The 45,509-nt window shown below is 53.1% G+C and carries 43 protein-coding genes; 15 read left to right on the plus strand and 28 right to left on the minus strand.

Annotated elements, in window-relative coordinates; translation table 11 throughout:
- Positions 1 to 126: 126 nt before the first annotated feature.
- The gene (locus JTI98_RS15640; protein WP_216081497.1) at positions 127 to 492 is read right to left on the minus strand and encodes a hypothetical protein; all 366 of its coding nucleotides are present in this window, start codon (positions 490 to 492) and stop codon (positions 127 to 129) included.
- Positions 493 to 584: 92 nt separating this feature from the next.
- Here JTI98_RS15640 and tam point away from each other — a divergent pair, with 92 nt between their 5' ends.
- Positions 585 to 1,343, plus strand: a complete 759-nt coding sequence (gene tam, locus JTI98_RS15645) for a trans-aconitate 2-methyltransferase (RefSeq protein WP_058588061.1) — start codon at positions 585 to 587, stop codon at positions 1,341 to 1,343.
- A 2-nt stretch (positions 1,344 to 1,345) separates the two neighbouring features.
- On the opposite strand, the gene JTI98_RS15650 is transcribed toward tam, so the two are convergent.
- The 10 genes from JTI98_RS15650 to sad all read right to left on the minus strand — a co-directional run bounded on the left by JTI98_RS15650 (position 1,346) and on the right by sad (position 14,429).
- The gene (locus JTI98_RS15650) at positions 1,346 to 1,771 is read right to left on the minus strand and encodes a CaiF/GrlA family transcriptional regulator (RefSeq protein ID WP_080721897.1); all 426 of its coding nucleotides are present in this window, start codon (positions 1,769 to 1,771) and stop codon (positions 1,346 to 1,348) included.
- A 321-nt stretch (positions 1,772 to 2,092) separates the two neighbouring features.
- Complete coding sequence (locus tag JTI98_RS15655; RefSeq protein ID WP_216081498.1) at positions 2,093 to 4,876, minus strand: autotransporter outer membrane beta-barrel domain-containing protein; 2,784 nt, start codon at positions 4,874 to 4,876, stop codon at positions 2,093 to 2,095.
- Positions 4,877 to 5,099: 223 nt separating this feature from the next.
- Positions 5,100 to 6,014 carry a bestrophin family protein gene (locus tag JTI98_RS15660; RefSeq protein WP_044327160.1) on the minus strand — a complete coding sequence of 305 codons (915 nt, stop codon included), beginning with the start codon at positions 6,012 to 6,014 and terminating at the stop codon, positions 5,100 to 5,102.
- Positions 6,015 to 6,220: 206 nt separating this feature from the next.
- Entirely contained in the window at positions 6,221 to 7,672 is a 1,452-nt protein-coding gene (locus JTI98_RS15665; protein WP_216081499.1) for a tagaturonate reductase, read from the minus strand.
- Between the two features lie 106 nt (positions 7,673 to 7,778).
- Positions 7,779 to 8,306, minus strand: coding sequence for a GNAT family N-acetyltransferase (locus JTI98_RS15670; RefSeq protein ID WP_216081500.1), 528 nt, complete (start codon positions 8,304 to 8,306; stop codon positions 7,779 to 7,781).
- Between the two features lie 74 nt (positions 8,307 to 8,380).
- Entirely contained in the window at positions 8,381 to 9,817 is a 1,437-nt protein-coding gene (locus tag JTI98_RS15675) for a diguanylate cyclase (RefSeq protein WP_044258890.1), read from the minus strand.
- A 183-nt stretch (positions 9,818 to 10,000) separates the two neighbouring features.
- Positions 10,001 to 10,360: a DUF4186 domain-containing protein gene (locus JTI98_RS15680; protein ID WP_043000716.1), complete on the minus strand. Its 360-nt coding sequence runs from the start codon at positions 10,358 to 10,360 to the stop codon at positions 10,001 to 10,003.
- Complete coding sequence (glsB, locus tag JTI98_RS15685) at positions 10,360 to 11,286, minus strand: glutaminase B (RefSeq protein ID WP_044327163.1); 927 nt, start codon at positions 11,284 to 11,286, stop codon at positions 10,360 to 10,362. The genes JTI98_RS15680 and glsB overlap by 1 nt, the downstream gene beginning before the upstream one ends.
- A 63-nt stretch (positions 11,287 to 11,349) precedes the next feature.
- Positions 11,350 to 12,939, minus strand: a complete 1,590-nt coding sequence (locus JTI98_RS15690; RefSeq protein WP_216081501.1) for a methyl-accepting chemotaxis protein — start codon at positions 12,937 to 12,939, stop codon at positions 11,350 to 11,352.
- 101 nt (positions 12,940 to 13,040) lie between these two features.
- On the minus strand, positions 13,041 to 14,429 hold the full coding sequence (sad, locus tag JTI98_RS15695; RefSeq protein WP_058588054.1) for a succinate-semialdehyde dehydrogenase: 1,389 nt from the start codon (positions 14,427 to 14,429) through the stop codon (positions 13,041 to 13,043).
- A gap of 99 nt (positions 14,430 to 14,528) precedes the next feature.
- Here sad and JTI98_RS15700 point away from each other — a divergent pair, with 99 nt between their 5' ends.
- Together JTI98_RS15700 and JTI98_RS15705 are read left to right on the plus strand one after the other, a co-directional pair.
- Positions 14,529 to 15,389 (plus strand): LysR family transcriptional regulator, encoded by an 861-nt coding sequence (locus tag JTI98_RS15700; RefSeq protein WP_044258879.1) that lies wholly within the window; start codon positions 14,529 to 14,531, stop codon positions 15,387 to 15,389.
- 93 nt (positions 15,390 to 15,482) lie between these two features.
- Complete coding sequence (locus tag JTI98_RS15705; RefSeq protein ID WP_216081502.1) at positions 15,483 to 16,679, plus strand: sugar transporter; 1,197 nt, start codon at positions 15,483 to 15,485, stop codon at positions 16,677 to 16,679.
- Positions 16,680 to 16,713: 34 nt separating this feature from the next.
- Here the strand turns inward: JTI98_RS15705 and JTI98_RS15710 are convergent, their stop codons facing one another.
- Positions 16,714 to 17,376 (minus strand): MarC family NAAT transporter, encoded by a 663-nt coding sequence (locus JTI98_RS15710; protein WP_043000722.1) that lies wholly within the window; start codon positions 17,374 to 17,376, stop codon positions 16,714 to 16,716.
- Between the two features lie 259 nt (positions 17,377 to 17,635).
- Between JTI98_RS15710 and marR the strand changes: the two genes are divergently transcribed.
- The 3 genes from marR to marB are packed head-to-tail and all read left to right on the plus strand — an operon-like array spanning position 17,636 to position 18,722.
- Positions 17,636 to 18,070, plus strand: coding sequence for a multiple antibiotic resistance transcriptional regulator MarR (marR, locus tag JTI98_RS15715; RefSeq protein ID WP_043000723.1), 435 nt, complete (start codon positions 17,636 to 17,638; stop codon positions 18,068 to 18,070).
- A gap of 19 nt (positions 18,071 to 18,089) precedes the next feature.
- Positions 18,090 to 18,470, plus strand: coding sequence for an MDR efflux pump AcrAB transcriptional activator MarA (gene marA, locus JTI98_RS15720; RefSeq protein ID WP_139155862.1), 381 nt, complete (start codon positions 18,090 to 18,092; stop codon positions 18,468 to 18,470).
- Positions 18,471 to 18,503: 33 nt separating this feature from the next.
- Positions 18,504 to 18,722 carry a multiple antibiotic resistance protein MarB gene (gene marB / locus JTI98_RS15725; RefSeq protein WP_043000725.1) on the plus strand — a complete coding sequence of 73 codons (219 nt, stop codon included), beginning with the start codon at positions 18,504 to 18,506 and terminating at the stop codon, positions 18,720 to 18,722.
- A 105-nt stretch (positions 18,723 to 18,827) separates the two neighbouring features.
- On the opposite strand, the gene JTI98_RS15730 is transcribed toward marB, so the two are convergent.
- Positions 18,828 to 19,181, minus strand: coding sequence for a nuclear transport factor 2 family protein (locus JTI98_RS15730; RefSeq protein ID WP_043000726.1), 354 nt, complete (start codon positions 19,179 to 19,181; stop codon positions 18,828 to 18,830).
- A 273-nt stretch (positions 19,182 to 19,454) separates the two neighbouring features.
- Positions 19,455 to 20,357 (minus strand): O-acetylserine/cysteine exporter, encoded by a 903-nt coding sequence (eamA, locus tag JTI98_RS15735; RefSeq protein WP_043000727.1) that lies wholly within the window; start codon positions 20,355 to 20,357, stop codon positions 19,455 to 19,457.
- Between the two features lie 196 nt (positions 20,358 to 20,553).
- Here eamA and ydeE point away from each other — a divergent pair, with 196 nt between their 5' ends.
- Positions 20,554 to 21,741, plus strand: coding sequence for an efflux MFS transporter YdeE (ydeE, locus tag JTI98_RS15740; RefSeq protein ID WP_216081503.1), 1,188 nt, complete (start codon positions 20,554 to 20,556; stop codon positions 21,739 to 21,741).
- 35 nt (positions 21,742 to 21,776) lie between these two features.
- Here ydeE and urtE read toward each other — a convergent pair whose 3' ends face one another.
- From urtE to JTI98_RS15775, 7 genes are all read right to left on the minus strand, one after another.
- On the minus strand, positions 21,777 to 22,475 hold the full coding sequence (gene urtE, locus JTI98_RS15745; protein WP_044326679.1) for an urea ABC transporter ATP-binding subunit UrtE: 699 nt from the start codon (positions 22,473 to 22,475) through the stop codon (positions 21,777 to 21,779).
- A gap of 9 nt (positions 22,476 to 22,484) precedes the next feature.
- On the minus strand, positions 22,485 to 23,282 hold the full coding sequence (gene urtD / locus JTI98_RS15750; RefSeq protein WP_044326678.1) for an urea ABC transporter ATP-binding protein UrtD: 798 nt from the start codon (positions 23,280 to 23,282) through the stop codon (positions 22,485 to 22,487).
- On the minus strand, positions 23,282 to 24,355 hold the full coding sequence (urtC, locus tag JTI98_RS15755) for an urea ABC transporter permease subunit UrtC (protein WP_216081504.1): 1,074 nt from the start codon (positions 24,353 to 24,355) through the stop codon (positions 23,282 to 23,284). The genes urtD and urtC overlap by 1 nt, the downstream gene beginning before the upstream one ends.
- Entirely contained in the window at positions 24,355 to 25,929 is a 1,575-nt protein-coding gene (gene urtB / locus JTI98_RS15760) for an urea ABC transporter permease subunit UrtB (RefSeq protein WP_216081505.1), read from the minus strand. Before urtB ends, urtC begins: the two co-directional genes overlap by 1 nt.
- Positions 25,930 to 26,096: 167 nt before the next feature.
- On the minus strand, positions 26,097 to 27,368 hold the full coding sequence (gene urtA / locus JTI98_RS15765; RefSeq protein WP_043000733.1) for an urea ABC transporter substrate-binding protein: 1,272 nt from the start codon (positions 27,366 to 27,368) through the stop codon (positions 26,097 to 26,099).
- 225 nt (positions 27,369 to 27,593) lie between these two features.
- Complete coding sequence (locus JTI98_RS15770) at positions 27,594 to 28,697, minus strand: cobalamin-independent methionine synthase II family protein (RefSeq protein ID WP_216081506.1); 1,104 nt, start codon at positions 28,695 to 28,697, stop codon at positions 27,594 to 27,596.
- Between the two features lie 151 nt (positions 28,698 to 28,848).
- A complete protein-coding gene (locus JTI98_RS15775; RefSeq protein WP_216081507.1) occupies positions 28,849 to 29,250 on the minus strand; it encodes a rhodanese-like domain-containing protein in 402 nt (133 codons plus the stop codon).
- A 73-nt stretch (positions 29,251 to 29,323) separates the two neighbouring features.
- Here JTI98_RS15775 and ftrA point away from each other — a divergent pair, with 73 nt between their 5' ends.
- Positions 29,324 to 30,316, plus strand: coding sequence for a transcriptional regulator FtrA (ftrA, locus tag JTI98_RS15780; protein WP_044326675.1), 993 nt, complete (start codon positions 29,324 to 29,326; stop codon positions 30,314 to 30,316).
- 103 nt (positions 30,317 to 30,419) lie between these two features.
- A complete protein-coding gene (gene mgtS, locus JTI98_RS15785) occupies positions 30,420 to 30,515 on the plus strand; it encodes a protein MgtS (RefSeq protein WP_000901367.1) in 96 nt (31 codons plus the stop codon).
- A gap of 540 nt (positions 30,516 to 31,055) precedes the next feature.
- Here mgtS and JTI98_RS15790 read toward each other — a convergent pair.
- Both JTI98_RS15790 and dcp read right to left on the minus strand, forming a co-directional pair.
- On the minus strand, positions 31,056 to 32,222 hold the full coding sequence (locus JTI98_RS15790; RefSeq protein WP_216081508.1) for a serine hydrolase: 1,167 nt from the start codon (positions 32,220 to 32,222) through the stop codon (positions 31,056 to 31,058).
- 124 nt (positions 32,223 to 32,346) lie between these two features.
- On the minus strand, positions 32,347 to 34,392 hold the full coding sequence (gene dcp, locus JTI98_RS15795) for a peptidyl-dipeptidase Dcp (protein WP_216081509.1): 2,046 nt from the start codon (positions 34,390 to 34,392) through the stop codon (positions 32,347 to 32,349).
- A 138-nt stretch (positions 34,393 to 34,530) separates the two neighbouring features.
- On the opposite strand from dcp, the gene ydfG reads away from it, so the two are divergent.
- The 3 genes from ydfG to ydfZ all read left to right on the plus strand — a co-directional run bounded on the left by ydfG (position 34,531) and on the right by ydfZ (position 36,437).
- A complete protein-coding gene (gene ydfG / locus JTI98_RS15800; RefSeq protein ID WP_043000738.1) occupies positions 34,531 to 35,277 on the plus strand; it encodes a bifunctional NADP-dependent 3-hydroxy acid dehydrogenase/3-hydroxypropionate dehydrogenase YdfG in 747 nt (248 codons plus the stop codon).
- Positions 35,278 to 35,363: 86 nt separating this feature from the next.
- A complete protein-coding gene (locus JTI98_RS15805) occupies positions 35,364 to 36,050 on the plus strand; it encodes a GntR family transcriptional regulator (RefSeq protein ID WP_043000739.1) in 687 nt (228 codons plus the stop codon).
- A gap of 183 nt (positions 36,051 to 36,233) precedes the next feature.
- A complete protein-coding gene (ydfZ, locus tag JTI98_RS15810) occupies positions 36,234 to 36,437 on the plus strand; it encodes a putative selenium delivery protein YdfZ (RefSeq protein ID WP_042319125.1) in 204 nt (67 codons plus the stop codon).
- 49 nt (positions 36,438 to 36,486) lie between these two features.
- On the opposite strand, the gene JTI98_RS15815 is transcribed toward ydfZ, so the two are convergent.
- The 4 genes from JTI98_RS15815 to JTI98_RS15830 form a co-directional block, all read right to left on the minus strand.
- Positions 36,487 to 37,953 carry a mannitol dehydrogenase family protein gene (locus tag JTI98_RS15815; RefSeq protein WP_058588044.1) on the minus strand — a complete coding sequence of 489 codons (1,467 nt, stop codon included), beginning with the start codon at positions 37,951 to 37,953 and terminating at the stop codon, positions 36,487 to 36,489.
- A 213-nt stretch (positions 37,954 to 38,166) separates the two neighbouring features.
- Complete coding sequence (locus tag JTI98_RS15820) at positions 38,167 to 39,504, minus strand: MFS transporter (RefSeq protein WP_043000741.1); 1,338 nt, start codon at positions 39,502 to 39,504, stop codon at positions 38,167 to 38,169.
- Between the two features lie 58 nt (positions 39,505 to 39,562).
- Positions 39,563 to 40,777: a starvation-sensing protein RspA gene (gene rspA / locus JTI98_RS15825; protein ID WP_216081510.1), complete on the minus strand. Its 1,215-nt coding sequence runs from the start codon at positions 40,775 to 40,777 to the stop codon at positions 39,563 to 39,565.
- Positions 40,778 to 41,046: 269 nt separating this feature from the next.
- The gene (locus tag JTI98_RS15830; RefSeq protein WP_216081511.1) at positions 41,047 to 41,373 is read right to left on the minus strand and encodes a YnfA family protein; all 327 of its coding nucleotides are present in this window, start codon (positions 41,371 to 41,373) and stop codon (positions 41,047 to 41,049) included.
- 152 nt (positions 41,374 to 41,525) lie between these two features.
- On the opposite strand from JTI98_RS15830, the gene JTI98_RS15835 reads away from it, so the two are divergent.
- Positions 41,526 to 41,867 (plus strand): DUF1283 family protein, encoded by a 342-nt coding sequence (locus tag JTI98_RS15835; protein ID WP_044326672.1) that lies wholly within the window; start codon positions 41,526 to 41,528, stop codon positions 41,865 to 41,867.
- Positions 41,868 to 41,900: 33 nt separating this feature from the next.
- Entirely contained in the window at positions 41,901 to 42,461 is a 561-nt protein-coding gene (gene speG / locus JTI98_RS15840; RefSeq protein WP_043000745.1) for a spermidine N1-acetyltransferase, read from the plus strand.
- Positions 42,462 to 42,477: 16 nt separating this feature from the next.
- Here the strand turns inward: speG and JTI98_RS15845 are convergent, their stop codons facing one another.
- Positions 42,478 to 43,188, minus strand: coding sequence for a YnfC family lipoprotein (locus JTI98_RS15845; protein ID WP_216081512.1), 711 nt, complete (start codon positions 43,186 to 43,188; stop codon positions 42,478 to 42,480).
- A gap of 600 nt (positions 43,189 to 43,788) precedes the next feature.
- Between JTI98_RS15845 and JTI98_RS15850 the strand changes: the two genes are divergently transcribed.
- On the plus strand, positions 43,789 to 45,509 hold a 1,721-nt coding region (locus tag JTI98_RS15850), incomplete at its 3' end, for an autotransporter outer membrane beta-barrel domain-containing protein (RefSeq protein WP_252869597.1).

Below are 45,509 nucleotides of genomic sequence, written 5' to 3' on the forward strand. Positions count from 1 at the left end.
CAAATAAAGATTAAGACAGAATCTGCCATTTCACGGTCGTCATTGTCCTGCTGATTACAAGCGTTCTCGCCAGTTCCTGATGCCTACAAACAGAATTCGCTGCAGCCTCTTCCAATGAATTACCGTTCACCAGGCCTCTGGCTCTCTTAGCATATGGACAATGTTGCACGGATTCATGATCCAGCCGCCCTTGAAACCGTTGGGTAACGGTTCGACTGCGTCACAACGGACCACGCCACATTGTTCAACATATTTTTCGGCAGCGCTGAAATTGGGCGTGAATAATTCCAGCCAGAGTTCAGCCTGACTGAGTCCCGGCGCTTCATCAATCCAGAGCCTGTTCGGTCCGAGTTCGAATCCGACTGCCGGCGGCTTATCAATAATTTCCGGTAATCCAATAACATTGCGATAAAAATCAATCGTCTGTTGATACTGATGTGATGGGACCTTCATCGCAATGTCGATACCACCTTTGATATCTGGTTTATTCATAAGGAATTTCCTTCCCAGTCGCTGCCAATACTAAACTAGTATAGTTCATACCTTATGCACACTTAGTTGAACCATTGACAGGAGAATTACTGATGTCCGACTGGAATCCGGCGCTGTATATGCAGTATGGCGCAGAACGTTCAAGACCCGCCGCTGAACTGCTGGCCAGAATTCAACTTGAGCATGTCTCTTCCGTGGTTGATTTGGGATGCGGCCCCGGTAACAGTACGGCGTTACTCCAAAGCCGCTGGCCTGGAGCGAGTATTACCGGTGTAGATACCTCTCCAGCGATGCTGGATGAGGCGCGAACGGCTTTGCCAAATTGTCACTTTGTTGAAGCGGATATTCGTCAGTTTCAACCCGTCACACCGCCCGATGTCATTTATGCCAATGCCTCTCTACAGTGGATCCCCGATCACTATGATCTGTTTCCCCGCCTGGTCACCCTGCTGAATGATAACGGCATTCTGGCCGTGCAAATGCCGGATAACTGGCTGGAACCTACACACGTGCTGATGCGTGAAGTGGCTTATGAACAGGATTATCCGAATCGCGGTCGTGACGCCCTGCCCGGTGTTCACGCTTACTACGATATTCTGAGCGAAGCGGGATGCGAAGTGGATATCTGGCGCACAACCTATTATCACAGGATGCGTTCCCATCAGGCGATTATTGACTGGGTCAGTGCCACAGGGTTGCGCCCCTGGATGCAGGATCTCAATGAACACGAACAGCAACGGTTCCTGGAGCGTTATCATCAGCTTTTACAAGAGCAATATCCACTTCAGGAAGATGGCCAGATATTACTGGCGTTTCCGCGCTTGTTCGTGATTGCGCGTCGCCAGTCCTGATCTCACTCTCTCAGCGGACAGGCTGCTTTCCAGGCGGCCAGCTTCGCTTCATTATTCCCGGTTGGTCGTGATAATAGCCAGTGTGAAAGCTGACGATCGTCCGTTGCGGTACTCTTCTTTACCTGACGAGTTGCAGGTGTCGCTTTGGCAGGCGGTGCCGTTAAGTTCCCCGCCGTCGCCGGTGAATGTATTTTGACTAATAGCTGACAATGTCCGCCCCGTACTGCCGTTTTGCGAACGCTGAATTCGATGTCGTGTTTATCGTAGCGGTGACAAAGATAATGCAGTATCCCGCTGGCCCGGCGCAGGTCAATATGAAATGCCTGGCTTACGTCATTGCGTGAAAATTCTTTATTGCGCAGAAATCCCCACCAGGCAACGGCTCTGAACAGCGGCATTTCCCCTAAATGCCGGATTTCCTCGGGCATGTGAAAACGGTGCTCCGCGCGTCTTTTCGTGGTGGAGGACGATGAATTAATAAGCATCGCGTTCCCTTAATAACGATTGGCCTGAATATCAGGTGGATTAAAAGTGTCCAATACATTTATCACGCAAATAGAGTGGAATTATTTGATCTCAACGCGCCTGAGATAAATCGCTTTAATTACCTTGTAACGGAGGTTTCCTGCGTTATTCGTCAGGTAATAGAGTGATGCAGTCTATTAATTCACATTTTTCGTTAATAGTTCAGGGAGGTGTTGATGATAGAGACAACCCCGCGCATCCTGCAGAATGCGCGGGGTTAAGCGTTAAAAGAGCAGCTTCAGACCAAGTACTGCCTGGGTATCGCTAAATCCCTCACTACCGATCTGCTGACCAATATTTCCCCACAGATGCAGGCGCGAATTTATTTTCGCCTCAACGCCCGTTCTAAGCTCTGCAATATTTTTCGCTCCATCGACTGAGCCACTGATCTCATTCATTGAGACCGTATCATTACGCGTATTATGCAGCCAGTTCAGCTCAACAAAAGGTTGAAAGAGTCGATCTTTACCTTCATCGCGAATAGGGTAACCCTGCATAAAGGCTTTTACCCCAAGACGACTTTGTAGATTACCCTTCCCTTTATCCCGCACCCATGTGCCGTTATCTTCACGGTGATCGTCGGCAGAGACGTCCATCCAGATAAGCTGCGCTTGCGGTTGCAACCAGTAACTCAGACGCGGTTGTTCAGCCAGTTTAACGGTGTGTCCCATCTCAAGAGATGCGGTCATTCCTTTCGAACGATAGCGTTCTTCCGCCAGAGATTCTCCGCGTACCGTGTTTTCAAACCAGTTGTAGAGCACCCATGCGTCTATCCAGGTTCCCTGCTTCGCGGCATTATCGGCATACCAAGTCGCGTACAAGCCTGCGCTGTAACCTGAAACCGTGCTGTCCGCACGATAATGGGATAATGATGACCGGGTATTGCTCTGACTGTTGGCATAACCCGTCATGACACCAAGATGCCAGCGATCCTCCAGACCGGCACTCCACTGAGCCAGATCGCCACCAATCTGCACCACATAACGATTACTTAGGCTGCTTAGTTGGCCGGAACGGTCATGAAAACGAGTATGCCCGCCAACATTGCGTAACCACAGACTGGTGACACGCGTTTCCCCGGTGATCGGGTCGATATACTGCGTTTCACCTAACCGGTCGTGCAAACGGGTAACAAACAGGGTGTTAGCCGCCCTGCGATTTGCCAGGTATGCCCCCATTTCCGGGCGCATCACCGCCGCGGATGAGCGCTCGACGCCTGGGGATGGCGTAGGCAAGGGAGTCGGATCATCCTCTTTCGGTTCAATAATCGGGTCATCTATCGGATCGATATCGTCGACGGGCGCCCAGGTATTGACCAGATACCAGTGGTTGGAATCCATGATCCCGTCGTCATTTTCACTTTCAACTCCGCGTAAAAGCGCGTAGTCATACCCCCCGGCAACCAGACGGCTTTGGGCAACAAATTCACCCGCAGAATCCCCTGCAACCTGGACAACTCGCGCACCGTTCAGATCACCAACCGCGACATTGCCTAATTCCTTCAACACGACCCGGGTTGTTCCTGCGGTGTTTCCCAAGACATTAAGCTGGTTAACCACCGGTTTTTGTTGCACTTGATCCTGTGTGCTGTTCAGGCTCAGTAAGCCATTGTCACTGTTGTAATCGCCCCTGACCGTCAGAACACTGCCTGACAGCGCCAGAGCATCGCGGTTGCCCTGCGGATCGCCAAAGCTCAGCCTCCCACCAAGCTGAAGTGACTGAATGGTCTGACTGTAGCCGTTCAGATCGAGCGTGGCGCCCTCCCCGACAGTAAAATCAGAATTCGGGCTAAAACCTGTGACACTTCCGGCGCTGAGTGTTCCGCGACTGATGTGAGTATTTCCGGTATAACGATTATCGCCGCTCAGTTGCGTCGTACCCGGTCCGCTATGGTTGACATGACCGTAGCCTTTTATCGCTGCATTAAGAGAATAACCTTCGCTGGTGTGGTTAAAGTTCAGTGTTGCAGTACTATTTTTCTGGTTTGTGTCACTTAGTATAATGAGCGGCGTCTCGATAGCTCCTGCTTCTTGTGCGGTTTCACCGGGTTTGCCACCGATATTCAGTGTGGCGGTACTTCCTGTCCCTATGCCAAGCCAGATTCCCTCTCCTGTCTTAACTTTGCCGCCATTACTGATATTAAGTTCACCTTTGGCATCATTTGGCGTGGTTCTAAAGCCCCCCAAAATGAGTAATGTACCAACCTCTAAAAGAGAATTTTCGCCGTCGACATTCACGACGCCGTTTCCTTTAAGAGTTGAGTTTAACGTCTTTCCGACATAGCCAATATTCATATGTCTACTAACTGAAAGTTGACCACCGTTCAAAATATCCAGTCGGCCCTCTGCCTGATCGCCCACAACAGCCCAACCGGAACGGATCGACGAATTCTCACCTTCTACAGTGGTCAGTCCTTTTGCATCAGCATAAAATTCACCGATGCGCAGTTCGTTAATATTAGAGATCTGACTTCCCTCTTTAACGGTTAATGTTCCGTCGCCGTTATTTTTGCCGACAAACAGATTCTTGCCACTGAGATCCCATTGCGCACCTTCGGTTAACGTCACAATTCCGACAGCACCATTACCAATCGCGCTTGCAGAGGATTTAATGGTGCGTCCTGTTATTGTGAGTTCACCTTTTGTGCCCTGACCGACGGTCAGGGAGCCAAACTCACGCCATCCAGGCTCGTTATTCACTTCCGCAGATAAAATGACCTGGGCATTTTCGTTAATAAGAACACTACTGTTCGCCGTCGTGGGCGTCCAGGATGCTGTTAATGTCTTTGTCGCTTTGAGTTTTTTCTCAATACACTCTGCGGCCGTTTCACTTTCGCAGCGTATTTCCTCTGCCAACAGACCTGTCGGGGCAAAAAGACCGGTGGTGGCAAGCAGCAGTCCTGGAATAACCGGCAACGGAGAGAGAGACTTTATTGATACCAGTGATGGCGTCGACGCCTTTGCATCGACACGCGGGGTGTCATTCATTCCTGATTGAATAGCGTTCATAGATAATCCTCCTGATCATCGTTTAACATCCTGATATGCACTGATGGCATGCCGATGTTTTAAGAACGCCTTACGACCCTTATCAAGAGTTATTTTTAATCGCGCAGAAAATATTCGGACATTATCTGAAATTCAATCATCGGTGATAAGTTAATCCTGAAAACCGATGTTAGCGCATTGACACACCCAGCCTGTCGTTCATTTACTGGAATGTTCCCTTCTTTTACGTCAACTGGTAGTGCTTATCCGGCATCAGTTTCGCTGGAATGGTCGATTCATCATTCATCTCCAGCAGGTCAATTTCGATGGCATTACAGATAGCATCCAGGGGCAAATCGTTATTCTCTGTTCCAAACGGATCCTCCAGTTCTTCCGCCAGTGCATCCAGAGAGATGAAGGTATAGGAGATGAGGACCGAAATAAAAGGCGTCATGTAATGCAGATCGACCACCAGGGCGAAAGGCAGCATGATGCAAAACAGATAAACAGTGCGATGGAGGATCAGCGTATAGGCAAACGGGACCGGCGTATTGGCGATTCTTTCGCAACCGGCAAGAACGGCGGACATGTCATTTAAGCGATTGTTTAAACTATGAAACAGGATATCCGAGAGTTGCCCGTCTCGACGACGTGTCGCCAGCCATTCACCCATTATCAGTAAAATGCGGTTTGCCGGAGAGTGAGAGGCAAATACACGTTGCAGATCTTCCGTGCAAAGATACTTCGCCAGCGGCTCAGCCTGTGGCTTACGCCGCAGCGTCATGCGCAGACAGTGAGCGAAGGCGATTTGCAGTCGGACAAACTGCCCTAACTCGCGGTCATCCGGTAAGACCGTTTTGACTTCCCGCAGCAGTGAACGAGAAGCGATCATCAATTGTCCCCAGAGTTGACGCGCCTCAACATAACGGGAATAACAGGCGTTATTACGAAAACCCAAAAAGATAGCGATTGCCACACCGAGGATGCTGAACGGTGCAAGGGTAAATTTGATACCCAGCATCGTATACCACGGCAGCAGGACGATCACGACAATAGACAGCAGAAAATTAAGCAGCAAGCGGGAAGAGATTTTTGCCAGTACAGAGCCGTGCCAGACGAATATCAGGCGTAACCAGTGCTGTTGCGGACGAACGATCATGACGGTTTTCTGGAAAGAAACGAATCCTGCTATTAAACGTGATCTGGATCAAACATTCAAGCATGTCCAACGTGACGTTGTCACCTGCCTTATGCTAATAGACACGTTCATGCACAAGGCTAACAGAGGGGAATAGTTATTAAATACACTGTATGTTGTAACTATAGTGCTTGTATAAGAAACCCGGCCTTAGCCGGGTCACTGCTTTAGCAAAGCGGTTTCACCGCTTCTCGCATTCCTTTTGACAGAATGGCATCGAGATCGGCAGTCACCTGCTCAACCAGCCCCGCCACTTTCGTCAGGTCTTGCTCCCAGTGTTCTTCTACCGCCAGCACGTCACTCACCAGTTGCTGAGTCGTCATCTGGCGATCGCCATGTTGGCTCCAGAGTTGCTGAAAACGGGTGATCCAGTGCGCATCGTCCTGAACCGGGTAAGCTTCCCCATTACGCTCACCGCGATAGAACGCAATCAGGGCGGCTAACGCGAAGGTCAGACGAGCCGGGAGTTGGCCGTTCGCCTTCTGCCCTGCCAACAACTGGGGAAGAATGCGGGTGCGGAATTTGGTCATCCCGTTCAACGCAATCGACAGCAACTGGTGCTTAATATAGGGGTTACGGAAACGTCCGGTAACCGCACTGGCAAATGACTCCAGTTCATCACGCGGCAGATCGAGAACCGGGATGATCTCCTCATAAATCGCTTTTTCCACAAAGGCGCAGATTTCGGTGTCATTCATCGCCTCGCCGACCGTATCCAGTCCTGCCTGGAATGCCACCGGTACCAGTGCCGTGTGCGCACCGTTAAGGATAGCCACTTTACGCTCTTTGTACGGCTTAATATCCTCAACAATCAGAATGTTAAGCGGATATTTATCGAGACGCAGTTCTGCTGCCAGTGATTTCGGTCCCTGGATCACAAACAGATAAAAGTGTTCGGCTGTATCGAGGAAACCATCGTGATAGCCCAGTTTGCTCTCCAGTTGCGCCGCTTCATCGCGCGGATAACCCGTGACAATACGGTCCACCAGCGTGGAACAGAAGACGTTTGCCTGATCCAGCCAGGTGATAAATGCCGCTGGCAGTGACCACTCCTGCGCATAGCGCAGCACCAGCTCACGTAGAGCATCACCATTATAATCAATCAGTTCGCAAGGGATGATGATCCAGCCTTTATCCGACGCGCCGTTGAAATGGCTGTAGCGTTCAAACAGCAGACGCGTCAGCTTCGCCGGATAACTTACCGCTGGCGCATCATCAAATTTATCACCGGCGTGATAACTGATACCCGCTTCCGTGGTGTTAGAGAACACAAAACGCATCTCAGGATTGTGCGCCAGTTTCAGGAACGCATCGTAATCACCGTAAACGCTGATTTCACGATTCACCGAACGAATCAGACGAGCATCGCTGACGGCTTCTCCCTGTTCATTCAGACCGCGAATGATTGTCGTATAAAGACCATCCTGGGTACTGAGCGAAGGTGGGAATGGACTTTCAATAGGTCGAACAATGACCACACCAGAATTCAGATCGGTATGTTCATTCAGCAGATCAACTTGCCAGTCAACAAAGGCGCGAAGGAAATTACCTTCACCAAACTGAATGATGCGTTCAGGATAGTGAGCACCGGGAAAATCGCGACGGTTAAGTGTTTTCACAATGGGTTCCCTTTCGATTAGTCATACAACCTGATTAAATTGGTAGAACAGGTTAGCAAAACTTTACGACAGTAAAACCCTGTTTTGATCAATTCATGACAACTATTTATAGAGATTTATAGAAAAACGTGGTGCCGGTCAGCTTTCCATCTGGCATTAGCGCATAATCAGGGATCTCACCGGCTTTGAGCCAGCCGCAAGAGTGGTAGAACAACTCAGCATCGCTTCCTGTAGCGGTATCCAGCACCAGCTGCGTTTTTTGCTGCTGTATTGCGCACGTTTCCAGCGCCGTCATCAACTGACGAGCGAATCCCTGACGACGTGCGCTGGAGTGAACTAAAAGTTTCGCCACGTCCGCGCGATGAGGTTGATTTTCCGGCTGCTGGAGAATGAGTTGCACGGTACCGACAATCACACCTGAGGGGTTGTCGAGCGCAAGAACGACGCGCTCTCCTCTGCCCGCGCTTTGCGCGACGTCATGCCAGAATGCACATGCTTTTGAACAGGTAAACGGTAATACAAAACTGACTGATGCGCCGCGCGTCACACAGTCGGTCAGGACGTCACAGAGCTCATCAATTCTCGCCTCGATAGCTCCCGCATCTAACACATAACAGGATTTTGCCAGGGTCATGTTGCCTCCGTAATTGAGACAACACCATGCACTTAACATTGTGATAACACAACGGGGAGTTCCATAGGATATTGTTATGCCAGATCGCTTCCAGCAAAGACGGTCTTATCCGTCCGGCGATCGCTGGTCCGATTACGACCTTCGTTCTTCGAGCGGTACAAACACTCGTCCGCTTCAACCATCAAGGTGTTGAAAACGTCCGTCAGCAAATGGGTGCCGATACTGCCATTCCCAAGGCCAATGCTGACTGTCAAATAGATATTCTGCTGGTTCCAGGTGAAGGGTTGCTGTGCGACCGCCGTACGAATATTTTCCGCCAGCAGCATTCCCTCATCAGGGTGCACTGAGGGAACCACCACGACAAATTCTTCCCCTCCCATACGCGCCACCAGCCCCCGGTCACCGATAATCTCGCGAATACGTTGTGCAAACACGCGGAGTACTACATCGCCGCATTCATGACCGAAGTTGTCATTAATGCTCTTGAAATAGTCGATATCCAACAGCATGACAGTGATATGCTGCGAGCGCGGGTACTCCTGACGCTTCAGCGCTTCATAAAGCCCGGAACGAGAATAAACGTGGGTAAGAAAATCGAAATCGGCGCGCAGGGAAACCTGCTTCATCAGGGAATTAATCGCCGCCACGCTGACTGAAACCATAATGGGGCAAATTGCCATCGTGGCAATTCCCAGTCGGGCAGAGAACATCTGCGGCGTAGACAACGGTGACGCCACCGCGATATTGATTATCGAATTTGCCACCAGCACAATTTCAACGGCGCCGGTAAGAAAAGTCAGCAGACAAGTGACCTGCGGGGTGTAGCGCACCGCACACCAGATCAGCGCCGGCAGCGGAAAGGCCAGGCTTCCGGCGCCGCCAATAATGACTGATGCCAGCACCGAGATAATTAACGCCGCCACCGGCATCAGTTGTTCGGGTTTAAAGCGTTTTACCGCGCCGGGAATACCCAGCGTCAACATACAGGGCACAATCAGCACCCCGGTTGAGAATTGTTCGCTGAACCAGTCAGCCACCAGTGGCCAGAATGACAGTCGGTCGATACCCACAGATCCCATCGCGCCAATTATGGCGCAGAGCAGTGCCGCAATCAGACAGTAATTAAATAAGCGTAACGCACTGATAGGCTCATATTTATTTTTCCCCAGTCGCTTATCGCGGATCACCAGTTGGGCGACAACCACGATAAACACCATGTTGGAGAGATTAATAATCAGCGATACCCATCCCCACTCGGTGGTGATCGCATCATAACCCAGCATGGCGACGTAGCTAACAGCATAATAATGCAGCTTGTTTAACCAGACATAACGGGCAAAAATCCCGGCGATCACGCCGTTGAGCGGCCAGAACAGCGAGAGTTCATGCACCAGGCGCAGTTCGGCGCCAATAAAGTAGAACAGTGTGGTTAAAGCAAAAATAACGCTGGCGTTACGCAGTGAATGGCCTTCCTGAAACAGCCGGAAAGACGGAATGTGGAGTACGTGCATTAAATATCTATCCATATAATTGCCGTCGGCAATTATCTCTGCGTAATGGTTATAATATTTAAGAGAATAGCATGAATTATTCTCAAAGGTAGTCGTACTCCAGCTGCGTTAACATTTTTATTTGTTAAATCCGCCAGCAATAAACCATGCTTATTTTATGGGATTAACGTAACCATTTAATTATTACGGTGTATTCATTTGAAGCACTAACCAGTGATGGATAACAGCGACCACATACTGCTGTTGCTCATCGCTCAACGGCTGTCCCTGGGCGATATTATGCCATTTAGCAAGACAGCCGCGACAGCAGGTCGCCGTGGCATGTTGGGCGATAAATACCGGATGACCGCGCATCGGCGTTTGTTTGCCGTCATTGACCGGTGCGGCTGGCGCAAGTCGCTTCGCCACAAAATCCGCAGCATGTTGATCGATAACCTCTGCTCCTTTATCCCAGCAATACTGTCTCTCTTTCGTGCCCAGACGAAAACGGGAGCGAAACGGCGAGCGCGACAGACGGGCAAAAAGCGGATCAAACGTGTTCATCAGTAAACTGAACGTCCTAAGCGTTGAGTCAGTTGTTCCAGCGCAGCGATACCCGCGAGCGAATTCCCGGTCGGATCCAGTTCAGGACTCCACACGGCGATCGCCATCTCATGCGGCACTATCGCCACAATCCCCCCGCCTACACCCGATTTCGCGGGCAAGCCAACGCGCCACGCAAATTCCCCGGCGTTCTGGTACATTCCGCTGGTCGCCATCAGCGCATTGATCTGTCGTGCCTGCATCGGCGTCACCACAGGCTCATCAAGATGAAACGCTTTCCCCTGGTTCGCCAGAAAGACAAACGTCTTAGCCAGTTCCACACAGCTCATTTTCAGCGCACAGTAATGAAAATAGTTTTGCAGGACCGTCGTCACGTCATGATGAAAATTACCGAAGGATTTCATCAGCCAGGCAATGGCGGCATTACGGGCGGAGTGTTCGAACTCTGAACGGGCCACCACCGCATCATAAGCGATATCCGGCACACCGCTCAGCGCACGAACCACTTCCAGCATACGCTGACGCGGTGCGCTGAGTCGCCCCTGTAACATGTCACAGACAACCAGCGCCCCGGCATTAATAAACGGATTACGCGGAATGCCGTACTCCATTTCTAACTGCACCAGCGAATTAAACGGCGAACCGGACGGATCTTTCCCCACCCTTTGCCAGATCTCATCCTCTGAATAGTGACGCATTGCCACCACCAGACTGAGTACCTTCGAAATTGACTGAATGGAAAAGCGTTCAGTCGCATCCCCGGCCTGCCAGAGCTGACCTTCCACGGTGCAAATCGCAATACCCAGTCGGGACCCGTCAACCGAGGCCAGCGCGGGAATATAGTCCGCAACCTTGCCCTGACCTATCAGCGGGCGAACCTCCGCCAGAATGGCCTCTAAAATTGAATTGTCCAGAGTGATTGCCACACCACGCTCCTTGCCTGCCGGTCTGAAAAGGGCTGCGAGTATAGCAGAGCGGAATACCCCACGTCAGGCCGGAAGTCGGAATCTCGCCACGGCGTGAATCAACTGGTGCGATTCATTATGTAACTGCTGCGAGGAAGCCGATGCCGTATCCACCAGTTCGCGGGTATCACGCGCGACCAGGTTCAGCGCCTGCAGCTGACGCGTCATTTGATGGATTCGGGCTCCCTGATGCAGCGTCGCGGCGGAGATATCATTCAGCGAGGCGCCCAGATTTTCCACCAGCGCGATCACCTGCTGTAAGTTCTCTTCCAGATGCGTCACTGCGCTTGACCCTTCTTCTATTCCTTGCAGAGAGTGATAGATCAGCGCCTGAATATCCTGCGTGGACTGACTGCTCTTGCGCGCCAGCAGTCCCACTTCTCTTGCCACCACCGCAAAGCCGCGTCCCTGCTCACCGGCATGGGCGGCTTCGATAGCCGCGTTCAGCGCCAGAATATTAGTCTGGAAGGCGACGTTATCAATCAGCGCAATAATCCCGCGCATTTCCGCCGAGCGCGTCACAATCGCCTGCATTGAACGATTCACGGTATCCATCATTCGGTCACCGCCTGCCGCAATGGCGCGCGCTTCTTCCGCACGCTTATTCGCCAGTTGGGCATATCCGCTGTTATCTTCAACGTGCGTTTCCAGCACAGAAATATGCGAGGTGACGTTATGCAGTTCTTCACTCTGTTTCGCCGACTGCTGATACAAGCGCGTATTGTTCTGCGCCAGCCTTTCGATATTGTCAGCCATCGCCGTCGTTGCCTCACTGACCTGCAGGACCAGCTCACGTAGCCCCTGCTGCATCGCACCAATTCTTACGTGGAGCTGCGACACTTCCCGGTTAGACCCAGGTACGGCAGGAAGCGGCTGTGAGAGATCGCCTGCCGCCAGAATATCAATATGTGCGATCAGCCGACGCAGCGGAGAAATCACCCAGCGCGACATCCCCCACCAGACCGCGATCGCAATGGCCAGCAGCATTATCGGCAGGAGTAAGAACAGATGCTGAAGATTGAGTAGACGATCCAGCAGTTGTTGTCGTCCACTCTCCCGCTCCTGGGCAGTGACTTTTTGCACTCTGGCATAGTTATCATTGAAGTCAGCCTGAAACGCCTGAATGGGCACCGCAAAGAACGCGTCAATCGACTGCGTCTTACTTAGCCCTGTCACCTGTTCCTGGATACCGCCGCTAAAACGCTGATAGCTGTCGACCAGCCCGTCGTCCGCCTGCGGGTTCATTTCGCGCCATGCCTGCCACGCGGTTGTCGACTGAGTTAACGCCTGCCGGGCTTCGTCAATCAACGGCTGCCAGCTGCCTTCAGAACCCGTGGCGGCATCCTGCATAAAGTAAACACCCGCCCGATTGAGCAGATCGCTGGCGGTCAGAAGCGCAATCCGTGCCTCTTCAACTTTTGTCTGTTGACGCAACGCCTGTTGGTTACGCTGCTCGTTTTCCCGGGCCTGACTGACAGAAAACGACAGCATCAGTGACGACGTCATTTGCAGCACGGAAAACAGCGCAATGATGCAAAAAATCCCGGTTAACAGGCCAAACTGCTGCGGTAGAAAACGGCGCGCAACGCGACGTAAAATTTGAGTTAAGTTCATAATATTCTTCAGTATCAACACGTTAAGCGCGAGTCTACGAAGCGTAAATGACAAAACTATGGCAGAAATGTGACAAGGCGCCCCGCAGAGCGCCGGAAAGATTAGCGTCGGTTCTTCCAGACGGTCTGCACATTACAGAATTCACGCAGACCAAAGTGCGAGAGTTCGCGACCAAAGCCGCTCTTCTTCACGCCGCCAAACGCCACCCGGGCATCGCTGGCGCTAAAGCCGTTGATAAAGACACCGCCGCATTCCAGACGTGCGGCCATCTCCAGTGCCCGGGCTTCATCGGCGGTAAAAAGGGTCGCCGACAGACCAAAGTCACTGTCGTTTGCGAGTTCCAGCGCGTGCTCAGCACTCTTCGCTATGGCGATCGCCGCAACCGGCCCGAACAGTTCTTCGCGAAACGCCGTCATCTCAGGGGTTACGTTGGTCAGCACCGTGGCCGGATAAAAGTTACCGGCTCCGGAAGGCATCTCACCGCCAAGTCGTAACTCAGCGCCTTCGGCAATCGTCGCCTGCACCTGCTGATGCAACTCGTCACGCAGATCGGCACGCGCCATCGGTCCGAGTTCGCTCTCCTCCGCCAGCGGATCGCCCTGCTTCAGCGCGGCGGCAGCCGCCACAAAGCGCGCGATAAAGCACTCTGCGATCCCCTCTTCGAGAATAAAGCGTTTCGCCGCCGCACAAACCTGCCCACTATTTTGGTAGCGTCCGGCCACCGCCGCCTGCACTGCCAGATCCAGATCGGCATCGTTAAGCACAATAAACGGATCGGAACCTCCCAGTTCCAGCACACATTTTTTCAACGCGGCTCCGGCCTGAGCGCCAATGGCTGCCCCTGCACGCACGCTACCGGTCACCGTCACGGCCGCAATCCGCGCATCGTTTATCAATGTGCTGACGCCCTGATTATCCGCATTCAGCCAGCCGTAGACGCCGACGGGTATCGCTGCATCAGCAAAAACCTGGCGGATGATTTGCGCGCAGCCAATGACGTTCGGCGCAGGCTTAAGCAGATAGCCATTACCGGCCAGCAAAATCGGCACCGCTCCGCGCAGCACCTGCCACAGCGGAAAGTTCCACGGCATGACCGCCAGAATGGTACCTAACGGACGATACTCAATGACCGCCTGTTGGTTTTCCACCTGCGTGGGTTCAGCGTCCAGCATCGCCGGGCCGTGTTCTGCATACCAGTCACACAGTGACGCCGATTTTGCCACCTCTGCACGCGCCTGTTTAATCGGTTTGCCCATCTCACGGGTAATGCACTGCGCCATCTCTTCGCCACGCACGCGTAAGGCCTGGCCGATGTCACGTAATTTCTGCGCCCGATACGCCACCGTAGTCTGTTTCCAGTCGCGAAATCCCACGGCCGCAAGCTGTAGCGCCTGTTCAATGTCTTTGGCCGTAGACCACGGCAGTGCTGAAAGGCGTTCGCCATTGTACGGGTTGGTGGAAATGGCGTGGGTTGCCGGTGAAATCGTCATACAGTCTCTCCATCATTCTTGATGCGATCATCATGGACGCATTTACTCTTTCCTAAAAATGAATAATATTAACCAAACTATTCACGATGAGAGAACATTATGGATCTGACCCAACTGGAGATGTTTAACGCGGTTGCCGAAACGGGCAGCATCACCCAGGCAGCGGCGAAGGTGCACCGTGTCCCCTCCAATCTCACCACCCGCATTCGCCAACTGGAGGCCGATCTCGGCGTCGATCTGTTTATTCGCGAGAATCAGCGCCTGCGCCTTTCCCCCGCCGGGCACAACTTTCTGCGCTACAGTCAGCAGATCCTCGCGCTGGTTGACGAGGCGCGAATGGTTGTCGCGGGTGATGAACCCCAGGGGCTGTTCTCACTGGGCGCGCTGGAAAGCACCGCCGCGGTACGCATACCGGCTACGCTTGCTCGCTACAATCAGCGCTACCCCAAAATCCAGTTCTCCCTGGCGACCGGGCCTTCTGGCAACATGCTGGACGGCGTGCTTCAGGGTCATCTCAATGCCGCCTTTGTGGACGGACCGATTACCCACCCCGGTCTTGAAGGGATGCCGGTGTATCAGGAAGAGATGATGGTGGTTACGCCGCACGGTCACCCGCCAGTGACACGCGCCAGCGAGGTCAACGGCAGTCACATTTACGCCTTTCGCGCCAATTGTTCCTATCGCCGCCATTTCGAAAGCTGGTTTCATGCCGATCGGGCAATGCCAGGCACGATCCACGAAATGGAGTCCTATCACGGCATGCTGGCCTGTGTGATCGCCGGTGCCGGTATCGCGTTAATCCCCCGTTCGATGCTGGAAAGTATGCCCGGACATCAACAGGTTGAGGCCTGGCCGCTGTCCGGTAACTGGCGCTGGCTGACGACCTGGCTGGTCTGGCGGCGCGGGGCGAAGATGCGCCAACTGGAAGCGTTCATTGAGCTGCTGACGGAACAATGCTGAAAACGAGAGCTGAATCACAAAGCGGTTGTCTTTTCATCAGCAAACGTTTTAAGATCGCATCCTCTCCTTTTCGCAACGAACCGATTCATTCATATGACAACTCCAACGGTTTCCCGCAAAGTCGCGTGGTTACGGGTCGTTACGCTGGCTATTGCTGCGTTTATTTTCAATACCACAGAATTTGTCCCTGTGGGTCTGCTTTCCGACATCGCACAGAGTTTTAGTATGCAGACCGCACAGGTCGGGATCATGCTGACGATCTACGCCTGGGTTGTCGCGCTGTTGTCCCTGCCGTTCATGTTGCTGACCAGTCAGGTTGAGCGGCGTAAGCTGCTGATATGCTTGTTTGTGCTGTTTATTGCCAGCCATGTGCTCTCGTTCCTGGCGTGGAACTTCACCGTGCTGGTGATTAGCCGCATCGGGATTGCCTTTGCGCACGCGATCTTCTGGTCGATTACCGCCTCACTGGCGATCCGCCTTGCTCCCGCGGGCAAACGCGCTCAGGCATTAAGTTTACTCGCCACCGGAACGGCGCTGGCGATGGTGCTGGGCTTACCGCTTGGTCGTATTGTTGGTCAGTATTTTGGCTGGCGAACCACCTTCTTCGCCATCGGGATGGGGGCATTCATCACCCTGATTTGCCTGATCAAGCTGCTGCCGAAATTACCAAGTGAACATTCCGGCTCGCTGAAAAGTCTGCCACTGCTGTTCCGCCGTCCGGCGCTGATGTGCCTCTATCTGTTGACGGTGGTGGTGGTGACGGCGCACTACACCGCGTACAGCTATATCGAACCGTTTGTGCAGACTGTTGCCGGGTTGAGCGCGAATTTCGCCACCGTACTGTTATTGGTGCTGGGCGGTGCAGGCATTATCGGCAGCATCATCTTTGGCAAGCTCGGCAATCACCATGCCTCGGCGCTCATCAGCATCGCCATCGCGCTGCTGCTGCTCTGCCTGGTATTGCTGTTACCTGCCGCTGACAGTGAATCTCATCTGGCTGTTCTGAGCGTTTTCTGGGGGGTTGCCATCATGGTGATTGGCCTCGGGATGCAGGTGAAGGTGCTGGCGCTGGCTCCGGATGCCACGGATGTAGCGATGGCGCTGTTTTCCGGCATTTTCAATATTGGTATTGGCGCGGGCGCGCTGGTGGGAAATCAGGTGAGTCTGCACTGGTCGATGTCAACCATTGGCTACGTGGGGGCCGTTCCGGCACTTGCCGCGCTGATCTGGTCGGTGATTATCTTCCGTAAATGGCCGGTCTCATTAGAAGAACAACCACAGCATTCCTGACAAACAGCCCGATCATCGCGACCGGGCTTTTTGATCAGTAGGTTTTAATAATTTCCAGCACGCCGTTAATAATAAACTGCACGCCCATACAGACCAGCAGAAAGCCCATCAGCCGGGAAATGGCTTCAATACCGCCCTTGCCCACCAGACGCATAATCGCCCCGGAACTGCGTAAGCATCCCCACAGGATCACCCCCACCAGGGCAAAGATGAGCGGCGGCGCGACGGTAATCACCCAGTCAGGAAAATCCGTGCCATGACGCACCGTTGAGGCGGAGCTAATAATCATCGCAATGGTCCCCGGCCCCGCCGTGCTTGGCATTGCCAGCGGCACAAACGCGATATTGGCGGTCGGCTCATCTTCCAGCTCTTCAGACTTGCTCCGCGCCTCCGGCGATTCATGCGCTTTTTGCTGCGGAAACAGCATGCGGAAACCAATGAACGCCACAATTAACCCCCCGGCGATACGCAGGCCCGGAATGGAGATACCGAAAGTATTCATCACCAGTTGGCCCGCATAGTAGGCCACCATCATGATGGCAAACACGTAAACCGATGCCATTAACGACTGGTGATTCCGTTCTGCGCTGTTCATGTTCCCGGCAAGGCCGAGAAACAGCGCGACGGTCGTCAAAGGATTCGCCAGAGGGAGAATCACTACCAGCCCCAGCCCTATTGCTTTAAACAAATCCATCATATTGGCCGTCATTCCTGTTTCACCCATGTATTAGCGGCAAGTATAAGTGGAAAACCATGAAGTTAGCCATTCTGGTGCTGTAAGCATTCGTTAGTGACCTGAAAGATAACTGGTAATTATCATTAACTAAATAAAATGTGACACAGCGCGTGTCTTTTCGCTTTTAGCAAAACGTGTGATCGGTAAATCCATTCGTTTGACTTATAGTTGCCTGGGCAATATTATCTGCCGTAACTAAATACTTGCCAGGGCAACCATTGTGAAAAGCACCAGTGACTTATTCAATGAAATCATCCCACTGGGGCGCTTGATCCACATGGTCAATCAGAAGAAAGATCGTCTGTTGAACGACTATCTCTCGCCGCTGGATATCACGGCAGCACAGTTTAAGGTGCTCTGCTCTATCCGCTGTGCGGGCTGCATTACCCCGGTTGAACTGAAAAAAGTGTTGTCTGTCGATCTCGGCGCCTTAACGCGCATGCTCGAGCGTCTGGTCTGCAAAGGCTGGATTGACAGACTGCCTAACCCACATGACAAACGCGGTGTGCTGGTGAAACTCACCGAACACGGCGCGGCAATTTGTGAGCAATGTCATCAATTAGTAGGACAAGACCTGCACCAGGAATTAACAAAAAACTTAACGGCGGACGAAGTGGCAACACTTGAGCATTTGCTTAAGAAAGTACTGCCGTAAAACAAGAAGAGGTATGACGATGTCCAGACGCAATACTGACGCTATCACCATTCATAGCATTTTGGACTGGATCGAAGATAACCTGGAATCGCCGCTCTCACTGGAAAAAGTGTCTGAGCGTTCAGGTTACTCCAAATGGCACCTGCAACGGATGTTCAAAAAAGAGACCGGCCATTCATTAGGCCAGTACATCCGCAGCCGTAAAATGACCGAAATAGCGCAGAAATTAAAAGAGAGTAACGAGCCGATTTTATATCTGGCAGAACGTTACGGTTTCGAGTCGCAGCAGACGCTGACCCGGACATTCAAAAACTATTTCGACGTTCCGCCGCATAAATACCGTATTACCAATATGCGCGGCGAATCGCGGTATTTGCTACCGCTGAACCATTGTAACTAACCATCGCCTGTAAACGACGTAATCGAGGAAATCATGAAACTGTTGTCTTCTGCAATGCTGGCCCTGCTGCTTGTTGTCTCAGGTCAGAGCGTTGCGGAGCAATCCGCGCAGCCCACCACGACAAACAGTCGTGACACGATGATTGTCCCCACTTCACAGGAACAGTCGCCGTTTGATTTTAATCACATGGGCGCGGGAAGTGACAAGTCCGACGAACTGGGCGTGCCCTATTACAACCGGCACAGCCTGTGATTCGTTTTCGCCCTGCTGAAAAGCGGGGCTTTTTTTATCCTCCTGATCGTTATATTCTTAAAATTTCCCGCAGCGCCGTTTTCGCTCTTCTTTTACGTCTTCATTTTATTCAATAGGCAAATTATGCTGTCTCAAGAAAGTTAGCTTATCCCAGTAGCCTCTTTGAAATAAAATTTTATTATTTACTATTTGGAAAAAACCGCAACCTCTCAGACCTAATGGGTCACGCCACTCTAAAATTGCCCATTGTCCATCTTCGAAAATGTTTTCAACGATACAAACCATATCCGTGTAAGAAAAATCTTGCTCAAACATTTTCTTTATCGCCTCTTTACCAATAACTGGCTCATTGGCAACCTGATGATTTATTGCATTCTCATCATATAATTCTGAAATAGTTTCTATATCAGCATTATTAAATGCGTCAACCCATTGGCAAAGTATCTCTTTTGGCGTCATATAATTTACCTCCAACCTGTGAACATTTCCTCGTCGTAACATATCATCAAAAAATTATCAAGTTCAACATTTATTTAAAATATAGCCATCACTTAAAAATAGAGCAGCCTGTGCATGGCTGCTCTATTAAAATATCTGTTACTATTTTTAAATTCATTTCTAAGTATTAAATAACAATGGATGATTGTGATAATATTAACGTCAGTTTCTACCTGCCAGGCCTGATAAGCGCAGCGACATCAGGCAATCCCTGCGCTATTTGCTTTTTCCGCCCTACGATCCCCTCACCTGCGCCGTTCTGCGCCAGCGAAAACCAAACACGTTGATGTACAGACCGGCCATGATCAGCACCGCGCCAAACAGCTGTAATGCGCTCAGCGTTTCGTCGAGCAACAGCGCCGCGCTGGCCAGTCCCACCACCGGCACCAGCAGGGAGAGCGGCGCAACACGCCAGGTTTCATAACGCCCGAGCAGCGTACCCCAGATCCCGTAGCCGACTATCGTGGCAACAAAGGCCAGATAGACCAGCGATAAGATCGTGGTCAGATCGATGGCAATCAGGCTTTCAACGATTTGCGTCGCGCCGTCGAGCAACAGCGACGCTGCAAAGAACGGCAGTATCGGAATCAGTGCGCTCCAGACCACCAGCGACATTACCGGCGGGCGCGAGGCATGCCCCATTATTTTTTTATTGAAGATATTGCCGCAGGCCCAGCTAAATGCCGCCGCCAGCGTCAGCATAAAGCCGAGCATCCCGACATGCTGTCCGTTGAGGCTGCCTTCAATCAGCACCAGCACACCAAAAATTGCGAGCGCAATTCCGGCAATTTGTTTGCCCTGCAAACGTTCGCCAAAGGCAAATGCGCCAAGCACGATGGTGAAAAAGGCCTGAGCCTGCAATACCAGCGACGCCAGCCCTGCTGGCATGCCAAATTTGATCGCGCAAAACAGAAAGGCAAACTGACCGAAGCTGATTGTCAGGCCGTAACCGAGCAGTAGCGACAGCGGAATACGCGGACGCGCAACAAAAAATATCGCCGGAAACGCCACCAGCAAAAAGCGCAACCCCGCCAGCATCAGCGGTGGCATTGCATGCAGCCCCACCTTAATGACAACAAAGTTCAGCCCCCAAACCACCACCACCAGTAATGCCAACAGCCCGTCTTTGCGCGTCATACCACCGCTCCGCGAAGTTTAAATTTTTGTAAACAAGTTAAAGTAACGGAAATGAGTAGCCCGCAACAGATCATTAATTCTGGTAGGGATAGCAGTGCACAATAGAACAATTTATCCGCTATACATCACACTTTTGCCGTGTTATTTCTTTACATATCTAAAACAAATATAACGAAACGCACTGTCGGGCAGAGAAATGAACAAAACGCTGAGACGATCCACCCTTGCTTTACTCGCCTCCTCACTGTTACTGACGATCGGTCGTGGCGCAACGCTGCCCTTCATGACCATTTATCTGAGTCGCCAGTACGACCTGAGCGTGGATCTGATCGGCTATGCCATGACCATTGCGTTGACCATCGGCGTGGTCTTTAGCCTTGGCTTTGGCATTCTGGCGGACAAATTCGACAAGAAACGCTACATGCTTCTGGCGATTTCCGCCTTTGCCTTTGGCTTTATCGCCATTCCGTTGGTTGATAGCGTAATGCTGGTGGTGCTGCTTTTTGCCCTGATCAACTGCGCTTATTCGGTGTTTGCCACCGTGCTGAAAGCCTGGTTTGCCGACCATCTCTCGCCCGGCGCGAAGGCAAAAATCTTTTCGCTCAACTATACGGTACTGAATATCGGCTGGACCGTTGGCCCGCCGCTCGGCACGCTGCTGGTGATGCAGAGCATCAACTTACCCTTCTGGCTCGCCGCCTTCTGCTCCGCCTTTCCGCTGGTGTTTATCCAGCTTCTGGTTAAGCGTTCTGCCGCCGCCGTTAATAGCGAAAACAGCGTCGCCTGGTCGCCTGCGGTACTGCTGCACGATAAAGCACTGTTCTGGTTTACGCTGTCGGCGTTTCTGGCCTCGTTTGTTTCCGGTGCGTTTGCGTCCTGTCTCTCTCAGTACGTGATGGTCGTCGCCGATGGCAATTTCGCTGAGAAAGTCGTGGCGGTGGTGTTGCCCGTCAACGCCGCGGTGGTCGTCAGCTTGCAGTATGCCGTGGGGCGCAGACTGACGCCGGCTAACATTCGTCCGCTGATGGGCTTTGGCACCGCCTGTTTTGTGATTGGTCTCGGCGGGTTCATGATCTCCGGCAACAGCCTGCTGCTCTGGGGCGTATCCGCCGCGATCTTTACGCTTGGTGAAGTGATCTACGCACCAGGTGAATACATGCTGATCGATAACATCGCCCCACCGGGTATGAAGGCCAGTTATTTCTCCGCGCAGTCGCTGGGTTGGTTGGGGGCGGCGTTTAACCCGTTGGCCAGCGGCGTCATTCTGACCTCTTTCCCCGCCTGGACGCTGTTTATCGTCCTGATGGTGGCGATTATTGTCGCGTGGGCGCTGATGCTTAAAGGCATGCGGGTCAGACCCTGGGGCCTACCGGCGTTGTGTTGAGCTGATGTCGTGCAGGTCCAAGGCCTGCACGGCTGTCAGATAGCCACTAAACCGCGTACCCCTTCCGATTCCATATTTTCGCCGCGTCCCCGTTGAATAATGCTACCGCGCGACATCAGCAGATAGTTATCCGCCAGTTCCGCTGCAAAGTCGTAGAACTGCTCAACTAGCAGAATCGCCATATCGCCACGCCGGGCGAGCTGAGCGATCACCTGTCCTATCTCTTTGATCACCGACGGCTGAATCCCCTCCGTCGGTTCATCGAGGATCAATAACTGCGGACGACTCGCCAGCGCACGGCCAATCGCCAGTTGCTGCTGCTGACCTCCGGAGAGATCGCCGCCGCGCCGTTGTTTCATCTCTTTCAGTACCGGGAATAGTGTGTAGATCTCTTCCGGAACCGCTTTCGCGTCGCGTGACGAAAAGCGCGACAGCCCCAGCAACAGGTTTTCTTCCACCGTCAGTCGCGGGAAAATTTCGCGGCCCTGCGGCACATACGCGATGCCCGCCTGTACCCGCTGATGCGGCTTGCGATGGGTGATGTTCTTTTCCTGCCAGGTCACCGTTCCGCTATGCGCCGGTATCAGCCCCATCAGACATTTCAGCAAGGTGGTTTTACCGACGCCGTTGCGTCCCAGCAGGCAGGTCACTTCACCAGGGCTGGCGTCAAAGGTGACGCCGCGCAGAATATGGCTGCCACCATAATATTGATTCAGTTCATTTACCTGTAGCATCTGTACTCCTTAGCGCCCAAGATAGACGTCAATCACCTGCTCGTTGGCCTGCACCTCACGCAGACTGCCTTCCGCCAGTACGCTTCCCTGATGGAGCACCGTGACGTGGTCAGCGATGGTTTCTACAAAGCCCATATCATGCTCCACTACCATCAGCGAATGTTTGCCCGCCAGCGTACGAAACAGTTCTGCAGTATATTCCGTCTCTGCATCGGTCATGCCAGCGGCGGGTTCATCCAGCAATAGCAGGTGCGGCTCCTGCACCAACAGCATACCGATCTCGAGAAACTGCTTCTGTCCGTGTGACAACATTCCGGCGCGACGCCCTCTTTCAGTCCGCAGGCGCAGCAAGCCAAGCATCTCATCGATGCGGTCGCGCTGTTCGCTGTTTAACTTTGCGCGCAGTGACGCCCACACCGATTTATCGTTTTTCATCGCCAGCTCAAGGTTTTCTGCCACCGTCAGCGCTTCGAACACCGTCGGCTTTTGAAACTTACGGCCAATACCCTGACGGGCAATGGCGATCGGATCCAACGTGGTCAGATCGGTTGACTGGTCATACAGCGCCTTTCCGCTTTGCGGACGCGTCTTCCCGGTAATCACGTCCATCAGCGTGGTTTTCCCTGCGCCGTTAGGACCAATGACGCAACGCAGTTCGCCAACGCCAATATTCAGCGTGAGATTGGTTAATGCCTGAAAACCGTCAAAGCTGACGTTGATGTTTTCCAGTTGCAGCACCGGGTCCGTCTGCTGGCGATAGCGATCGCCGGGAACCTGGCGGGTAAAAAGGCCTTCATCCGGCTGCATTATTTGTCTCCTTTACGAAACAGGCCAATCACGCCACGGGGTAAAAACAGCGTGACGCCGATGAAGATCAGCCCCAGAAACAGCTGCCAGTATTCCGGCATGATGACGGTGAAGAGGCTTTTGGCACCGTTTACCATCACCGCACCAATGACCGGGCCGATCAGCGAGCCACGCCCGCCGAGCGCCACCCAGATGGCGGCTTCGATAGAGTTAGTGGGCGACATTTCGCTGGGGTTAATGATCCCGACCTGCGGCACATACAGTGCGCCTGCCAACCCGCACAACACGGCAGAGAGCGTCCAGACCAGCAATTTGAAACCTTTCGGGTCATAGCCGCAAAACATCAGCCGGTTTTCCGCGTCGCGCACGGCGGTGAGGATCCGGCCAAACTTACTGCGCGCCAGCGCAAACCCCAGCCACAATGCCAGTACCAGCAACCCTAGCGTCGCCAGAAACAGTCCGATACGGGTGGTGGTGGCAGTGACCGGCAGCCCCTGAAGCGTGGTAAAACCGGTAAACCCGTTGTTGCCGCCAAAACCGGTCTCATTACGAAAGAACAGCAACATACCGGCGAAGGTCAGCGCCTGCGTCATGATCGAAAAGTAGACGCCTTTAATCTTCGAGCGGAAAGCGAAGTAGCCAAAGATCAGCGCCAGTCCGCCGGGCACCAGTACCACCAGCGCCATTGCCCACGCAAAATGCTGGGTTCCCCACCAGAACCACGGCAACTCGCTCCAGGAGAGAAAGGACATAAACGCGGGCAGCCCTTCACCGGAGGCCTGGCGCATCAGATACATCCCCATCGCGTAACCGCCAAGCGCAAAGAAAAGCCCGTGTCCCAGCGACAGCATCCCGGCATACCCCCAGACCAGATCCAGTGCGACCGCCACCACCGCGTAGCAGAGAATTTTCCCGGCAAGCGTCAACGTCCACACGGAAATCGCCAGCGGATGATCGGCGGGCAGCAAGGCAAGAAACGGCAGCACCATCAGCGCCAGCAGGATAATCCCCGCCAACACCCGACTGATGCGCGGCGCTTTACGCGCCAGTGTTAAGGTCATTGGCATGGTCATTATTCGGTGACTCTCCCTTTCAGAGCAAACAGTCCCTGGGGTCGCTTCTGGATAAACAGAATGATCAACACCAGAATGACAATCTTCCCGAGTACCGCACCCATCTGCGGTTCAAGGATTTTGTTGAACACACCGAGACCGAACGCCGCCGCCACGCTACCGGCAAGTTGGCCGACGCCGCCCAGCACCACCACCAGAAAGGAGTCGATGATATAGCCCTGGCCCAGTTCCGGACCGACGTTACCCAATTGCGACAGGGCGACGCCGCCAAGTCCGGCAATACCTGAACCCAGACCAAAGGCCAGCATATCCACACGCCCCGTCGGTACGCCGCAGCAGGCCGCCATACTGCGGTTCTGGGTCACGGCGCGTACCCGCATGCCCAGCCGCGTTTTGTTCAGCAGCAGCCAGGTGAAGAACAGCACCAGCAGCGCGAACCCCAGTACCACAATGCGGTTCCACGGTAGCACCAGACTGGCGTAAACCTGTACACCACCCGACAGCCACGCCGGATTCGCCACCTCCAGGTTTTGTGCCCCGAAGGTCATCCGCACAAGCTGGATCAGCATCAGGCTGATGCCCCACGTCGCCAGCAGCGTTTCCAGTGGACGTCCGTAAAGATGGCGGATCACCCCGCGTTCCAGAATCATTCCCGCGCCTGCGGTAAACATAAAGGCAACCGGCAAGGCAACCAGCGGATAAAAGGCCAGCCACTGTGGGACAAACTGCGCCATCGCCTGTTGCACCATCCACGTACAGTAAGCCCCGAGCATCAGCATTTCGCCGTGCGCCATGTTGATCACTCCCAACAGGCCGTAGGTGATCGCCAGACCGAGCGCCGCCAGCAGCAGCACCGATCCAAGCGACAGCCCCATAAACGCCTGTCCAAGCAGATCGCCAATCGCCATTCGCTGTTGGATACGCGCCAGGCTGTCACTGGCCACCGCGCGCACGCTGGCATCCGGTTCATGCGCTTTGTCAGTAAACGGTTGCAGGCGTGCCTGCATTTCCGGATCGCTGGAGTCGCCCAACAGCATGATCGCCTGACGGCGAATCTCCGCCGATGGACTGGCCAGTTGCAGGTTAGCCAGAACGCGGGTCAGGCGTGATTTCACCTCCGCATCAGTTTCCTGTGCCAGGCGCTGTTGGATAAAAGGCAGCATGGACGGCTGTGCGTCGCGCTGTAGCGTACGGGTAGCCGCCAGCCTTTGTGTGACGCTGTCACTAATGAGTTGATGCGTCGCCAGCGCGCCGGCAACAAGAATGCGCAGTCGGTTGGTCAGGCGTAGGGGTTTTAACGTTCCCGTTGGGCTACTGGCCGTTCCCAGAGGCACAACCTGCGTCTCCTCGCGGGTGAAAGCCTGTTTTGTGCTGTCGGTGAGCAGCGCCTCCCGGCTCAGCGCCGTCAGCAGCGGCAAACGCTGAGGGTCAGGTGTTGCCGCCCACTGTTCGAGCAGTTGCGCCTGGACGGTACGGCTGGCGGCGACAAACGCGTCGGCATCGCTGGCCTGAACGAACCCTGGCAGAAGCCCGAACGCCAGCAACAAACCGCGAATAAAGCCCATGGCTTTCATGTCAAGATCTCCAGAAGTCACCCTCTGCGGGAGGGATAAGCACGTTGACAAACCTTGCGACGCTTTCGCCTTATCCGACCTACATCTGCTTAACCCTGCTCGGTGTAGGCCCGATAAGCATGCGCCATCGGGCATGTCGCCGTCTGCACCCGCCGAAGCGGTTGATTTTAGTTGCTGGCGGTTTTCACTGGTTGTTCTGATTTCTTGTCATTACCGGCAATGAACGGGCTCCACGGTTGGGCGCGAACCGGTTCTTCAGTCTGCCAGACGACGTTGAACTGACCGTTGCCTTCAATCTCGCCAATCATCACCGGTTTATGCAGATGGTGGTTGGTGGCATCCATCGTCAGCGTAAAGCCCGACGGTGCCGGGAAGGACTGTCCGGCCATTGCCGCCCGAACTTTATCGACATCTGTCGTCCCGGCTTTTTCGACGGCCTGCGCCCACATATGCAGACCCACGTACGTGGCTTCCATCGGATCGTTTGTCACCACGGTGTCAGCATTTGGCAACTTATGGGCTTTGGCGTACGCACGATAATCGGCAACAAATTTCTGGTTGGTGGCGTTATCGACCGATTCGAAGTAGTTCCAGGCGGCAAGGTTGCCAACCAGCGGTTTGGTATCAATCCCGCGCAGTTCTTCTTCACCCACCGAGAACGCGACCACCGGAACATCGGTGGCTTTCAGGCCCTGGTTTGCCAGCTCTTTATAAAACGGGACGTTGGAATCGCCGTTGATGGTTGAAACGACAGCCGTTTTGCCACCTGCGGAGAATTTTTTGATATTGGCGACAATGGTCTGGTAATCACTGTGACCAAACGGGGTGTAGACCTCTTCGATGTCTTTATCCGCAACCCCTTTCGAATGCAGGAACGCACGCAGGATCTTGTTGGTGGTGCGCGGATAAACATAGTCGGTGCCCAGCAGGAAGAAGCGTTTGGCGCTCCCGCCATCCTCACTCAGCAGGTATTCAACCGCCGGGATCGCCTGCTGGTTGGGTGCCGCGCCAGTGTAGAAGACGTTCGGCGACATCTCTTCCCCTTCGTACTGTACAGGGTAAAACAGCAGGCCGTTCAGCTCCTCAAAAACCGGCAATACTGACTTACGCGACACGGAGGTCCAGCAGCCAAACACTACCGCCACCTTATCCTGGCTCAACAGCTGTCGGGCTTTCTCGGCGAACAGCGGCCAGTTCGAAGCCGGGTCAACCACCACCGGTTCCAGCTTTTTGCCTAATACGCCCCCTTTGGCGTTGATCTCATCAATCGTCATCAGGGCCACATCTTTCAGCGGTGTTTCGGAGATCGCCATCGTGCCGGACAGTGAGTGCATAATGCCCACTTTAATGGTATCGGCGGCCTGAACGCTAAAACTGAGTCCCATCGCAGCCACCGAGGCCGAGAGGGCAAACGCTTTGAGTAAGGTACGACGCTGCATAATTTCACTCCTGAAAATAAAAATGCTGTGAGTTCTGGTGCTACCGACAAACAACACGGCGCAAAAAAGAGTTCAGGAGGAATAAGGCAAAAAGGATGCCAGGACGAAGGCAGAAAGGAAAAAGCGTTGGCGTGCGCGGCCTGCAAGGCTTCGCGCGGGGGATGCTCCACAATGTACCCGCGTTGCATTATTTATGTGCAACGCGGTGTGCATTATTGAGGCAACTTACCAGACCTGTTGAGCTATTTCGGTGATAAGTTTGATTTTGTTCCACTGCTGGGCTTCCGTGAGCGAGTTCCCCTCTTCCGTTGAGGCAAAGCCGCACTGCGGGCTGAGACAAATTTGCGCGTGGTCGACATATTGTGCCGCTTCCTGCAGGCGTGCTTTTACGCCATCCGGGTTTTCCAGTTCACCATTTTTCGTCGTCACCAGTCCCAGAACCACCTGCTGATGGCCAGGACGGATAAAACGCAGCGGCGCAAAATCGCCAGAGCGATCGTTGTCGTACTCCAGGAAGAAAGCATCGACCTTGACGCTGCCGAACAGGATCTCCGCAACCGGTTCATAGCCGCCTTCAGAGATCCAGGTTGAACGGAAGTTGCCGCGACATACGTGCAGTCCCACCGTCATGTCGGCAGGTTTATTCGCCAGCGCCCGGTTGATCACATCGGCGTAAATTCGCGCCAGTGCGTCAGGGTCGTCACCACGTTCGCGAATTTGCTGGCGCTGAGCATCGGAACAGAGGTAAGCCCACACCGTGTCATCCAGTTGCAAATAGCGACAACCTGCGGCATAGAAAGCGTGGATCGCATCGCGCCAGGTGGTCGCCAGATCGTCAAAATAGTCCTTCAGATCCGGATAGACCGTGGCATCGATATCTTTACGTCCGCCGCGAAAGTGCAACACGCTGGGGCTGGGAATCGTCATCTTCGGCTGGGCGTTACCGCTAATGCTCTTCAGATAGCGAAAATCTTCCAGCATCGGATGATCGCCGAACGCCAGTTTACCCGTGACCCGAACGCCATGTGCTTTGGTCTGTACGCCGTTAAACTGAATTCCCTGCTGTGAGTCATAACGTTCGACCCCTTGCAAACCATCGAAGAAATCAAAATGCCACCAGGCGCGGCGGAACTCGCCGTCCGTCACCACATGCAGACCACAGGCGCACTGCTGTTCGACCACCCGACGAATGGCGTCGTCTTCAATGGCGCGCAGCTGCGGTGCGCTTAACTCGCCGCGTGAAAACTGCTGACGAGCCACTTTGATATCGTCGGGACGTAAAAAGCTGCCAACGACTTCTGCGCGAAATGGGGCCTGTTGTCTTTGCATGTGATCTCCTTCGTCGTCAGGCAAAGGTTGCCTGACGTGATAGTTTCTTATTTGAACATTTAGACTTCTGGATGTCTATGCGTCCAAATTGACATACCCTTGTCTGACAGGCAAACGAGATAAATTCATGGCTAATGAAAAAAATTCATCTTCACTCCGCAAGACAGGAAAACGCGAACCCTTCATCTTCCCATCCGGTGATGCCGCCAATCATTACCTTTACCGGTATGCCCAGTCTGGCGAGCGTTAATGCCGCGCGGTCGGCACCGTTACAGTGAGGTCCGGCGCAGTAAACTACGAACAGCGTATCCACAGGCCACTGCGCCATCCGTTCGGCGGTCATCATGGCGTGCGGCAGATGAATCGCCCCGGGAAGATGACGACGTGCAAACGCCTCCGGTTTTCCCACCACGTGAAGTAAGACGAAATCGGGTTCCCCCTTGCGCATACTCTCATGGACGTCGGCACAATCGGTTTCCAGACTCAGACGCGACAGGAAATGGTTGACTGCAACGGTGGATGCGGCGGCGGGAAACTCAGTGACATAACTCATTCTACTTTCTCCTCAGGGACGATTATGTTTACAATAATTTAACCATCTCTGAGCTGACGTACCGCCTTCGACCATGCCAAAAAACACCAGGATTCTGCCAAAATCGCCGCGCCCGCTTGTGGTCGTACTCGCCTATGACGGACTGTGCACCTTCGAGTTTGGCGTAGCGGTCGAAGTCTTTGGTCTGCCGCGCCCGGAACTGGGCGCAGACTGGTATCGCTTTGCCGTCGCGTCGGTCGATGCCGGTCCACTCCGCGCGACCGGCGGCGTGCGGTTGATGGTGGATGGGGGACTGGAACTGTTGGCTGAGGCCGATATCGTTGTGGTTCCCGGCTGGCGAGGCAGCGACGCGCCGGTACCCGAAGCCTTGTGTACCGCGCTGCGTGCCGCGTGGGCGCGAGGTTGCCGTCTGTTGTCGATCTGTTCTGGCGTGTTTGTGCTGGCAGCGACAGGGTTGCTGGACGGGCGCAAGGCCACCACTCACTGGCGCTACACGGACACGCTCCGGCAGCGTTTTCCGGCTATCGAGGTGCTTGATGACGTTCTCTACCATGATGCCGGACTGTTGCTGACCTCGGCGGGCAGCGCAGCGGGGATCGATCTGTGTCTTTATCTGATCCGCGAGGACTATGGTCTTGAGGTTGCCAACAGCGTTGCCCGACGGCTGGTGGTGCAGCCCCATCGCGATGGCGCACAGCCACAGCAGCTTCTGCGCCCCGTTGCCCGGCAGCGTGAAAGTCAGACGCTGGGCCAGTTGTTTGATTTTCTGCATCAGAATCTGACGGTGAATCACGATACCGCCTCGCTGGCCAAACGCGCCGGGATGAGTCCGCGGACGTTTTTGCGTCGTTTTACCGATTGTACCGGCACCACGCCTGCACGCTGGATCCTCAACGAACGCTTATTACGGGCGCGCGATTACCTGGAAAACTCACCGCTCAGCGTGGAATTGATCGCGGAACAAACTGGTTTTGGCAGCGCCGCGTTATTTCGCCACCATTTTCGCCACATGTATTGTCTGTCTCCTTCACAATATCGAAAGAAATTTATGCTTATCGCTAAATAATCACCTAATTCAGCTTTTGTTTAGGTTAAAGCTGCTATTATCTCTTTCACCAACCAAATTAAGGTAAGCGAGGAAACACACTACTCATTAAATGGAGGCAAACATGCTGGGTAATATGAACGTTTTTATGGCCGTTCTGGGAATTATTTTATTTTCTGGATTTCTGGCCGCGTATTTCAGCCACAAATGGGATGACTAATGAACGGAGAAAGTCCTGAACCGATAAGGCCCCTTGTCGCATCACTGCACAAGGGGCCATTTTTTATGGCTGACGGGCAAAAAAAACCGCCGGATAACCGACGGTGAATGCTTGCATGGATAGATTTGTATTTTACTTTTTCCACCGTCCCGCCACTCCCGGCAGCGACAATGGATCACTTACACCTTACCACGCCGATTCTCAATGAATGTTAAACGGCAGGCGCTAAGATTGAGGCGTTTCTCGTTTCCACTCTTTTTTACTCTGGCAAGATGCAGTACGGGAAGACCACGGCTCAACAGAGCGTGTATTCTGTAAGTCCTGCGTTTCGGGACGGGAATTCCAGCGTTTTCTCTGTAATTTCTTGCCCATGAACAGCTGCATATTACCTCCGGTTGTCACTGTTTTAATCCATTAATCAATTTGTTGAAGGGAATGTAGCATATCGAGCGCAGGTTAATGTCAATAAACCGCCTGTTTTGTAAAGGCAGTAACCCACCACCAATTATTGGCAGCGAAAACGTCAACTAGCGGTTTAATTTACCGCGGCGCTAACTGACTGAGAATGGTGTGCCCCAGATAATTACTCCAGTTAAAACTATTTTGCAGAACCACCACCGCATTCTGGTTCTTTTTATCAAAGCCAATATAACTGGAATAACCGCCAATATATCCGACCTGATATGTGATCTGACGATCGGCTAACGTATCGGTTACCCATGCAATATTTGCGGCTTCTTTCTGACGATAAAACTGGGTTCTGGCGACGTCCGCAAATGCACGGGCAAGCCCGGCGTTGTCTTGCGAGGCAAAATGCGCTCGCGCATAGCCCGCCAGATCGCGCGCACTGCTGTATAAACTCGCCGCCCCGACCATATTGTGGTTAAACGTCCAGTCAGGCGTCAGTTCACCGCGTCGAATAAGCTTGGGCTGATCTCCCGCGTGACCTAATGCGCGATACGGATAGGCGTTGAGCGTCATGGGCTCAAAACTGCTGTTGTTCATCTGTAATGGCTGGAAGATCAGACGATTCGCCAGCGACGGGATCGACTCGCCGGTACGATGCTGCACGATGAAACCGAGCAGCGCGTAACCGATATTGGAATAGTGCGGCACGCGTGCCTCGGGCGCGGTAAAGTCGGCAAGAGAAGTCAGCACCGTATCGTTATCCAGTTGGGTATAGAAATTCTCCCCCGAACTGAAATAGCGCAGGAGATTTTCCAGAGTCAGCAGATCCATCGGCTGTCTGGGCAGGCCGGAGGTATGCGTCGCCAGTTGCAGCAGGGTAATCTTTCTGGCGTCATCGCTCAGCGGCGTATCTGCTGGCAGAAGCTGCGCCAGCGTGTCGTTCCAGTGCAGCACACCCTGATTCACCAGCACGGTAGTGATTTCGGCCGTTACCCCTTTACTCAGCGACCCCAGCGCAAACAGCGTGTCTGGGGTGATCGGATATTGATGTCGGCTGTCGGTCACACCGTAACTGTGGAACTCAGCGGGTCCGTTATGTTGAATGACCGCAACCACCATTCCGCTCACCTGCTTTTCCTGCATATACTGGTGGATCATCGGATCGATACCGCGCGCATAGTACCCCACCACCGCCTGCGCACTCTGTTCGGCAGGCATATTCAACTGCGATAAGGTGCTGTTGCTACAACCAGTCAGCAGCAGAGCAGAAGAAAAAATGAGTGGCGCGAACGCTTTCATGAGCAGAAAGTCGCCTGAAGGATATCAGCGCAGTAAGGCAGGAAAACGGACATGTACAATGCGGACTCCGGAAAAAGGAGCCCGCATTGTACATCAAGTTGCTAATAATGAAGTGTCGATTGTGTTATCCCGTCAGGCCACGATGTTTAAGCATATGGTCAATCTTCGGCTCACTACCCCGCCATGTAGGGTAAAGGCGTTCTAAATCTTCACTGTTGCCCCGTGATAAAATCGCGTCACGGAACCGCTGACCGTTCTCACGCGTCAGTCCGCCCTGCTCCACAAACCACTGATAGCCGTCATCCGCCAGCATTTGCGTCCAGAGATAGGCATAGTAGCCTGCCGCGTAACCACCGCCAAAAATATGGGCAAAATAGCTGCTGCGATAGCGCGGCGGCACTGCCGGAAGATCGAGTTGCTCCGCCGCCAGCCGTTGTTTTTCAAATGTTTCAACGTCCTGAGGGGGTTCGTCAACAGACAGACGGTGCCAGCCCATATCCAGCAGCGCGGCGCTAAGCAGTTCGCTCATGTCATACCCCTTATTGAACAGGCTGGCCTTACGCATTTTGTCCTGTAACGCCTCTGGCATTTTTTCGCCGGTGACCGCATGGCGGGCATAGCGGTCAAACACCGTCGGATGGCTCGCCCAGTGTTCGTTGATTTGCGATGGAAACTCGACGAAATCACGCGGCGTATTGGTTCCCGACAGCGACGCATAGCGCTGTGACGCAAACAGTCCGTGCAGGGTATGGCCGAACTCATGGAACAACGTGATGACATCATCCCAGAGTAACAGCGCGGGCTGTCCTGAGGCGGGCTTCTGATAATTACAGACGTTGTAAATAACCGGCTGGGTTTCGTTGAGCGTCGACTGCTCGACGAAATTGCCCATCCAGGCACCGCCGCTTTTCGAATCGCGGGCAAAGAAATCGCCGTAAAAAAGCGCCAGCCCAACACCGTTATGATCGAAGATTTCCCAGACGCGCACATCCGGATGGTAGACCGGTATATCAAAGCGCTCGATGAATTTGATGCCAAACAGCTGGTTGGCGGTCCAGAACACCCCTTCGTGCAGAACGGTATTCAGTTCGAAATACGGTTTGAGCTGTGATTCATCTAACGCGTATTTCGCACGCCGCACCTGCCCGGCGTAAAAAGACCAGTCCCAGGCCTGCGCGGTAAAGCCGCCCTGTTCATCGTCAATTACCTGTTGGATATCGGTCAGTTCACTCAGCGCCCGTTGGCGCGCAGCAGGGACGATCGCGCGCATAAAGGCCAGTGCGGCCTCCGGCGTTTTTGCCATCTGATCGGCGATTTTCCACGATGCATAATCGGCAAACCCCAGCAGTTGCGCCTGGCGGGCGCGCAGGGCTACCAGCCGCTGAATCAGCGCACGCGTGTCATTGTCATCGCCTTTTTCGGCACGACGCCACCCGGCGTTAAACAGATTCTCCCGGGTCTGGCGATCGCGCAGTGCACTTAATGCCGGCTGTTGCGTGGTATTCAGCAGTGGTATCAGCCATCCCTCGGCGAGCCCTTTTTCGCTCGCCGCCTGTCGCGCGCTGGCGATCTCTTCCGCGCTGAGCCCCTCCAGTTGATGGGCGTAATCGACTACCAGTCCGCCAGATTTATTCGCCGCCAGCAGGCGCTGGTTAAACTGGCTGGTGAGCGTCGCGGCTTCGGTATTGAGCGCCCGGAGTTGCGCTTTATCGGCATCGCTCAGTTGGGCCCCGGCGAGAACAAAGCGCTGGTGTGTCACCTCGATCAGACGCACGGATTCATCGTCGAGCCCCAGCGCATCACGTTGTTGCCAGACGCAATCAACGCGGGAAAACAACGCGCGGTTCAACCAGATATCATTCGCCAGTTCCGCGAGCTCGGCAGAAAACGCCTCATCGAGACGCTGAAGTTCATCATGCGTATGTGCCGCGGTCATGGCGAAGAAGACGCTGGTGACGCGGGTTAACAGCTCACCACTTTTCTCCAGGGCGAGAACCGTATTGGCAAAATCCGGGGCCGCGCTATTAGCAATTATGGCGGCGATGTCCGCGCGCTTTTGCTTGATCCCTTCGTCAAAGGCGGGACGATAGTGTTCCGTTTTAATCAAATCAAAACGGGGCGCCTGATACGGTAACAGGCTGTGGCTAAAGAACGGATTCGTTAACGACATCTTTCACTCCTGAAAACGATTTGTTCAATAGAGTAGGCTTCAGGGTAAAAGACCGCAATCCTGTAAAACCAGGGTTACCCGTGAGAGCGGATCACATGCTATGGTAGTCAAACGTAAAAAGCGTTGAGGAACAGTGAGATGATCGTTTTAGTAACCGGAGCAACCGCAGGTTTTGGTGAATGCATTACACGTCGTTTTGTTGAGAACGGGCATAAAGTCATTGCCACTGGCCGTCGCCAGGAACGCCTGCAAGAGTTAAAAGAGTCGCTGGGTGATAACGTGCTGATCGCGCAACTGGATGTGCGTAACCGCGCAGCCATTGAAGAGATGCTGGCATCGTTACCTGCCGAGTGGCGTGACATCGACCTGCTGGTCAACAACGCCGGGCTGGCGCTGGGTCTGGAACCTGCGCATAAAGCCAGCGTGGAAGACTGGGAAACCATGATCGATACCAACAACAAAGGGCTGATTTACATGACCCGCGCCGTCCTGCCGGGCATGGTCGAGCGTAACCGTGGGCATATCATCAACATCGGCTCTACCGCAGGCAGTTGGCCTTATGCTGGCGGCAACGTGTATGGCGCGACCAAGGCGTTTGTACGTCAGTTCAGTCTGAACCTTCGTACCGACCTGCACGGCACGGCCGTTCGCGTCACGGATATCGAGCCGGGTCTGGTGGGCGGCACCGAATTTTCTAACGTGCGCTTTAAAGGCGATGACAATAAAGCGGGAAAAACCTATGAGAACACCACGGCGCTGACGCCGGAAGATGTGACCGAAGCGGTCTGGTGGGTCGCCACCCTGCCTGCCCATGTGAACATCAATACGGTAGAAATGATGCCAGTGACGCAATCTTTTGCCGGACTGAGCGTTCATCGCGGTTAATTTGTCTCCCGGCCCGCGGGCCGGGTATAGCTCGCGACAAAAAAGTGGTAGAATTTGTGGGTTAATTTTCTAAAAAGTAAGAGCGAATGACCGTCGAAACGCAACTCAATCCTACACAGCCCGTAAATCAGCAGATTTATCGCATTCTTCGCCGTGACATCGTGCACTGCCTCATTGCGCCAGGCACGCCGCTGTCCGAAAAAGAGGTGTCTGTTCGCTTCGATGTGTCTCGCCAACCGGTGCGTGAAGCGTTTATTAAGCTCGCGGAAAACGGCTTGATTCAGATCCGTCCGCAGCGCGGCAGCTACGTCAACAAGATCTCCCTCTCGCAGGTGCGAAACGGCTGTTTTGTCCGTCAGGCTATCGAATGCGCGGTGGCGCGGCGGGCCGCAGCCCAAATCACCGACAGTCAGTGCTATCAGCTTGAACAGAATCTTAATCAGCAGCGGATTGCGATTGAGCGCAAACAGCTGAATGATTTCTTCGAGCTGGATGACAATTTTCACCAGAAGCTGGCAACCATTGCGGACTGCCAACTGGCCTGGGACACCATCGAAAATATCAAAGCCACTATCGACCGTGTGCGTTATATGAGTCTTGATCACGTCTCTCCACCGGAAATGTTGCTCCGCCAGCATCTCGATATTTTTTCAGCCCTGGAAAAACATGACGCCGATGCTGTCGAGAAAGCCATGACTCAACATCTGCAAGAAATCGGCGAGTCGGTCCTGCTGATCCGCCAGGAAAACAGCGACTGGTTCAGCGAAGAGTAATTCCCCTGCCTCATCTCTCGTGAGATGAGGTCTCTCCGTCCCCCCTGCATGTCTACATCAAAAAAGATGTGAGATTGATCAAAAACAAAAAAAATCCTGACTGATAAGCGTATTTATATAGCGCCCGTTACGTGGGACCTGAGCCCACGGGCTTTGACGGTAAGTTAGAAAGGAGAAAATACCATGATGACATACGATCGTAACCGTAACGCAATCACCACAGGCAGCCGTGTGATGATCAGTGGCACCGGCCATACCGGTCGCATTAAAGCGATTGAGACCGAAGGCCTGGATGCGGCGCAAATTCGTCGTGAAAAAACAGTCGAAGTGGAAGGCTGTGAAGGCAAATTTGCCCCGGTAGAACTGATTCGTCTCGGCATGAACTAATGGTGTGAGTGCCGGATAATGCCTTGATTATCCGGCAGTCCTGAGGCATTTACTTCACGTTTGCTGCATACTTTGCCACGGTGGCTTTCGCCCCTTCCGCCAGCAGCGTCTGATACGCGTCTTTCACGGCCTGCGTGAATAACGCGACCTGCGGCAGTTCGTTACCAAAGATTGCCTCAATAGCCAGCAGCGCTTCAACACGGCTTGCGCCTTCCGCACTGTTTTGTACCGCCTGTTGGATCACTGGCAGAAGCGGATCGTTGACTTCAATGGCATTTCCCTGCTCATCCACGCCGCCGACATAGCGCATCCAGCCCGCCACGCCCAGCGCCAGCAAATCAAAACGACTGTTATGTGCCAGATGCCAGCGTACTGAATCGAGCATCCGCTGAGGTAATTTCTGGCTACCGTCCATCGCAATCTGCCAGGTACGGTGACGCAGCGCCGGGTTGCTGTAGCGTTCAATAAGCAGGTCTGCATAGCGAGTGAGATCCACCCCCTGCACTTTCAGCGTGGGCGCCTGCTCGTTGAGCATCAGTGCGCGGGCAGCCACCCGATAATTTTCATCACCCATGCAGTCGTTGATATGCTGATACCCGGCGAGATAGCCCAGATACGCGAGGAATGAGTGGCTGCCGTTGAGCATCCGCAGTTTCATCTCTTCAAACGGGATCACGTCAGAGACCAGTTCTGCCCCGGCTTTTTCCCACTGCGGACGGCCGGCAACAAAGTTATCTTCAATCACCCACTGACGGAATGGCTCGCAGGCCACACCGGCCGGATCGCGCACGCCGGTCAGGTTTTCAATTTTATCCAGCGTGTCAGCGGTGACGGCCGGAACAATGCGGTCAACCATCGTCGACGGGAACGTGACGTGTTGTTCGATCCATGCGGCCAGTTCGGCGTCCACGGCACGCGCGTAAGCGGTGACCACGTTACGCATCACGTGACCGTTTTCCGGCATGTTGTCGCAGGACATCACGGTGAAGGCGGCTAAGCCCGCCGCTTTACGGCGCGCCAGCGCTTCAACCAACACACCCGGCGCAGATTTCGGCTGATGTGGGTTTTGCAGATCGGCTGCGATCATCGGGTGATCCAGCATCAGTTGTCCTGTCGCCGGGGAATGGCAATACCCTTTCTCAGTAATCGTCAGTGAAACAATCGCAACCTGTGGTTCACACATCGCCGCCAGCACGCTCTCCAGCCCGTCAACCTGAGCATGCAGCGCCTTTTTCACCACCCCCACGACTCTCGCGGTCCAGGCATCGGCAGACATTTCCGCCACGGTATAGAGATTATCCTGCTGTTTGAGATCGGCGATCTGCTGTTCCCCGCCGATCAGGTTCACTTCGCAGTATCCCCAGTCGCTGTTGTGCTCCGCCGCCAGGATATCGGTATAGACGCCCTGGTGCGCACGGTGGAAAGCACCAAAACCAAGATGAACAATACGCGGGATCAGTCGGTTGCGATCGTAGTCAGGAAGCGTCGCTTTTGCCGTTAAGAGCTTATTTTGCATTGTATGACCTACTTTGAATGAAATCAGGACGGTTCCAGAGTAACGCCTGTATGGTTGTATGTTTTGATTTGAATTAATATTTTGCCAATTGGTATAACATCATTTGAAAGTTATGTGACAGGATGCAATTCCTGATGCTGAGCCTGACGCCCAGGGCAGGCTCCCTGGGCTGAGTGATGGCTGCATCCCTGCAGCCATTAGGTGACAATCCTCTTAATCGTGCTTGCGCCACTCCTGGTATTCACGCTTGAGTCGCTGTGGCGCCGTTTCAGGCATCATGAGCAAGCCGATAACAGAAATGATGCCGAGAACAATCACATAGCTTGCTAACCCGTAGTAATGCCCACCGGTCATCTGCAAAATCTTCACTGCCACCAGCCCCAGTACCCCGCTGCCAATCAGTGAACCCAATTGCCAGATTAAAGCGATGCCGCTGCAGCGAATATGCGTCGGGAACAGCTCCGGGAAGAACGATGCCTGCGGTGCGTAGCACATGCTATGGCCAAAGCTAATGACGATAATCATCACCAGCTGCGTCAACCAGAAATTGTCCTGATTAATGGCCAGGAAGAACGGAATAATCATTATGACCTGAATCAGCGCCCCCATGATATACACCGGCTTACGACCAATTTTGTCGCACAGCGCCCCCATCATGGGTATGGCAAGCACTTCGATCACCACAGCGATAATCATGGTTTCCATTAAGATATTGGCATCCAGATTATTGGCTTTGCCGTACGCCAGGACGATTACCGTGAACATGGCAAACGTACAGGCTTCAATCAGTTTTGCGCAGACGCCTTTTACCACGATGCCAGGAAAATCGCGGATGACTTCAATGAGTGGACGGGACTCTTCTGCTTTCGTCTCACGAATCTGCGCAAAGACAGGAGACTCATCGATTCTCAGGCGAATAAACAGGCCAACGATCACCAGCAGCAGACTAAGCAGGAACGGAATACGCCAGCCGTAATCCATCATTGCTTCAGGAGATAAGGTGGCATTGAGCAGTGCAAACAGTGCCATCGGTAACAAAAAGCCGACCGGCGCACCAATTTGTACCCAACTGGCAAAGAATCCGCGCCGTTTAGGTTCGGCATATTCTGCCGTCATCAAGACCGCCCCGGCCTGTTCACCCCCGACACCAAACCCCTGGAGTACGCGAATGAAGATCAACAGAACGGGTGCCCAGACACCGATTTTTTCGTACGTTGGCAATAAGCCAATGCAGAATGTCCCGAGCCCGACAATCAGTATCGTGATAACCAGCGCTTTTTTACGCCCCACTTTATCGCCGATATGTCCAAAGACAATGCCGCCCAAAGGCCTTGCCAGGAAGCCCACCGCATAAGTGGCAAATGCGGCCAGCGTACTGATTAACGGATCGTCACTGGGGAAAAACAGGTGACCAAAGAACAGCACTGCCGCAGTGCCATAGGCAAAAAAGTCATAGTATTCAGCAGCTGTACCAATCGCTGAAGCAGAAGCGACGCGACGAACTACGGGTTTGCTATCAACATCATTTTTAATATCAACGGAACTAACCATAAATAATTACCTTCGTTGGTTCAGAGGTGAACAACATCCGTGTCGTATAAATGTTAACTTACCAGTTCCACAAGGTGCCATCTTCAAGCCGGGCAACCGGCAGATAGGCGGGGTCATAGGGATATTTCGCCGCCAGTTTTTCATCGAACTCGATACCCAGTCCCGGCTTCCCGCCCGGATGCATATAGCCGTTGTCAAAGGTCCAGTTGTGCGGGAAGACTTCCAGCATCTGTTCGGAATAGCCCATGTATTCCTGCACGCCAAAGTTCGGTACCCACAGGTCAAAATGCAGCGCAGCGGCCATACAAACCGGAGAAAGATCGGACGGGCCGTGTGAACCGGTACGCACCTGGTAGAGCGAAGCGAAGTCGGCGATGCGACGCATGCCGGTGATCCCCCCTGCATGGGTGATCGTGGTGCGGATATAATCGATGAGCTGTTCTTCAATAAGCTGCTTGCAGTCCCAGATGCTGTTGAAGACTTCACCGACGGCAATCGGGGTCACCGTGTGCTGACGGATCAATCGGAAGCACTCCTGGTTCTCGGCAGGCGTCGGATCTTCCATCCAGAAAAGGCGATAATCTTCAATGCTTTTACCAAAGCGCGCCGCTTCTATGGGTGTCAGGCGGTGGTGCATGTCGTGAAGGAGATGCTCGTTAAAGCCGAACGTATTGCGCACCGCCTCGAACAGTTTCGGCGTGAAATCAAGATACTTTTCCGTCGACCACAGTTGCTCTTCCGGCCACTGTCCTTTGGTGGCGGGCTCATAGGCCTGCCCTTTTCCCTTCGCCATGCCGTAGGTGGTTTTCATACCCGGCACGCCGCACTGAACGCGGATGGCTTTGAAACCCATCTCTTTATGGCGCGCATAGTCTTCCAGCACATCATCCACGGTGTGACCGGTGGTGTGGCAGTAAACCATCACCCCTTCGCGTGATGCGCCGCCAAGCAGTTGATACAGCGGCATGTTGGCGGCTTTCGCTTTGATATCCCACAGCGCCATGTCGACGGCGGAGATAGCAGACATGGTCACCGGGCCACGACGCCAGTACGCGCCTTTATAAAAGAACTGCCAGATATCTTCGATGCGGTGCGCATCACGACCGATCAACTGTGGGCAAAGATGATCTTTCAGGTAAGACGCGACGGATAACTCACGTCCATTCAGCGTGGCGTCTCCAAGACCGGTGATACCGTCCTCGGTCGTAATCTTCAGTGTGACAAAGTTACGTCCCGGACAGGTGACAAAAACCTCAGCCCCTACAATCTTCATTTTTTCTTCCTGGTTCTGTGTGGTGATGGTGAGAATCTACGCAATACACATACTACCATACAAGTATGAACGGTTTATTTTTCAATCTTGATCACAAAAAATCACAGGTTATAAAAAGGAGGCTTTTCAGGGAAAACGTCTGGCGGATGCCTGCACAGAGAAGCAGAAGACACCTTAATCCATTGAATTTAAATAAGAATAAAGAGGGATTTACGAGAAATGACACATGTCATACGCCAAGAGCATGACACATCTTGCGCAGGGAACGCTTAGCCGCGCCCCCATCCCGCTACAATAATCAGCATTCCGCACAGTGCGATGAGCGCCCCGCTCCAGTCATACAGGCTGAGTTTGACGCCATCGACCACGCGCAGCCAGATCAGTGCGGTACAGACATAAACGCCACCGTACGCGGCATACACCCGACCGCTGGCGGCAGGATGCAGCGTCAGCAGCCAGACGAAAAGCGCCAGCGCAACGCCTGCGGGTAACAACAACCAGACGGTGGCTCCCCGCTTCAGCCAGAGCCAGGGAAGAAAGCAGCCGAAAATTTCGCAAAGCGCAGTGGCAAAAAAAAGCAGCGTGGTTTTAAGCATCTGAATCGTTCATTGACCTGGGGTTCAGGCATGATACGCCATAATCCTCCGATCTTATCCATAACCTTGCGGCGGGTATGCCCTGCGCAAGGAATGGTGTAGAATTTGCCTGCAAATGATGCTTTTTGCGTCGCTCATAAAAGGAACTTGCCATGAACATTACGCTTCGCAAACGCCTGTGCCTGACGGCAATGCTGCTGCTGGGTGCTGTCGTCTACACCGCGACCGCGCAGGCTGAGACCAGCCGACTGGTGATTGAATCAGGCGATAGCGCCCTGAGCCGTCAACAGGCGGCCATGCAAAAAGAACAGTGGGATGACACGCGCAGTCTGCGTCAGAAAGTGAACAAACGCGCGGAAAAAGAGTGGGATAAAGCGGATGCCGCCTTTGATAACCGCGACAGCTGCGAACAGAGCGCCAACCTGAATGCGTACTGGGAACCGAACACCCTGCGCTGTCTGGATCGTCGCACCGGTCGCGTGATTGCCCCTTGATATAACGCGTTAAAAAGACATTAAGGATTAAGTATGACAAGCGCCCTCAGTGTTAAGCTGCGCCCGCTGGAGCGTGAAGATTTACGTTTTGTCCATCAACTCGACAACAACGCCAGCGTGATGCGCTACTGGTTTGAAGAGCCTTACGAAGCGTTCGTCGAGTTGTCCGATCTCTACGATAAGCACATTCACGATCAAAGCGAACGTCGTTTCGTCGTGGAATGTGATGGCGAAAAAGCGGGCCTGGTCGAACTGGTTGAAATTAACCATGTCCACCGTCGGGCTGAATTTCAGATCATTATTTCCCCGGAATATCAGGGAAAAGGTCTCGCCTCACGGGCCGCTAAACTGGCGATGGACTACGGATTTACCGTACTTAACCTCTATAAGCTGTACCTCATCGTTGATAAAGAGAACGAGAAGGCGATCCACATCTACCGTAAGCTGGGCTTTATGGTCGAAGGCGAGCTGATTCATGAATTCTTTATCAACGGGGAATATCGCAATACGATCCGGATGTGTATCTTCCAGCATCAGTACCTGGCAGAGCATCGCTCGCCGGGATCGACGATGCTAAAACCTACCGCGCAGTAACCGCTGCGCGGTCCTCTCAATAGTAATCGATGGTATTTTTGATCGTGTAGTTGTGCTCGACCGCGGGTTTGACGCTTTCATCGACGATCACCAGCGCACAGTCGGTGGGATTGGCATGACGGTCATAGTCACAGGTCTGTTTAACGTTCCCCAAAGGGTGATCGTTAAGCAGACTCACCGCCGTGTAATCCAGCTTCTTGCGCGGATCGGTCGAGGGTTTCGCGCTGACGGATAACGTCTGGTCCTTGCTGATCGTGGTCTTGCCGAGCGGATACCCTTCCGCATCATAGCGGTACTGGACTTTCATCTCTTTTCCCGTTGCCGCAACCACAAAACCATTATCATCGGTATCCCAGACGACACCCGCTGACGGCAGTTCCGCCAGCTGACATTTCCCCTGCAAACGCACCTTTTTCTCCAGCGTTTCGGCATCGCGATAATAGTTCGCGTCCAGCACCAGCGCTACAGCGGTATTGTTTTCGAGATCGTGCAACTCAAGCGAGTCAAAACAACCTTCTTCAGACAACGTACCGTTGACGCGCTTCGTCACTTCTCCCTTCTCATTAAGCAACGTCTGGCTGAAGTCTTTTACCGGCCCGCGTAAGGGATCAAAGTCAAATTCATTAGAAAAACTGGCCATTTCCGGCGTAAAGGAGAGCGGCGTTGCGCTGTTGTCACATCCCACCAGCGCAACACCAAGCGACAAAAGAAATATCTGTTTTTTCACAGGTTCCCCAAGAGAAAAAGATGATCTTCAGTCATAGTAGCAAAGACTGTCGTTTACTGTATACCTGCGCGAAAGTGGCATAAACAAGGGTAAATCGTGAGCAGAATTCACGGTTTCCTCTCACGTTAATTGATCAAGATCAAACTAATGTGTATCTGTTTTTTACAGTATTCCTAAAAAATAGGCCTCTTCGCATTTAAGTAATGATTACCCGTCAAATGACTAGCCGATGAGTCATTCCTTTGACAATGAAAATGACTCATCCTGCCTATCCATTATCTCATTGTATAAGGATAATTATTTGTACAATTCCTATTATTTTAAATAGCCTTAATAAGATATATTACTTGCAAAAAAAACATATAAGATCTTATATAAGAAAATAAATATTATATTAAATAGATAAAACCTATTAAAGGTCCCAATAATTCAAAGATAAAACCATTTCGTTATTTTCAATGATGCAAATAAAATATGCCTTAGATAAACAATATTTATTTACACATATTATATCGCGTTCAACATAAAAGCATTAAGAGATTGTTTTAAAGACGAAATGTTATTTTCAACACCAGGCACTCTCTTATGGAAGAGACAATTATGAAAATTAAATACTTGCACCACCCAAAATCAATGCTCGCAATCGCTGTGGCACTGGCTGTACAAACTGCCGCCGCAGCGAATCTGGATAATATCAATCTGTTAGCCGTTACCCCTCCGACCGGAGGCAACAGTATTGTCTTTGTTAATAATAATGACACACTCACCCTTTCTAAAACAGAAAATACTGAGAGTTACTGGAATAACTTCAGTACATTACGTGTTGGAGACGCTAGCGCTGGATCAATGATCATTGACGGGCGGGATATTCTGACAACAGCAGGGGCGGAAATTGGCCGTGCGGCGACAGGCTCCGTGACATTAACCAATGGCGCAACCTGGGAACTGAATAATTCGTTAATTCAAATTGGTCTGGAGGGCGGTACCGGCATACTCAATGTACATAACGGTAGCAAAATCACAGGTATTGCTGGATTACGCGTTGGCGAATTTTACGAAACGGGAGAGGGTCTACTTTCCATCGACGGTGCTAATTCATCCGTTGCGACCAACCATATTATCGTTGGGGATCAGAATCACGGTAAATTATTGATTACCAATGGTGGTAAACTCTCAACGACGGAGCACATGAGTATTGGCTACGTCGGCGTGACAGATAATAGTAATCGCAACGGTTTTGGTGAAACATTGGTCGACGGCGCGGGCTCCACCCTGGATGTGGCAACGGCCATCAATCTGGGTGGATTCTCTACAGCGAATAACACCGCGAAGGGGATCCTCACCGTCAGCAATGGGGCAACCGTTAAGTCCGGATCGTTGATCCGTCTCGCCTATGGCAACGGTAGTACCGGGATTTTAAATATCGGCGGCGCGCAGGGCGAAGCCGAACAGGCGGCGGGTAACATTGAGGCGTCACGAATTTATCTAATGAATAACAGCGGCTTAAGCACCGCTCTTCTGAACTTTAACCACTCCAGTCAGGACTTCGTGCTGGCATCACGAATCTACGGTAATGGTGAAGTCAATCATGTTGGGTCCGGTATCACCACGCTGACAGGAGCCAATACCTACAGCGGTAACACGCTTGTCTCCAGAGGGACGCTCCGCGCAGGTGCAGAGAATACGTTTAGCGCCGCGTCAGATTACACCGTCAGCGAAGGCGCCAGTCTGGATCTCAATGGTTATTCGCAAACCCTGAACTCGCTGGATCTGGCAGGTACAGTAACGCTCTCCTCCCCATCACAAGCCAGAGCGGCCTTTACGCCGACCACGTTAACCATCGCGGGCAACTACGCGGGTAACAACGGTCTGCTGGCCTTGCGTACCGTACTGGGTGATGACCTTTCCGCGACTGATAAAATGATTGTCCGTGGTGACACCAGTGGCACTACACGTGTCAGCGTCACCAACGCTGGCGGCGGCGGTTCCCAGACGGTAGAAGGTATTCCCATTGTGGAAGTGGAAGGTGCCTCTAACGGGACCTTCGTCAAAGAAGGTCGTATCGTCGCGGGTGCTTACGATTACAACATCATTAAAAAGAACAGCCAGAACTGGCATCTGACCAGCGAGGCGATTCCGACTCCGTTACCGCCAGATGAACCCGCGCCAGCCTCACCGGAAACGCCAGAGCAGCCTATTCCCCAGCCTGGTGAACATCAGTATCGCCCGGAAACCGGCAGCTATCTGGCGAACACCCTTGCCGCCAACACGCTGTTCACCACCCGGCTTCACGATCGTCTGGGTGAAACCCAGTACACCGA

Origin of the sequence: Citrobacter sp. MGH 55 (assembly GCF_016906145.1) — a bacterium.
In the GTDB taxonomy this organism is placed as follows: domain Bacteria; phylum Pseudomonadota; class Gammaproteobacteria; order Enterobacterales; family Enterobacteriaceae; genus Citrobacter_A; species Citrobacter_A amalonaticus.

Bases quoted from the DNA above. Each gene is read 5' to 3' on its own strand.
- JTI98_RS15640 (WP_216081497.1), bottom strand. From the start codon at position 492: ATGAATAAACCAGATATCAAAGGTGGTATCGACATTGCGATGAAGGTC.
- tam (WP_058588061.1), top strand. From the start codon at position 585: ATGTCCGACTGGAATCCGGCGCTGTATATGCAGTATGGCGCAGAACGT.
- JTI98_RS15650 (WP_080721897.1), bottom strand. From the start codon at position 1,771: ATGCCCGAGGAAATCCGGCATTTAGGGGAAATGCCGCTGTTCAGAGCC.
- JTI98_RS15655 (WP_216081498.1), bottom strand. From the start codon at position 4,876: ATGAACGCTATTCAATCAGGAATGAATGACACCCCGCGTGTCGATGCA.
- JTI98_RS15660 (WP_044327160.1), bottom strand. From the start codon at position 6,014: ATGATCGTTCGTCCGCAACAGCACTGGTTACGCCTGATATTCGTCTGG.
- JTI98_RS15670 (WP_216081500.1), bottom strand. From the start codon at position 8,306: ATGACCCTGGCAAAATCCTGTTATGTGTTAGATGCGGGAGCTATCGAG.
- JTI98_RS15675 (WP_044258890.1), bottom strand. From the start codon at position 9,817: ATGCACGTACTCCACATTCCGTCTTTCCGGCTGTTTCAGGAAGGCCAT.
- JTI98_RS15680 (WP_043000716.1), bottom strand. From the start codon at position 10,360: ATGAACACGTTTGATCCGCTTTTTGCCCGTCTGTCGCGCTCGCCGTTT.
- JTI98_RS15690 (WP_216081501.1), bottom strand. From the start codon at position 12,939: ATGAACTTAACTCAAATTTTACGTCGCGTTGCGCGCCGTTTTCTACCG.
- sad (WP_058588054.1), bottom strand. From the start codon at position 14,429: ATGACGATTTCACCGGCAACCCACGCCATTTCCACCAACCCGTACAAT.
- JTI98_RS15700 (WP_044258879.1), top strand. From the start codon at position 14,529: ATGGATCTGACCCAACTGGAGATGTTTAACGCGGTTGCCGAAACGGGC.
- JTI98_RS15705 (WP_216081502.1), top strand. From the start codon at position 15,483: ATGACAACTCCAACGGTTTCCCGCAAAGTCGCGTGGTTACGGGTCGTT.
- JTI98_RS15710 (WP_043000722.1), bottom strand. From the start codon at position 17,376: ATGATGGATTTGTTTAAAGCAATAGGGCTGGGGCTGGTAGTGATTCTC.
- marA (WP_139155862.1), top strand. From the start codon at position 18,090: ATGTCCAGACGCAATACTGACGCTATCACCATTCATAGCATTTTGGAC.
- marB (WP_043000725.1), top strand. From the start codon at position 18,504: ATGAAACTGTTGTCTTCTGCAATGCTGGCCCTGCTGCTTGTTGTCTCA.
- JTI98_RS15730 (WP_043000726.1), bottom strand. From the start codon at position 19,181: ATGACGCCAAAAGAGATACTTTGCCAATGGGTTGACGCATTTAATAAT.
- eamA (WP_043000727.1), bottom strand. From the start codon at position 20,357: ATGACGCGCAAAGACGGGCTGTTGGCATTACTGGTGGTGGTGGTTTGG.
- ydeE (WP_216081503.1), top strand. From the start codon at position 20,554: ATGAACAAAACGCTGAGACGATCCACCCTTGCTTTACTCGCCTCCTCA.
- urtE (WP_044326679.1), bottom strand. From the start codon at position 22,475: ATGCTACAGGTAAATGAACTGAATCAATATTATGGTGGCAGCCATATT.
- urtD (WP_044326678.1), bottom strand. From the start codon at position 23,282: ATGCAGCCGGATGAAGGCCTTTTTACCCGCCAGGTTCCCGGCGATCGC.
- urtC (WP_216081504.1), bottom strand. From the start codon at position 24,355: ATGACCATGCCAATGACCTTAACACTGGCGCGTAAAGCGCCGCGCATC.
- urtB (WP_216081505.1), bottom strand. From the start codon at position 25,929: ATGAAAGCCATGGGCTTTATTCGCGGTTTGTTGCTGGCGTTCGGGCTT.
- urtA (WP_043000733.1), bottom strand. From the start codon at position 27,368: ATGCAGCGTCGTACCTTACTCAAAGCGTTTGCCCTCTCGGCCTCGGTG.
- JTI98_RS15770 (WP_216081506.1), bottom strand. From the start codon at position 28,697: ATGCAAAGACAACAGGCCCCATTTCGCGCAGAAGTCGTTGGCAGCTTT.
- JTI98_RS15775 (WP_216081507.1), bottom strand. From the start codon at position 29,250: ATGAGTTATGTCACTGAGTTTCCCGCCGCCGCATCCACCGTTGCAGTC.
- ftrA (WP_044326675.1), top strand. From the start codon at position 29,324: ATGCCAAAAAACACCAGGATTCTGCCAAAATCGCCGCGCCCGCTTGTG.
- mgtS (WP_000901367.1), top strand. From the start codon at position 30,420: ATGCTGGGTAATATGAACGTTTTTATGGCCGTTCTGGGAATTATTTTA.
- JTI98_RS15790 (WP_216081508.1), bottom strand. From the start codon at position 32,222: ATGAAAGCGTTCGCGCCACTCATTTTTTCTTCTGCTCTGCTGCTGACT.
- dcp (WP_216081509.1), bottom strand. From the start codon at position 34,392: ATGTCGTTAACGAATCCGTTCTTTAGCCACAGCCTGTTACCGTATCAG.
- ydfG (WP_043000738.1), top strand. From the start codon at position 34,531: ATGATCGTTTTAGTAACCGGAGCAACCGCAGGTTTTGGTGAATGCATT.
- JTI98_RS15805 (WP_043000739.1), top strand. From the start codon at position 35,364: ATGACCGTCGAAACGCAACTCAATCCTACACAGCCCGTAAATCAGCAG.
- ydfZ (WP_042319125.1), top strand. From the start codon at position 36,234: ATGATGACATACGATCGTAACCGTAACGCAATCACCACAGGCAGCCGT.
- JTI98_RS15815 (WP_058588044.1), bottom strand. From the start codon at position 37,953: ATGCAAAATAAGCTCTTAACGGCAAAAGCGACGCTTCCTGACTACGAT.
- JTI98_RS15820 (WP_043000741.1), bottom strand. From the start codon at position 39,504: ATGGTTAGTTCCGTTGATATTAAAAATGATGTTGATAGCAAACCCGTA.
- rspA (WP_216081510.1), bottom strand. From the start codon at position 40,777: ATGAAGATTGTAGGGGCTGAGGTTTTTGTCACCTGTCCGGGACGTAAC.
- JTI98_RS15830 (WP_216081511.1), bottom strand. From the start codon at position 41,373: ATGCTTAAAACCACGCTGCTTTTTTTTGCCACTGCGCTTTGCGAAATT.
- JTI98_RS15835 (WP_044326672.1), top strand. From the start codon at position 41,526: ATGAACATTACGCTTCGCAAACGCCTGTGCCTGACGGCAATGCTGCTG.
- speG (WP_043000745.1), top strand. From the start codon at position 41,901: ATGACAAGCGCCCTCAGTGTTAAGCTGCGCCCGCTGGAGCGTGAAGAT.